The organism is Streptomyces sp. NPDC002588 (assembly GCF_040295925.1).
In the GTDB taxonomy this organism is placed as follows: Bacteria; Actinomycetota; Actinomycetes; order Streptomycetales; family Streptomycetaceae; genus Streptomyces.
The window spans coordinates 1-57,671 of sequence record NZ_JBEOWF010000024.1 but is presented as its reverse complement, the minus strand read 5'-3'; the positions used below and the strand labels follow the sequence as shown (position 1 = coordinate 57,671).

Annotated in this window: 40 protein-coding genes (1 of these 40 running past the window's edge); 30 read left to right on the top strand and 10 right to left on the bottom strand. The window is 69.6% G+C overall.

The genetic code is table 11. The features are described from left to right. The 9 genes from ABT057_RS26535 to ABT057_RS26495 all read left to right on the top strand — a co-directional run. A protein-coding gene (locus ABT057_RS26535; protein WP_352346090.1) for a protein kinase domain-containing protein crosses the window boundary here: on the top strand, nt 1-5,660 show its 3' portion. The gene continues 688 nt to the left of window position 1, outside the view; 5,660 of the gene's 6,348 nt are visible here — the last part of the coding sequence; its start codon lies beyond the left edge, outside the window; the stop codon is at nt 5,658-5,660. 89 nt (nt 5,661-5,749) lie between these two features. Next, nucleotides 5,750-8,776, top strand: coding sequence for a DEAD/DEAH box helicase (locus tag ABT057_RS26530; RefSeq protein WP_352346089.1), 3,027 nt, complete (start codon nt 5,750-5,752; stop codon nt 8,774-8,776). Next, nucleotides 8,776-12,957, top strand: coding sequence for an Eco57I restriction-modification methylase domain-containing protein (locus ABT057_RS26525; protein WP_352346088.1), 4,182 nt, complete (start codon nt 8,776-8,778; stop codon nt 12,955-12,957). The genes ABT057_RS26530 and ABT057_RS26525 overlap by 1 nt, the downstream gene beginning before the upstream one ends. After that, the gene (locus tag ABT057_RS26520; RefSeq protein ID WP_352346087.1) at nt 12,954-14,612 is read left to right on the top strand and encodes a hypothetical protein; all 1,659 of its coding nucleotides are present in this window, start codon (nt 12,954-12,956) and stop codon (nt 14,610-14,612) included. The genes ABT057_RS26525 and ABT057_RS26520 overlap by 4 nt, the downstream gene beginning before the upstream one ends. 5 nt (nt 14,613-14,617) lie before the next feature. After that, the gene (locus tag ABT057_RS26515) at nt 14,618-15,292 is read left to right on the top strand and encodes a hypothetical protein (RefSeq protein ID WP_352346086.1); all 675 of its coding nucleotides are present in this window, start codon (nt 14,618-14,620) and stop codon (nt 15,290-15,292) included. Then, nucleotides 15,289-17,376: an Hsp70 family protein gene (locus tag ABT057_RS26510; RefSeq protein ID WP_352346085.1), complete on the top strand. Its 2,088-nt coding sequence runs from the start codon at nt 15,289-15,291 to the stop codon at nt 17,374-17,376. Before ABT057_RS26515 ends, ABT057_RS26510 begins: the two co-directional genes overlap by 4 nt. A 2-nt stretch (nt 17,377-17,378) precedes the next feature. Next, on the top strand, nt 17,379-19,838 hold the full coding sequence (locus tag ABT057_RS26505) for a GTPase (protein ID WP_352346084.1): 2,460 nt from the start codon (nt 17,379-17,381) through the stop codon (nt 19,836-19,838). After that, on the top strand, nt 19,822-20,304 hold the full coding sequence (locus ABT057_RS26500) for a hypothetical protein (protein ID WP_352346083.1): 483 nt from the start codon (nt 19,822-19,824) through the stop codon (nt 20,302-20,304). The genes ABT057_RS26505 and ABT057_RS26500 overlap by 17 nt, the downstream gene beginning before the upstream one ends. After that, nucleotides 20,228-21,994, top strand: coding sequence for a GTPase (locus tag ABT057_RS26495; protein WP_352346082.1), 1,767 nt, complete (start codon nt 20,228-20,230; stop codon nt 21,992-21,994). The genes ABT057_RS26500 and ABT057_RS26495 overlap by 77 nt, the downstream gene beginning before the upstream one ends. Nucleotides 21,995-22,062: 68 nt before the next feature. Here the strand turns inward: ABT057_RS26495 and ABT057_RS26490 are convergent, their stop codons facing one another. After that, nucleotides 22,063-22,248 carry a DUF397 domain-containing protein gene (locus ABT057_RS26490; protein ID WP_352346081.1) on the bottom strand — a complete coding sequence of 62 codons (186 nt, stop codon included), beginning with the start codon at nt 22,246-22,248 and terminating at the stop codon, nt 22,063-22,065. Beyond that, nucleotides 22,245-23,129, bottom strand: a complete 885-nt coding sequence (locus ABT057_RS26485) for a helix-turn-helix domain-containing protein (RefSeq protein ID WP_502973967.1) — start codon at nt 23,127-23,129, stop codon at nt 22,245-22,247. The genes ABT057_RS26490 and ABT057_RS26485 overlap by 4 nt, the downstream gene beginning before the upstream one ends. A gap of 175 nt (nt 23,130-23,304) precedes the next feature. Between ABT057_RS26485 and ABT057_RS26480 the strand changes: the two genes are divergently transcribed. Beyond that, nucleotides 23,305-23,742, top strand: a complete 438-nt coding sequence (locus tag ABT057_RS26480) for an ATP-binding protein (RefSeq protein WP_352346080.1) — start codon at nt 23,305-23,307, stop codon at nt 23,740-23,742. Nucleotides 23,743-23,917: 175 nt separating this feature from the next. Here ABT057_RS26480 and ABT057_RS26475 read toward each other — a convergent pair whose 3' ends face one another. From ABT057_RS26475 to ABT057_RS26465, 3 genes are read right to left on the bottom strand one after another with little or no spacing between them, the layout of a single operon-like run. Further along, complete coding sequence (locus tag ABT057_RS26475) at nt 23,918-24,772, bottom strand: helix-turn-helix domain-containing protein (RefSeq protein WP_352346079.1); 855 nt, start codon at nt 24,770-24,772, stop codon at nt 23,918-23,920. A 6-nt stretch (nt 24,773-24,778) separates the two neighbouring features. After that, entirely contained in the window at nt 24,779-25,300 is a 522-nt protein-coding gene (locus ABT057_RS26470) for a DUF6879 family protein (protein WP_352346078.1), read from the bottom strand. Next, nucleotides 25,275-25,526: a hypothetical protein gene (locus ABT057_RS26465; RefSeq protein WP_352346077.1), complete on the bottom strand. Its 252-nt coding sequence runs from the start codon at nt 25,524-25,526 to the stop codon at nt 25,275-25,277. The genes ABT057_RS26470 and ABT057_RS26465 overlap by 26 nt, the downstream gene beginning before the upstream one ends. 245 nt (nt 25,527-25,771) lie before the next feature. Here ABT057_RS26465 and ABT057_RS26460 point away from each other — a divergent pair, with 245 nt between their 5' ends. The 3 genes from ABT057_RS26460 (at nt 25,772) to ABT057_RS26450 (ending at nt 27,586) form a co-directional block, all read left to right on the top strand. Then, complete coding sequence (locus ABT057_RS26460; RefSeq protein ID WP_166633295.1) at nt 25,772-26,278, top strand: glycine-rich domain-containing protein; 507 nt, start codon at nt 25,772-25,774, stop codon at nt 26,276-26,278. A gap of 78 nt (nt 26,279-26,356) precedes the next feature. Then, on the top strand, nt 26,357-27,010 hold the full coding sequence (locus tag ABT057_RS26455) for a class I SAM-dependent methyltransferase (protein WP_166633296.1): 654 nt from the start codon (nt 26,357-26,359) through the stop codon (nt 27,008-27,010). Nucleotides 27,011-27,322: 312 nt separating this feature from the next. Then, complete coding sequence (locus ABT057_RS26450; RefSeq protein WP_352346076.1) at nt 27,323-27,586, top strand: hypothetical protein; 264 nt, start codon at nt 27,323-27,325, stop codon at nt 27,584-27,586. Nucleotides 27,587-27,616: 30 nt separating this feature from the next. Here ABT057_RS26450 and ABT057_RS26445 read toward each other — a convergent pair whose 3' ends face one another. Next, nucleotides 27,617-27,844 (bottom strand): hypothetical protein, encoded by a 228-nt coding sequence (locus ABT057_RS26445; RefSeq protein WP_208106618.1) that lies wholly within the window; start codon nt 27,842-27,844, stop codon nt 27,617-27,619. Nucleotides 27,845-28,033: 189 nt separating this feature from the next. Between ABT057_RS26445 and ABT057_RS26440 the strand changes: the two genes are divergently transcribed. The 11 genes from ABT057_RS26440 (at nt 28,034) to ABT057_RS26390 (ending at nt 44,837) form a co-directional block, all read left to right on the top strand. Next, entirely contained in the window at nt 28,034-29,377 is a 1,344-nt protein-coding gene (locus tag ABT057_RS26440; RefSeq protein WP_352346075.1) for an endonuclease domain-containing protein, read from the top strand. Nucleotides 29,378-29,604: 227 nt separating this feature from the next. Continuing rightward, nucleotides 29,605-30,900 (top strand): hypothetical protein, encoded by a 1,296-nt coding sequence (locus ABT057_RS26435; protein WP_352346074.1) that lies wholly within the window; start codon nt 29,605-29,607, stop codon nt 30,898-30,900. Nucleotides 30,901-31,037: 137 nt separating this feature from the next. Next, a complete protein-coding gene (locus tag ABT057_RS26430; protein WP_352346073.1) occupies nt 31,038-33,140 on the top strand; it encodes an McrB family protein in 2,103 nt (700 codons plus the stop codon). Next, nucleotides 33,133-34,389, top strand: a complete 1,257-nt coding sequence (locus ABT057_RS26425) for an McrC family protein (protein WP_352346072.1) — start codon at nt 33,133-33,135, stop codon at nt 34,387-34,389. Before ABT057_RS26430 ends, ABT057_RS26425 begins: the two co-directional genes overlap by 8 nt. 77 nt (nt 34,390-34,466) lie before the next feature. Then, entirely contained in the window at nt 34,467-35,594 is a 1,128-nt protein-coding gene (locus ABT057_RS26420; protein WP_352346071.1) for an AAA family ATPase, read from the top strand. Between the two features lie 10 nt (nt 35,595-35,604). Next, nucleotides 35,605-36,285, top strand: coding sequence for a DUF4276 family protein (locus ABT057_RS26415; RefSeq protein WP_352346070.1), 681 nt, complete (start codon nt 35,605-35,607; stop codon nt 36,283-36,285). A 221-nt stretch (nt 36,286-36,506) separates the two neighbouring features. Beyond that, nucleotides 36,507-38,984, top strand: coding sequence for an AAA family ATPase (locus ABT057_RS26410; protein ID WP_352346069.1), 2,478 nt, complete (start codon nt 36,507-36,509; stop codon nt 38,982-38,984). Then, the gene (locus ABT057_RS26405; protein ID WP_352346068.1) at nt 38,981-39,388 is read left to right on the top strand and encodes a hypothetical protein; all 408 of its coding nucleotides are present in this window, start codon (nt 38,981-38,983) and stop codon (nt 39,386-39,388) included. Before ABT057_RS26410 ends, ABT057_RS26405 begins: the two co-directional genes overlap by 4 nt. Before the next feature lie 176 nt (nt 39,389-39,564). Then, the gene (locus tag ABT057_RS26400; RefSeq protein ID WP_352346067.1) at nt 39,565-41,454 is read left to right on the top strand and encodes a DUF4357 domain-containing protein; all 1,890 of its coding nucleotides are present in this window, start codon (nt 39,565-39,567) and stop codon (nt 41,452-41,454) included. After that, entirely contained in the window at nt 41,451-42,656 is a 1,206-nt protein-coding gene (locus ABT057_RS26395; protein ID WP_352346066.1) for an McrC family protein, read from the top strand. The genes ABT057_RS26400 and ABT057_RS26395 overlap by 4 nt, the downstream gene beginning before the upstream one ends. A 39-nt stretch (nt 42,657-42,695) precedes the next feature. After that, on the top strand, nt 42,696-44,837 hold the full coding sequence (locus ABT057_RS26390; RefSeq protein ID WP_352346065.1) for a UvrD-helicase domain-containing protein: 2,142 nt from the start codon (nt 42,696-42,698) through the stop codon (nt 44,835-44,837). 20 nt (nt 44,838-44,857) lie between these two features. Here ABT057_RS26390 and ABT057_RS26385 read toward each other — a convergent pair whose 3' ends face one another. Then, nucleotides 44,858-46,516: an N-6 DNA methylase gene (locus ABT057_RS26385; protein WP_352346064.1), complete on the bottom strand. Its 1,659-nt coding sequence runs from the start codon at nt 46,514-46,516 to the stop codon at nt 44,858-44,860. Between the two features lie 275 nt (nt 46,517-46,791). Between ABT057_RS26385 and ABT057_RS26380 the strand changes: the two genes are divergently transcribed. Next, nucleotides 46,792-47,733 (top strand): hypothetical protein, encoded by a 942-nt coding sequence (locus tag ABT057_RS26380; RefSeq protein ID WP_352346063.1) that lies wholly within the window; start codon nt 46,792-46,794, stop codon nt 47,731-47,733. Next, nucleotides 47,730-47,954 (top strand): hypothetical protein, encoded by a 225-nt coding sequence (locus ABT057_RS26375; RefSeq protein ID WP_352346062.1) that lies wholly within the window; start codon nt 47,730-47,732, stop codon nt 47,952-47,954. The genes ABT057_RS26380 and ABT057_RS26375 overlap by 4 nt, the downstream gene beginning before the upstream one ends. 175 nt (nt 47,955-48,129) lie before the next feature. On the opposite strand, the gene ABT057_RS26370 is transcribed toward ABT057_RS26375, so the two are convergent. Then, nucleotides 48,130-48,987 carry a hypothetical protein gene (locus ABT057_RS26370; RefSeq protein WP_352346061.1) on the bottom strand — a complete coding sequence of 286 codons (858 nt, stop codon included), beginning with the start codon at nt 48,985-48,987 and terminating at the stop codon, nt 48,130-48,132. 507 nt (nt 48,988-49,494) lie between these two features. Here ABT057_RS26370 and ABT057_RS26365 point away from each other — a divergent pair. Next, nucleotides 49,495-50,172: a hypothetical protein gene (locus ABT057_RS26365; protein ID WP_352346170.1), complete on the top strand. Its 678-nt coding sequence runs from the start codon at nt 49,495-49,497 to the stop codon at nt 50,170-50,172. A gap of 28 nt (nt 50,173-50,200) precedes the next feature. Here the strand turns inward: ABT057_RS26365 and ABT057_RS26360 are convergent, their stop codons facing one another. Both ABT057_RS26360 and ABT057_RS26355 read right to left on the bottom strand, forming a co-directional pair. Further along, on the bottom strand, nt 50,201-52,159 hold the full coding sequence (locus ABT057_RS26360; RefSeq protein WP_352346060.1) for a DUF8823 domain-containing protein: 1,959 nt from the start codon (nt 52,157-52,159) through the stop codon (nt 50,201-50,203). Nucleotides 52,160-52,330: 171 nt separating this feature from the next. Continuing rightward, complete coding sequence (locus ABT057_RS26355; RefSeq protein ID WP_352346059.1) at nt 52,331-54,862, bottom strand: serine hydrolase; 2,532 nt, start codon at nt 54,860-54,862, stop codon at nt 52,331-52,333. A gap of 228 nt (nt 54,863-55,090) precedes the next feature. Here ABT057_RS26355 and ABT057_RS26350 point away from each other — a divergent pair, with 228 nt between their 5' ends. From ABT057_RS26350 to ABT057_RS26340, 3 genes are all read left to right on the top strand, one after another. Next, nucleotides 55,091-55,849 carry a GOLPH3/VPS74 family protein gene (locus ABT057_RS26350; protein WP_352346058.1) on the top strand — a complete coding sequence of 253 codons (759 nt, stop codon included), beginning with the start codon at nt 55,091-55,093 and terminating at the stop codon, nt 55,847-55,849. Nucleotides 55,850-56,146: 297 nt separating this feature from the next. Next, complete coding sequence (locus tag ABT057_RS26345; protein WP_352346057.1) at nt 56,147-57,004, top strand: helix-turn-helix domain-containing protein; 858 nt, start codon at nt 56,147-56,149, stop codon at nt 57,002-57,004. 244 nt (nt 57,005-57,248) lie between these two features. Further along, entirely contained in the window at nt 57,249-57,440 is a 192-nt protein-coding gene (locus ABT057_RS26340) for a DUF397 domain-containing protein (protein WP_352346056.1), read from the top strand. The last annotated feature ends 231 nt before the right edge of the window (nt 57,441-57,671 follow it).

The following is a 57,671-nucleotide window of genomic DNA, read 5'->3' as shown; positions in this document are numbered from 1 at the left end:
TTGTGGGGGAGTCCGCGTACGAGCTCGGCGAGAAGCATGTCCACGAGCCGCCGACCCCCGCGCGTCTGATCCGCTCCGACGTGCCGGAACCACTGGCACGGCTGGTCGACCGGCTGCTCGCGAAGGACCCGGCCGACCGCCCCGCCGACGCGGCCGCGGTGCGAGAGGCGCTGCTGCCCTTCGTGGCTGAGGGCGCCCCGCTGCCCGCCTGGGGCGAGTTCGATCCCGTGCGTCGTCTCCTGGAAATGCGTTCCGAGGTCCCGGCCCCCGCCACCCTGCCCGAGCCGGACCGCTCCCCGTCGGTTCCGTCCCGCGAGCCGCGCCAGTCCACCGGCGGCGGCATGGACGTCTTCGGTGTCCACCGCAAACTCATCGACGACTACCGCGACTTCACCGAGGGCGGCACGGTGATCCGCGACGACCGGATCGCGGCGTTCGTCGAGGACGACCTGAACGCCAAGTCCCAGTGGCCCGATCCGTGGCTGTCGCTCAACCCCTTCTTCGCCTCCGCGGGCACGGTCGCCGAACTCGCCACCGGCAAGGTGCTGCACCCGGAATGCGCACGAATCTTCCAGGCCGGCAAGACACATGGCGGCACCGTCTGCGACGGCCGTCCGCTCACCCTGCACCGCCACCAGCGCGAGGCCGTCGACGCCGCTCGCGAGGGAGTCTCGTACGTCCTGACCACCGGAACCGGCTCCGGCAAGTCCCTCTCCTACATCGTGCCGATCGTCGACAAGGTGCTCAGGGAGCGCGAGGCCGAAGGCCCCGCCGCGCGCAAGCGGGTGAGGGCGTTCATCGTCTACCCGATGAACGCCCTCGCCAACAGCCAGCTGAAGGAGCTGGAGAAGTACCTGCGCGACGGGTACGGCGCCGGGCGCGAACCGGTCACCTTCGCGCGCTACACCGGTCAGGAGGACGACACCCGGCGCCGCGAGATCCGCGACAACCCGCCGGACATCCTGCTCACGAACTACGTGATGCTGGAGCTGATGCTGACCCGGCCCGACGACCGCAAGAGCCTCATCTCGATGGCGGAGGGGCTGGAGTTCCTCGTCCTGGACGAGCTGCACACCTACCGCGGCCGTCAGGGCGCGGACGTGGCCCTGCTCGTCCGGCGTGTCCGTCAGGCGTGCCGGGCCGACCGGCTCCAGTGCGTCGGCACTTCCGCGACCATGTCGACGGAAGGCACCTGGGAGGACCAGCGGCAGGTCGTCGCCGAGGTGGCCTCGAAGCTGTTCGGTACGACCGTCCGCCCCGAGCACGTCATCGGCGAGACGCTGGTCCGGGCCACCGACCCTGCACCCGACGCAGTTCCGCCGGACCGGCTCACGGCTCCGACCGCTCCGCGCGCGTACGCCGACCTGGTCCGCGACCCGCTGGCCCGCTGGATCGAGACGCGCTTCGGCCTGGCCGAGGACGAGGTGACCGGCCGCCTGGTGCGGCAGAAGCCCGCGAAGATCGAGGACGCTGCCGCTGAACTCGCCGAGGTGAGCGTCGTACCGGTGGACCGGTGCGTGCAGGCCCTCCGCGACACGCTTGAGGCAGGGTCCCAGGCCCGCCATCCGGTCACCGAGCGCCCGTTGTTCGCGTTCCGGCTGCACCAGTTCCTCTCCAAGGGCGACACCGTGTACGTCACCCTGGAGGACAAGGCGAGCCGCCACCTCACCCGCGACTACCAGCGTGTCCAGCCCGACAGTGGCGGCAAGCTGCTGATGCCGCTCGCCTTCTGCCGCGAGTGCGGCCAGGAGTACCTGACGGTGTGGCGGACGGAGAGGGACGGCGAGTTCCGCTACGAGCCCCGCCGGGACACCACCGCCACCGGCGGCCGCCAGGGTGACGGATACCTCTACGTCGACCCCGACCGCCCGTGGCCGCTCAGCCCGGACGAGGCGATCGCCGACCGCCGACTGCCCGAGTCCTGGCTGGAGATCGACGACCGGGGCCAGGAGACCATCAAGAAGTCGTATCGGGACCGTGTCCCGCGCGCGGTCAGGGTCGACCCGTACGGCACCGAGGGCCGCGGGGAACTGCACGCCGCCTTCATCCCCTCCCCGTTCCTGTTCTGCCTGCACTGCGGTGTCGCCTATGAGCAGACCCGCGGCAAGGACTTCGCCAAGCTGGCCACCCTGGACCAGGAGGGCCGCTCCTCGGCGACCTCCCTCATCTCCGCGTCCGTGGTCCGCTCCCTGAAGGCGGTTCCTCCGGAGGCGCTCGACAAGGCGGCGCGCAAGCTCCTCACCTTCGTCGACAACCGGCAGGACGCCTCCCTCCAGGCGGGCCACTTCAACGACTTCGTCCAGATCACGCAGCTGCGCGGCGCGCTGTACCGGGCGGCCCTCGACGCCGGCGAGGACGGCGTCCACCACGAGGAGCTGGCCTCCACCGTGGCGAACGCCCTCGCCCTCGAACCGGCTGACTACACCGGCCAGTCGGACCTGCCGCCCGCGCTAGCCCGCGCCGCAGCCAAGACCCTGCGCGACGTGATCGCGTTCCGGCTCTACCTCGACCTTGAACGCGGCTGGCGCATCACCATGCCCAACCTGGAGCAGACCGGCCTGCTCACCATCGACTACGAGGACCTGCAGTGGGTCGCCGAACATGACGAGCGCTGGCAGGACACGCACGTCACGCTCCGGGACGCCGACCCGGCCCTGCGCGCCGAGATCGTCAGGACTCTGCTCGACGAGATGCGCCGGTCGCTCGCCATCGACGTCCAGTACTTCCGCGACGACTTCGACTCGCTCCAGCGGGCCAGCGAGGAACGCCTCGTCGACCCGTGGGTCCTGACCAAGAGCGACAGCCCCAAGGTGGGCACCGCCTACCCCCGCCCCTCCAGACCCGGCCTGGACCGCTCCGGCCTGTTCCTGTCCGCACGCGGCAAGTACGGCAAGTACCTGCGGCGCACCCACACCGGTTTCCGCGACCTGGACACCGACGACCTCCAGCTCGTCATCGAGGAACTGCTGAAGGTTCTCGCGAAGGCCGGCCTCGTCACGGAGATCACCGAGGCGCCGCAGCGCTCCGGCCGCTTCCGGGCACCCTCCGGCCCGGCCCTCACCGGGTATCGTGTCTCGGCCGCCTCCCTGATCTGGCGCGCCGGTACCGGACAGACCGGTGCCCACGACCCGCTGACCCGCACCTACGCCAGCGGCGACGGACCCCGCGTCAACACCTTCTTCCGCGACCTCTACCAGCGGGCCGCCGCCGACCTCGCGGGCCTGTTCGCGCGCGAGCACACCGCCCAGGTCGACCCCGGCGAGCGCGAGAAGCGCGAAGAGGCCTTCAGCAAGGCCGAGTTGAAGCTGCTCTACTGCTCCCCCACCATGGAGCTGGGCGTCGACATCTCCTCGCTCAACGCCGTCATGATGCGCAACGTCCCGCCGACCCCCGCCAACTACGCGCAGCGCAGCGGGCGTGCCGGCCGGAGCGGGCAGCCCGCGCTCGTCACCACCTACTGCGCCACCGGCAACAGCCACGACCAGTACTACTTCCGCCGCTCCGCCCGCATGGTCGCGGGCGCGGTCGCCCCGCCCCGTCTGGACCTCGCCAACGAGGACCTCGTCCTGTCCCACCTCCAGGGCATCTGGCTCGCCGAGACCGGCCTCGCGCTGGGCCGCGCCATCCCCAAGGTCCTCGACACCACCTTCGACGAGTCCGCCGGCCGCCCCGACCCCGCGCTCCTCCTGCACGCCGACATCGAGGCCGCCGCGGCCGACCCCGGCGCCCAGGCCCGTACCGTGGCCGCCGCCTACCAGGTCCTCGGCCCGCTGCTGCCCGAGTTCGCCCGGACGACCTGGTGGGACGAGAAGTGGATCGAGGACCGGGTGCGCTCGGCGCCCGAGCGGTTCAACCTCGCCTTCGAGCGCTGGCGCGACCTGTTCCGGGCCGCCCTGACCGAGCAGTACGTGCAGAACCGCCGCCGCAACGACTTCACCCTCACCGAGGGCGACCGCCGACAGGCCCGGCGCCGCCGCGACGAGGCGGAGACCCAGCTCGCCCTGCTGCGCAACGAGACCCCGGACAGCAAGTCCGTCCTCTCCGACTTCAACCCCTACCGCTACCTGGCCTCCGAGGGCTTCCTGCCCGGCTACTCCTTCCCCCGCCTGCCGCTCGCCGCCTACATCCCCACCACGGGCCGCCGCCACGGCGACGGCGACTACCTCCAGCGCCCCCGCTTCCTCGCCATCCGCGAGTTCGGCCCCGGCGCGCTGATCTACCACGAGGGCGCCCGCTACCAAGTCACCCGCATCCAGCTGCCGCCGGACGCCTCCGGCGACATCGTCACCGGCGAGGCCCGCCGCTGCGGCCACTGCGGCTACCACCACGACCCACAACAGCGCGCCGACCGCTGCGAGATGTGCGGCCAGACGCTGGGCGCCGCCCTGTACGGCCTGCTCCAGCTGCACACCGTCTACACCCAGCGCCGCGAGCGCATCTCCTCCGACGAGGAGGAGCGGCGCAGGGCAGGCTTCCGCCTGGAGATCTCGTACCGCTTCCAGGACCACGGCGCGCGCCGGGGCCGCCAGGACGCCGGGCTCGCGGACCCGGTCGGCCCGCTGGCGACGCTCTCGTACGGCGACTCGGCGACCGTCCGCATCACCAACATGAGCCGGCTGCGGGCCAAGGAGAACGAGCCGCCCGGCTACTGGCTGGACCCCGCCGACGGCCGCTGGATGAACGAGCGGGACGCCTCCGAGGCGTCCGGCGACTCCAGCGAGATGCCCGTCGTGGACGCCGACGGCAACGAGAAGCGCCGCAAGAAGCGTGTGATCCCCTACGTCGAGGACCGCCGCAACATCCTGGTCGTCACGCTCGACGACCCGCTCGACGAGCCCGTCGCGATCACGCTGATGTACGCCCTGGAGCGCGGCATCGAGACCGCGTTCGAGCTGGAGGATTCCGAGCTCGGCAGCGAACTCCTGCCGCCCGACGACGGCCCCCGGGAGCGCCTGCTGTTCATGGAGGCCGCCGAGGGCGGCGCGGGCGTGCTGCGCCGCCTCCAGTCCGAGCCCGGCGCGCTGGCGCAGGCGGCCCGGCAGGCCCTGGAGATCTGCCACTTCGACGCCGACGGTAACGACATGGGCGGCCCGCACCCCGACCGCCCGTGCGCCCGCGGCTGCTACGAGTGCCTGCTGACCTACGGCAACCAGCTCGACCACGCCGCCATCGACCGCCACTCAGTGCGCGACCTCCTGCTGCGCCTGGCCTCCGCCACCGCCGAACCCGAGTCCCGCGGCGAGTCGCCGACCGAGCAGCACCGACGGCTGGTCCAGCAGGTGACCCCACAGACGCCGGCGCAGGCACAGACGCGGGCCGAGGCGGACGACGCCCCCGCGGAGCCCGCCGCCTCCACCCCCCTGGAGCAGACCTTCGTCACCTGGCTCAAGGAGCGCGGCCTGCGCCTGCCCGACGAGGCGCAGCCCCTGGTCACCGAGGCGAACGCCGTACCCGACTTCGTCTACCGCATGCCCGGCGTGAACCTCGCCGTCTTCGTCGAACGCCCCGACGCGGAGGACGACGCCACGCGCGACGCCGACGCCGAGGAACGCCTCTACGACGCCAACTGGGACGTCATCCGTTTCCCCCACGACGGTGACTGGGAAGAGATCGCCGCCCGGCACGCCCGGTACTTCGGCACCGGCCACCCCGCGCCCTGACCGGCCGACCGGCCGTCCACCGTCCACGCAGCCGACCCGCACCGACACGCCCGCACCGCCGAGGGCGGAGGGAAGAGGACCAGACCCCGATGACGCTCACCTACTCCGCAGGTTCCCTGGTGACGGCCCGCGGCCGGGAATGGGTCGTACTCCCCGAGAGCGCACCCGACATGCTCGTCCTGCGCCCCCTCGGCGGCTCGGACGACGACATCGCCGCCGTCTTCCCCGCCTTCGAGGAGGTGGCGGGCGCCGAGTTCGCGCCCCCGTCACCCACCGACCTCGGTGACGCCCGCGCCGCCGGACTGCTCCGCTCCGCCCTGCGTATCGGATTCCGCTCCGGCGCGGGCCCCTTCCGCTCCCTCGCCGGCATCGCCGTCGAACCCCGCGCCTACCAGCTCGTACCGCTGCTGATGGCGCTGCGGCAGAAGACCGTCCGGATGCTGATCTCCGACGATGTCGGCATCGGCAAGACGGTCGAGGCGGGCCTGATCGCGAGCGAACTCCTCGCCCAGGGCGAGACACGGGGCCTGGCCGTGCTCTGCTCCCCGGCCCTGGCCGAGCAGTGGCAGGCGGAGCTGCGCACCAAGTTCGGCATCGACGCCGAACTCGTCCTCGCCTCCACCGTCTCCCGCCTGGAGCGCGGCCTGGAACTCGGCCAGTCCCTCTTCGACAAACACCCCAACGTCGTGGTCTCGACGGACTTCATCAAGTCCACCCGCCACCGCGACGACTTCGTCCGCCACTGCCCCGAACTAGTCATCGTCGACGAGGCCCACACCTGCGTGGCCGCCGACGACAACACCTCCGCCCAGAACCAGCTGCGCTACGAACTGCTGCGCCGGATCGCCGCCGCCGAGGACCGCCACCTGCTGCTGGTCACGGCCACCCCGCACAGCGGCAAGGAGTCCGCGTTCCGCAACCTGCTCGGCCTGGTCAGGCCCGAACTCGCCACCGTGGACATGGACTCCCCGCGCGGCCGTGAACTCCTCGCCCGCCACTTCGTGCAGCGCAAACGGGCCGACATCCGCCAGTACCTCACCAAGGAGGACGGCCTCGGCGACGACAGCCTCGCCGAGCGCACGGCGTTCCCGTCCGACCGCTACTTCAAGGACGAGACGTACAAGCTGTCCCCGGCGTACCGCGCCCTGCTGGAGGACGCCATCGCCTACGCGAGCGAACGCGTCGAGGCCGCCGGAGAGCAGGGCAAGCGCGAGGCCCGGATCGCCTGGTGGTCGGCGATCGCTCTGCTGCGCTCCCTCGTCTCCTCCCCCCGCGCCGCCGCCCAGACCCTGCGCACCCGCTCCGCCGCCGCCGCGGCGGCCAGCGCGGAGGAGGCCGACCGGCTCGGCGCCCCGCTCACCCGCGACTCCGCCGACAACGACACCCTGGAGGGCCTGGACGTGGCCCCCGGCGCGGAGACCGACGGCACGCCTGTGGAGGGTGCGGGAGCCCGTCTGGCCGAACTCGCCGAGCGGGCGGCGGCGTTGGAGGGCCCGGCCGAGGACGTCAAGCTCAAGTCCCTGATCAAGCACCTCAAGGCGCTGCTCGCCGACGGCTACCACCCGATCGTCTTCTGCCGCTACATCCCGACCGCCGAGTACGTGGCCGAGCACCTGGAGGGCAAGCTCGGCGCCCGGACCGTCGTCAAGGCCGTCACCGGCACCCTCTCCCCGCAGCAGCGCGTGGAGCGCATCGAGGAACTGGCGGCCGAGGCGGGCCAGGACACGGCGGCCCGCAGGGTGCTGGTCGCCACCGACTGCCTCTCCGAGGGAGTCAACCTCCAGCACTGGTTCGACGCCGTCGTCCACTACGACCTCGCCTGGAACCCCACCCGCCACGACCAGCGCGAGGGCCGCGTCGACCGCTACGGCCAGAAGCGCGACGAGGTCCGCGTCATCACCCTCTACGGCAGCGACAACGGCATCGACGGCAAGGTCCTCGAAGTCCTCATCAAGAAGCACCGCCAGATCCGCAAGGACCTCGGCATCTCCGTCTCCGTCCCCGACGAGTCGTCCACGGCGGTCACGGACGCCATCGTCGAGTGGCTCCTGCTGCGCGGCCAGCAGGCCGAGCAGGAGGGCCTGTTCGGCCTGGAGGCCCTCGAAGCGCTGGACGCCAAGGCCGCGCAGCTGGAGACGGACTGGAAGTCGGCGGCCGAGCAGGAGACGACCTCCCGCTCGAAGTTCGCCCAGCGGGCCATCCACCCCGAGGAGGTCGCCCGCGAGGTCGCCGCCATCCGCGACACCCTCGGCCGTGCGGACGAGGTCCAGGACTTCGTCCGCCACTCGCTGGCCGCGCTGGAGGCCCACGTGGTGGAGCTGGGCGATGGCGCGGGCACCGGCACCGGTTCGAGTTCGGGATCAGGCGCCGGTTCCGCTCCGGGTTCCGGTTCCGGCTTCGCCTCCGGTGATTTCACGGCCGAGGTCAGCGGCACCCCGGCGGGCCTGCGCGACGCCCTGGCCCCGGTGGTCGGCGCCGGCCTGGTCGAGAACGGCAAACCGATCCCGTTCCGTACGACGTCGGCGGTGGCCCGGGGCGAGGCGGCCCTGGTCCGCACGGACCCCGTGGTCGGCGCCCTCGCCTCCCACGTCCTGAACGCGGCCCTGGACACCCAGGCCGAGGGCCGCCGCCCGGCACGCCGCTGCGGAGTGATCACCACGACGGCGGTGACCGCCCGCACCACCCTGCTGCTGGTCCGCTACCGCTTCCACCTCACGCTGCCCTCCCGCCAGGGCGAGAAGCAACTCGTCGCCGAGGACGCCCGCCTGCTCGCCTTCCAGGGCGCCCCGAAGAACGCCGCCTGGCTCACCCAGGACCAGGCACTGGCCCTGCTTGAGGCCGAGGCGTCCGAGAACACCGACCCCTACTTCGGCGAACGCACGATGACCCGCATCTTGGACCAACTGACGGAAATCACCGCGCACTTGGAGGGCTACGGCGAGGACCTGGCCAGCGAGCTGTACGACTCGCACCGCCGGGTGCGCCGCGCCTCCGACGAGATCGTCCGGGGCCTGCGGGTCACCGCCCAGAAACCGGCCGACGTGCTCGGCGCGTACGTCTACCTGCCCGCGACCACTGCCGCCGCCGTCACCGCCGCCCCGGGGGAGCACGCCTGATGTCCGCCACCGCCCGCAACCAGGTCTTCACCGCCGTCCACACGGTCGGCGGTCTGCTCCCCGCCGACATGCTGCTGCGCATCGCGGAGGGCAAGGACGTCAAGGGCTCCGGGCCCTCCGACTACCGCGTCGTGGGCGCCCGTTCGGTCCGCGACGAGGCCGAACGCCACTGGGACTACCTGAAGGCGGCCTGGCGCGAACTGCGCACGAAACTGCCGACCGACCCCGAGGCCGAGGTCCGCCCCGACCCGACCGGCCTCGCCGTCACCCAGTGGCTCGCACCCCTCTTCGCCGAGCTGGGCTTCGGCCTGCTGACACCGGTCGGCGCATCGGGCATCCCCGCCGACGGCGACCCCGACAAGCGGTTCCCGGTCAGCCACCGCTGGAACCACGCCCTGATCCACCTCACGTCCTGGAACGCCCACCTGGACAAGCGTCCGGGCGGCGCGGGCACGGTCCCGCCCCAGTCGATGGTCCAGGAATGTCTGAACCGTACCGAGGCCCACCTGTGGGGCGTCCTGACCAACGGCCGCCAGCTGCGCCTGCTGCGCGACTCCAGCGCGCTCGCGACGGCGTCGTACGTCGAGTTCGACCTTGAGGCCATCTTCGACGGAGAGCTCTTCAGCGAGTTCGTTCTGCTGTACCGGCTGCTGCACGCGTCGCGGTTCGAGGTGGCGGAGGGGGCGGCGCCCTCGACATGCCCGTTGGAAGCGTGGCGTACGGCGGCGATCGAGTCGGGCACGCGGGCCCTGGAGCACTACCGCGACGGCGTCCAGCAGGCGCTGGCCGCTCTTGGCACGGGTTTCCTCCGCCACCCCGGCAACACGGAGCTGCGCGAGACCCTGGACCCGGCCGCGCTCCAGTCGGCGCTGCTGCGCCTGGTCTACCGCCTGATCTTCCTCTTCGTCGCCGAGGACCGCGAGGCCCTGCTGACGCCGGACGCGGACACGCAGGCCCGTGACCGCTTCGCCCGCTACTTCTCCACGGCACGGCTGCGCGAGCGAGCGGTACGCCGCCAGGGCACGGCGCACAGCGACCAGTACGAGGCCCTTCAGCTCGTGCTGAACGCGCTGGGCGACGAGCAGGGCCGCCCGGAACTCGGCCTTCCGGGCCTCGGCGGCCTTTTCAACATCACCGAGGCAGACGCCCCACTCCGTGACGCCCGCCTGGCCAACCGCCACTTTCTGGAGGCCGTACGGCACCTCGCGCGCGTCCGCGACGTGAACTCCGCGCGCTGGCGGTCCGTCGACTACCGGCACATGGGCGCCGAGGAGCTGGGGTCGGTGTACGAGGCGCTGCTGGAGCTGGTTCCGAAGCACAGCGCGTCGGAGCGCACGTTCGAGCTGGTGGACCGCGCTGGCAACGACCGTAAGAAAACAGGGAGTTACTACACCCCCACCGCGCTGACCGAAGCCCTGCTCGACTCCACCCTCACGCCCGTGATCGACGAGGCGGCGCGGCGCGGCGAGCAGCGGGCCCAGGACGAGGGCCACACCGACCCCGCGGACATGATTGTCGAGGAACTGCTCTCCCTCACCGTCTGCGACCCGGCCTGCGGCTCCGGCCACTTCCTGGTCGCGGCGGCCCGGCGCATCGCCAAACGGGTCGCCTCCGTGCGGGAACGCAACCCCGAGCCCACCACTGAGGCGGTACGGCACGCCCTGCACGAGGTCGTCGCGCGCTGCGTGTACGGCGTCGACCTCAACCCGATGGCGGTGGAGCTGGCCAAGGTGTCCCTGTGGCTGGAGGCCATGGAACCGGGCCGCCCGCTCGGCTTCCTGGACGCCCACATCCGGCACGGCAACGGCCTCATCGGTGCCACCCCGGCGCTGATGCGGGACGGCATCACCGACCGGGCGTTCAAGAAGACCGAGGGCGACGACGAGGGCTGGGCGAAGCAGCTCCTCTCACGCAACGAGCAGGAACGCGCCAACCAGGGCAGTCTGTTCGACCTCGAACCGGAGACCCGGGTCGCCAACACGTCCTTCGCGACGGGCCTGCGCCGCATCACCTCGGCACCAGCGCGGACGCTGGCGGAGGTGCGGCGCAAAGAGTCGGCGTTCAAGGAGTGGTCGACGTCAGCAGAGTACCTGCGGGCCCTGCACCTGGCCGACGCTTGGTGCGCGGCTTTCGTGTGGGTGAAGCGGGAGGACACGCCACCGGCCATCACGCACCGGGTGTTCCGTGGCCTTGAGGACCCCGAGGGCGACGCGGCCCCGCAGTCCACGCACGACGAGATCGTCCGGCTGCGGGAGCAATACGCGTTCTTCCACTGGCACCTGGAGTTCCCCGAGGTGTTCAGCGTGCCGGAGGACGGTTCGGGCGCGGGTGCGGAGGACGGTGGGGGCGATCCGGCTACGGGGTGGGCGGGCGGATTCTCGTGTGTGGTGGGTAACCCGCCCTGGGACAGGACCGAGTTCGAGGATAAGAAGTACTTCAGCGTCGTCGATCCGTCGATCGCGGAGATGGCCGGCACTGCCAGACAGAGGAGGATCAACGAGTGGCTGGAGGAGAATCCCGAGGGGGCCAAGCGCTATCGAACTGAACGTCGCAAGCTGAAGTCCATGTTCACGTTTGCGGCGAACTCTGGAGTCTTCCCGCTGTGCGCTCAGGGGCTGACTGCCGGGGGCGTCACCAAACTCCAGACGGATCAGCTCTTCACCGAGCAGTTCTCGTCGGTCTGCGGACCGGAGGGGCGCTTCGGATGCATCATTCCGACCGCGATCGCCACCAACGCCGGTGGTCAGTTCCTCTTCGGTGACTTCACTCGACGGGGAGTACTGGTCTCGCTGTACGACTTCGAGAACAGGCGGCGCAAGAGTCCCGCGCTACCGAAGGGCGGCAAGTGGTTCGAGAGCGTCGACTCCCGCTATAAGTTCTGCCTGCTCTCCCTCACCGGCCGTGACTCGCGAGTGCCTGCCGCGAGCCTCGGCTTCTTCCTCTCTGAGATCACCGATCTGGACAACGGTAACCGTGTGTTCTCCCTGAGCCCGCAGGATCTCGCCCTCATCAACCCCAACACCGGGACGCTGCCGATCTTCCGTGACCGTCGAGACGCGGATATTACGTCTGAGGTGTACCGACGCTTTCCGGTCCTGCACAACGAAAAGAAACGGGACGGAAACCCCTGGCGCATGAGCTTCAAGTACGTCTTCCGCAGCGCGAACGACGGCGACCTCTTGCGAGACCAGGACAACCTTCAGCGCGAGGGCTGGGAACTGGACGGGAACCACTTCGTGCGCGGCGAGGAACGCATGTCACCGCTGTACGAAGCGAAGATGGTTGATTTCTTCAATCACCGCGCTGCCGACGTGGTAAAGAGTCCCACTGCCGTCAACCGACAGAATCAGCCGCGTTACCTCCCCTCCGACGAACTCAGCAATCCTGACCGCTGCGCCTTGCCCCTCGCGTGGATCCAGGAGAGCGGAACGATCCGGGTACGCCGGAACGGCACAGACGTCGATGTTCCCGGCGTCGATCTCCGCCTTGCTGAGGCGGGCTGGGAACGCGGCTGGCTATGTGGCTGGTGCGATGTCACTGCCTCGACCAATGAGCGAACGTCCATCCCCGCGTTCATCCCACGCGTGGCGGCTCTGCACACCTACCCCCTAATGCTCCCCCGCGTCGCCGCGCCCCTGGTCGCCGCTCTCATCGCCACGCAGTCCTCCCTGGTCTTCGACTTCGTCAGCCGTCAGAAGATCAGTGACGCTCACATGAAGCTGTTCGTGTGGAAGCAGCTTCCTGTCCCCACCCCCACCACCCTCGAACCCCACCTCCCCTTTCTCCTCCGTCGAGTCCTTGAACTCGTCTACACGGCCTACGACATGACTCCACTGGCCCGCGACCTGGGCGACGAAGGTGAGCCGTTCCGCTGGGACGAAACGCGACGTGTCCAACTGCGCGCGGAGTTGGACGCCTACTTCTTCCACTTGTACGGCATCTCCGCCGAGGACACCGACTACATCCTGGAAACCTTCCAGTCGGAGTCGGGCGGACTGAAGAACAACGAGATCGCCAAGTACGGCGAGTACCGCACGAAGCGGCTCGTGCTCACCGAGTACGACCGCATGGCCACCGCCGGCCTGAGCCTGGACAAGCCCCTCTTGGACGGCGACACCTACACCTCGTCTCTCACTCCACCCCCCGGCCACGGCCCCCGGCACGAAGGAGCCGGAGAGTGACGAGTCCCCCGTCGGCCGACGGAGCGGGGCAGCCGGTGTCGGGGACGCGGGCCGAAGCGGTCGCACGGGAGCGGGAACGGCTGAGGGCGCTCAGGCAGCGCCGGGACGCCCAGAGCGCGGACGCGGGGGTCGACGGGTTCACCGTACGCAGGTGGCGGAAGGCGGGCGTATTCGGAGCCCAGGCGGTGCTGCAGGCCCACGCTCTGCTCCAACAACTCGCTTCCCTTGCAGGGGACGTGACGCACGACGCCCTGGCCGACGCCCTGCGCGACGAACCGGACGACCGGCTGCTGCCTGCTGTGCGGACCGTCCTCGAACGGGCCGCCCCAGCCACAGTCGCCGCGACGCTTACGGCGGTCCACGCGGGCGGCTTCCTGTGGCTGTCCGAGGTCGGAGAGCAACAGCTCACAGCCCTGGCAACGGGCGACGACACGCTCGCCGTCTCCGGGAGCGAGGACCCCTCCGGGGCCTTCGCCCTCCTCAGTGCGTTCGCGACGGATGGTACGGCCGCCTTCCCGCCTCGGATGCTGCCGCGCGTGCTTCCCTGGATACCCCTGAGCGTCCTCGACGACCTCATCGACGCCGGGGCGGTCGGTTCCGAGCACCATCCCTGGCAGTACCGGGCCGAGGAGACGGAGAACGCGTACCTCAAAGCCCGGCTGGTTCCTGATCAGGTGACCGCCGAGCAGGCAGCTGCGCTGGAGTGGATGGCCCGACAGCGGCGGGACGCGTTCCTCACCGGGGGCGAGCCGCTGCCCTCGGTTGGCGATGTCTACGACCTCTTGGAGCGAGTTGCCGACGGCGACGCCTCGGTGGTGAAGGAGCTGGAAAGGAAGCTGCCCCGCGATCTGGTGCTCCGGCTGCGCCGACTCTTGGACGGGGTCGATGTCGGCAACTGGGACCGGGAGATATGGGAAGATAGGGGGTTGTGGCGGCTCATTTTCTCTCTGTGGGAGCCCAAGGCAGCCGTCAACCCGTCGCGGTCACCCCTGCACGCGCTCATGGCCCTGCGTCAGGCCTACGATTTGCTGTGCCTGAACGACCTCGCCCGCGCCTCGTCCCAGATAGACAAGCTGGCCTCGTTCGAGACCGCTGACCCGGTCTACCGGGCCGAAGCCCTCAACTTCCAGGCGTACACACTGCTGCTCCGGGAGGAACTGGACGCGGCGGCCGTCGTCCTGAAGAGGATCAGCGGATCGCACGAGCCGGCCGAGTCCAACCTCCGCATGGTCGAGCAGCGTCGGGCGGTTCCCCGTAACGACAGACCGGCAGCCTCCAACCCCTATTTGGACCTCGGGCTGCCACACGGCGCGCCAAGTTGGGAGACCCGGTACCGGGACCTCCGCCGGGAGCATGTGCACGACGTGGACACGAGCGCGCGGCTCAACAGCGCGATGAAACGCATCAGAGACGCCGAGCGCGACGAGGACTGGTCCAGCTTCTTCGTGCTACCGCTCGACCAGGACGTGTTCGATCTTCCGGACGAGGTGCCGGTCACACTGGTCCCGCCCCTGGCGCCGCTGGCCAGACGAACGGCACCCCAGTCCCCCGAAAGCCTGGCGCTCGTGCGACAGCGGGCGGTGGCGGATCTGCTGCCGCATCTACTCAGCGCGCCCCGGCGCCCCGATCGCAACGCAAGGATGCCCACACAGTGACCCACGTGCCCCGCAGACTGCGGCGAACCCCCGCGGCACCCAAGCAGGAGCCCCGCAAAGGGAACAACGGCCTCAGGCGCCGTCGGGAGAAGCAGCGGGCGGCAGCCGATGCCTCCAAGGACACCCCGCTCGCCGACCGCCCCAAGGAACAGAAAACCCCAGCGGCCCCCAAACGGCACACTCCCAAGGACACCCCGCGCACCTACCGCCCCGAGGAACTGCTCAGTCCTCCCATGCTGCTCACCCGTTTCACCGAGCGGGCGACCGAACTCCTGACCGCTCTCCCTGAAGAGGCGCGACCCACGCAGGCTGCTGTGACGGCTGCCCTGCGTCAGGCTGTTCTGGAGGCGTTCCGCACCCGGGAGGAGTACGTGGCCCGGATGGTCGAGGTCGATCTGCTCGCTGGCGCACCCAATCAAAAGGCCAATTCTCTTCGGAAGGGCATCCGCACAGCGTTGCTCGACCAAGGCGTGCGGTGCGTGGACTCACCCGACGGAGAACGCGAGCTCTTCGTGGTGGTGGAAGGCGACGGTGAGGCGTTCGAGGTGCTGCGCCCGGCCTACGTGGACCAGGCCACCGGCAAGCTGGTGCTCTCCGGACAACTGCGCCGCCTGCCCGGGGCAGACGGCGGAGACCACTCTGCCGGGGACGACGGGGCGACGAACGGGGAGGCCATGTGACCGCGACCGGGATCGACTTCGGCACCACCAATTCCGTGGTGGCCCAGTGGCTGGGCGACGACGCCGACGTGCTGCTACTGGACGCCCACCACATCGACGCCGACTGGCGCCATCCCGGCTTCGAGTACCTCTTTCCGTCAGTGGTGGGCATGAGTTCGCTGCGTCGGGGAGCGTTGTTCGGCTGGGAGGCCAAGCTCCGCTCCGAGGAGGCGGCCGAGGCCTGCAAGCGACTTCTCAAGAGCGACGAGTACGTCACGATCCACGGCCGCAGGTTCGCGGCCACGACGGTGGCCGCCGGTGTCTTCCAGGCCATGCGAAAGGGCGCAGAGCACAACCTCACCGCCATCGACCAGGCCGTGATCACCGTGCCCGCCAACGCCACGGGTGCCGCGCGCTATCGCACGCGCGCCGCCGCGCAGTTTGCGGGCATCGACGTCCTGGCGCTGCTCAACGAGCCGACGGCAGCCGCGATCTCATACGCGCACGATCTACGACACGAGCTACCAAGAGTTCGCACCCTCCTGGTCTTTGACTGGGGTGGCGGCACGATTGACGTCACCGTGCTCGACTACCAGGACGGATTCTTCGAGGAGCTCGCGTCACGGGGTGTCACCGAGCTGGGCGGTCTGGAGATCGACCGCCGTCTGCGCGACCTCGTCCTCGAACGGGCTCCGGCGCGATCGGCGTGGACGCCGGCGCAGGAGCGGCAGTTCGGGCTGGACGTGGAGCGCAGCAAGATCCGCCTGTCATCCGAGGACTCCGTCACCATCAGGACTCCGGACGGTGACACCGTCGAGGTGTGGCAGGAGGAACTGGAGGACGCCATCACGGACCTCGTGGACCGCGCCCTGGCACCGGTCCAGCAGTGCCTCACCGACCTGCATATGGCGCCTCTGGACGTGGACGCGGTGCTGATGATCGGCGGCACGAGCCAGATCCCCAGCGTACGGGCGGCGGTCGCCGAGGTCATGCAGCAGCAGCCCGTCGAGGTCGACCTGTGCGATCCCATGACGGCGGTCGCCCGCGGCGCCTCCATCGCGGCGGCCGTGCTTTCCGGGAAAGCCGACGGTGTGATCCAGGTGGCGACGAGCCATGCCTTGGGCACGGTCGTTACGGACGACACCGGGCAGCGGAAGTTCAGTCAGATCATCCCGCGCAACTCGCCGCTGCCTTGGAAGGAGCGCAAGAACTACACGCCGCGCCGGGACAACGCCCGCAGCCTTGCCGTGGAGATCTGGGAAGGCGACCCGGACCGGCCGCTGGATCACCCCGACAACGTGCAGTTGACGGATCTCCGTTTCACCTACGCGGAGCCCCGGGCTCGTGAGGACTCCCGCTTCCTGTTGGAGTACACGTACGACACGAACGGCCTCCTGCGCGTCAAGGCGACTCTTGAACGTACCAGTGAGGAGGTCCTGAACGAGGAGATCAAGAGTTTCAGCTCTGGCGGTCCGACACCGGCGGTGCGCAAGGAACTTGATGACCTGCTCGCGGGCAACACGGTCACCAGGCCGATCCCGGCACAGATACCGAAGACTGCCACGGGCCCGGCGCCCGCGGTGTTCGTGGTCGACGGCTCCAACCTCGCGTGGATCGGCAGATCGCCGCGGCAGCCCGGCGTGTACGGCGACGACGACCGGCCGTCGTACGCCCAACTCCTGTCCGCCCGAGCCGCCTTGACCTCGAACCATCCCGATGCCGTCCTGCATGTCGTGGTCGACGCCACGTTCCGGCACAAGGTCGCGGAGGAGGAGCGGGCAGCGGTGGAGGCGGCGCTCGGCAAGGGGGAGCTCATCCAGCCTCCGGCCGGAACCGAGGGGAAGGGCGATGCGCTGGTCACGGCCATCGCGCAGGACACACAGGGCACGGTCGTCACCAACGACAACTACGTCGAACTGCAGGGCAGATACCCCTGGTTGCGGAACAAGGAGCGGGTCCTCGGGGCCACCCTGACCCGGGGCATGTGGGTGTTCACCCCGCGCACCTGCGTGCCGCCACGCCACCGGGTCGCCCAGCAGGCCCTGATTCCCCCAGGCCCCGGCCCGCTCCCCACGTTCCGCTACCACCGCCCGCATGAGGAGTAGCGGTGACCGAGGTGACTGGCAGGACGAGTATCAGAACCGAGATTCTGGCTCTCCTGCTCGAACCGCTGGGTGTCGACGCCATGGCCGGGCAGGCCGCACTCCGGCGGCTCGCCGAGAACGTTGACACAGTGGCCCAGGCGTACGGGTGTGCCGGTCTGCCTGCGTCCGGGAGCACGCTTCCTTGGGTCTCCGATGCCGTAGCGGCGTGCGTCGAGGAACACGAACTGGCACGTCCGGCAGCTGCCCGAGGCGAAGCCAGAGCTCTGCGGGAGTTGACGCGGCTCAAAGGAGGGTCACGCCTTCAGGCACTTGAGGGTGTCCCGGTGGACGCGCTTCGGGCAGACCTCGCGGCGGTGGCGGTCGCAGAACGGCTGCTGCCTGGGGTCCTTGAGCCGTGCCGTCGCGCGGATCAAGACTGGCCCGAGGAAATCTGGCGCTCGATCCGCGGCATCGACGTCGACAGCGCCCTGGCCGACCTGAACCGCCCCCGCGTCACCCGGCAGGCAGCAGCCGCACGGGAACTCGTACTCCAGCACAGCACCTCGGCAGCTCGGGATCTGCGGAACCGGGATCTGGTGACGCGGCTTGAGAAGGTGCGGGACTTCGTCGCGGCGGAGCAGGCGTACGAGGCGTTCCTCTCCGTACGACCGGGGTGGTGGCGCTGGCTCGGGCCGGACGCGCGGTCCGGGTTCAGGTCGGACCGGCGTGACGCCCTGGTGTGGGCGATCGAGGCCCGCGACACCGGCGCTGTGTCGGGAAGCGCTCTGGAGTTGCTCGCAGCGGACGACGCGCGGACCGTGATCGAACACGCGTCGGCGACGGTCTCCGTAACCACTACCGCATCCCTGTCCGCGCCGCCTGCCACGAGTTCGGCCGCACGGCTCGTGTCGGGGCTCCTGGCAGTCGGCTCCCGGCACGATGTCGACCAGCTGCGCGCTCTTGAGCCCTGGTACACGAAGAACATCGTGCTGTTCGACCACGTTGCAGCGGCCATGGATGCACGGGGAGCAGATCCCGGACTCCGTACGGCCCTCGACTCCCTGGTCAGCGAACTCGCGCTGCCCCCCGGGGCGGTGGACACGAGCCGCTCGGACTACCGCGACATCCAGTCCGCTCTTCGGGCCAAGGTCGAGGCTCACCTTCAGCGAACGACGTACTCCGAGCACGCGATGGAGAGCGAGGAACTCGTCGGGGTCATCGGCCGCGTCGGAACGCTCGAACGCGAACTGCGCGATGCCATGCGACCCCTACCTGCCGTCAGAGGCAGGCTGCTCGTGGCCATCGTCGGAAGGACCAAGTCCGGGAAGACCACGCTCCGCAAAGCCCTGACGCGTGACGCGGACCGATCCGGGATCGGGCGAGGGGCGCACCGCACCACACGGAAGACCTCCGCGTTCGACGTCGGCTCAGTGACCTACTTGGACACGCCCGGCTTCGCCGCGAAGGACGACGACTTCGACGCGCAGCGCGCGCGGGCGGCGTGCATCAGCGCCGACGCGGTCATCTGGAACTACGCCGACACGCTGCGCGACGAGGAGTCCGCGGAACTCCGGCGGCTTCTCCTCTCGGGGAAACCCCTGCTGGCTGTCGTCAATGTGAAGGGGCTGGTCAACACACCTGTCCGCCTTGAGCTCTTCGCCAACTCCCCGAACAGAGAGTTCAAGTCGGCGCCGGGGCATGCCGTTCGGATCGAACAGGGCGCCAGAGCGGTCGGAGTCGCCCCGCCCGTCATCCTCGCGGTCCACTCCGGTGCCGCACACGAGGCGCTGTCCACGGAGGATCGCAAGCTGGGAGACAGGGCCCTGCGGGCGAGCAGGTTGCCCGAACTGGAGCAGTCCCTCGACCGGCTCCTCGCCGAGCGCGCGATTCCGATTCGCGCCGTCCGGCTGGCCGAAGGCGTACGGGCGCCGCTCGCCGCGTTCCACGACCGGGCGGTCGAAGAACTCCCGCAGATCGGTCTCGCACTCGCCGAACTCGAACGCTCGACGCCGGATGAACGGGCCGCGCTGCTCGAAGCGTTCCGGGCCGCGGGCCGAAACTCACACGAACGGCTCGAAGCCGAGCGTCACCGGGTCAAAGAGCGATTGCCGGAAATGGTTCGGGACCTGGGTGGCGCGGATCACGCGCAGCGGTGGAGCGACTTCATCACCGGACTGGAGCTGGACGGGTTGTGCTCTGGTCTTGAGAGCGAACTCGAGCAGCAGGCGCGGAATCAAAGGCGGGTGCTGCGCGCGCTGGCAAGTGCCCCGGAGCGGCAGGACGACGAGCACCCGCGTGTACGACCACGTCCTGACCGGAAGTTCGTGACAGCGGCTGCCAAAGGGGCGGCAACAGCCCTCCTGGGCTCCTTCGCCGCCAAGGGGCTCCCCAAGAAGCTCGTGGTCCCCCCCTCCCGCCGTGAGGGTGGTCTACGCGGCGGAGGCCTTGACCGGAGCGGCGAAAGCGGTGAGCAGCGAGCTTGACCGCGCGCGGCAGGCGAAGGACGACTGGACCCGCGCGACCACGGCTGCGGTCGAGGCCGGCCTCGACGAGCTGTTCGGCTGGGTCGACGTCCGGTTGGCGAGCATCGTCGATGACGCGACGGCTCAGATCGAGGCCCAGTTCGCAGCGCAGGCCGCGGACATCGGCAGCACCCGGGAGCGGTTCGAGCAGCTCGGTCGACTGCGGTCGGCCGTGCGGTCCGCCCTCGACGCGATCGACCTCGTGCTGACGCGTCGGCTTCTGGCTCTCGCGGGCGGGGACCCGGCGGCCATCCGCCGGGCACACCGGACGCCAGGGGTCGAACTCCGCGTCTGGACCGACACTTCCTGTGTCGTGGACGTCCGGGCACGCCTGCACAAGCACCTCGTAGATGTCCTCACCGAGCGGATCGAGATCTGCCCGGACTCAAGAAGCGGAGAAGGCGATGGGGCCGCGGCTGACGACTGACGGGGGTCCAAGCGCCCGCGTACTCGCACTGAGCGCACGGGCCGAGAAGGTCCTGAACGCTCACCCTCGTACCCGGGACCTGACAGCGAGCCTGCCCCAAGCGGACACGAGTCCGCTGCGGATCGCGCTCCTTGGTCCGTACAGCGCCGGGAAGTCGATGCTCATCGCGGCACTGCGCCGGCTCCCGGCGGCCGAGGTCGAGAAGCTCGTCGACGCGGCGCCCAAGACGCAGGAGGCGACGTTGCATCCGTGGAACGGCGTGACGCTGGTCGACCTGCCCGGGACGTTGTCGGGCAACGACGAGCACTCCGCTGCTGCCCGGCGTGGTGCGCGCGGTGCGGACGCGCTGATGATCGTGACAACGAGCGAACTGCCGGGCGAGACCGAGACCAAGGCCATTCTCCAGGCCCTCGACACCGACGGGTTCGCCGACCGAAGCGTGGTCGTCATCAACAAGATGAGCGCCGAAAACAGCGACCGCGACGTCATCCTCGACGAGATCCGCAAGCGGCTCGGCCCCTTCGCCGACCGAGTCCCGATCGTCCCGACCGACGCCCGCGACTACGTTGACGCGGCTAACGACCCCGAACTCACGGACGAGCACCGCGAGTTGCTCGCCTCAGAGAGCGGCATCGACGCCCTCCTGGCCGAGTTGCGGAGAATCATTGCCCCCGGCGTCGAGAGTGTCCGACCCAAGGCGCAGGCGTGCGAACTCATCCGGGTTCTGCAGCACGCAGAACAGCGGTGGGAACTGGACGGCGAGGACCTCGACGCCGCGCAGACCGCGAAGAAGGCCGAGGAGTCGGTCTCCCGGGCGAAGGAGGGAGTGCTGGACGTCCTGGAGAGGGAGAGCGAGGTCGTCGCTTCCAGGATCAGAACGGCGGGAGGCAGAGCAGCCGACAGCGTCTCGGAGAAGAACGGCGTCGTCCCGGTCGACATCGCCGTCGCCGTCACCGGGGAACTGGTCGATGCCCGCACCGACTTCGACGTCAGGTTCTCCTCATCGGTGAGGGCGGCGTTCGACGCGCTGGTCGCCGAGTACGGGGACGGTGTGCCGGAGCCCGAGGACTGGGTGAACGACGTCGACTCACCCGAGGCGACGCTCGCCGCGCCCACGGAGTCACCGTACGAACGGGCGATCAGGGAAGCGGCGGAGAAGGCCGCGAAGGTAGGGGCCGGGAGACTTTACGAGTGGATCAAGAAGGTCGCGGACAGCAGTGAGCGGGCAGCCGCTGTCGCGGGCTGGCTCAACAAGACCCGGGCGGGCCAGAAGGTGCTCGACGCCGACGGGAAGATCACCAACGGCGTGGGCAAGTTCAAGCCGTGGGGCAAGGGCAAGGCGGCCGACAAGGTCGCCGGTTGGGCCGGAAAGGCGCAGTGGGCGGTGGCGGTCATGGGTCCGGTCCTGGACGTGCAGAGCGTCGTCCAGGACCAGAGCAAATGGATGGCGATCAAGAAGCGCCGACAGGCGTTCCGGGATCACTTCGCCGACGTGGCGCTCAGACAGCGGACCGGCCTCGCTGACGCCGGTGAGCGGCACCTGAGCGAGTGGATCGCTGAGGTGGAACACTCGCTGAGCGATCTTACGCACCCAGGCGCGCAGATCAGCGCCGCACGCGAAACAGCGCTGACGGAGATCAGGAGCCTCCGCGACGAGGTCGAGAAGCTTGCCGGGCAGGCCACCGACTGACCCCGTGGACCGGGTGTCCCGGCGGCGAACGTGACCGGTGACCACGCGACCGCCGGGACAAACGCGGCTCAGGCCTCCGCCACGAACCCCACGAACCGCGACCACTCCTCACGCCCGACCGCGAAGTGCGGACGTGTCACGTCCTTGGAATCCCGTACGCAGATGCTCTGTTCGGTGCGGGCGACCTCGACGCAGCTGTCACCCTGGCTGCCGCTGTAGCTGGACTTGAACCAGGCCAGTTCCGTCGCGCTCATAGCTCTCCTCGGCTTCGCTCCAACAGGCCCCGGGAGTCCTTGGAGTTGAGGGCCTGCGAGCGCAGTGTGTCATAGCGCTGGTAGAGGAGGCTCACCTCTTTCGGGTCGGAGATCAGACGGCCGTTCTGCTGCCCTTCCGAGTACGCGAGCCGCTGCCCCTTCGGGGTCTCCAAGAGCTGCAACGGGCCGTCCAGGCACGCATGCAACCCGGCCTCAAGCGGCACGATCTGAAGCGTCACGTTGCGCGGCGCGCTCAGCTCCAGCACTCGATCGAACATCTCCCGCATCTGGTCCGCGTCCCCGAACCGGCGCCGGAAGACGTGCTCCTCGACGATGAAGCTGAACGGGATGGTCGGGCGCTCGAACAGCATCCGCTGCCGTTCCATGCGCCTGGCCATGAACTCCTCCAGCTGGTCGTCCGGCGCCACCGGGACGGTGCCCTCGAACACCGCCCGCGCATACCCCTCCGACTGCAACAACCCCGGCACCAGCCTGCACTCGTACGTACACAGGCTCACCGCCACCCGCTCCAGCCGAGCCCACTGCCGGAACCAGGCCGCCAGCCCCACATCCCCCCGCCCCCGGGTCACGAACTTCGAGGACTTGCGCAACGCGCCTGTGTTCCCGAGCAGTTCCTCCGACCGCACCACGTACGACTCGTCGGGCATCCTCCGCCCCAGCTCCACCGACTCCACGGTGTGCTTGGAGAAGCGCACCAGGTCCGCGAACTCGGCCCTGCTGTACCCCGCGTGCTCGCGCAGCGCCTGCTGGACGGCACCCCAGGTCCGCAGACTGTCCGAGGGGTCGGGCTCACGATCTGGCTCACCGCCGGCCGGTTCCCCGTCGCCGCCGTCGGTCATGATGTCGATGCCGCCCGTCATACGCGGCCACCTCCCGTTCCGTGCACCCACCACACGCTGTCCGTCGCCCCACGCCCGACAGCACCCAGCGTGACGGAAGACGCCGCGTACCGTCCACAGAACGTCCCCGTACGCTGACGCACCGTACGGGCGTCACTCCTGGAACGCGCCCCCACGCGCCCGCCACGGTGGCCCCATGAGCGCAACCCTTCCCCAACCGCCCGCCACCGTGGCCACGTTCGCCCAGCTCCTGTCCTCCACCCGCCGAGGAGCCCGCCTCGCCCGCCTCCTCGCCACCACGCAGCTCCGCGCCTGGGACCTGTCACCTGACGTGACTGAGCGGGCCGAGCAGATCGTCGCCGAACTCGCCGCCAACGCGGCCCTGCACGGCCGCGTCCAGGGCCGAGACTTCCGGCTCGCCCTCGCTCTCGACACCACGACCGGCCTGCTCCGCATCGCGGTCACCGACGCCAGGGGCGGGCAACTCCCCGTCGTACCGACCGACTCGGCGACGGACGGCGAGACGGGCCGCGGTCTGCTCATGGTCGACGCGCTGTCCGACCGCTGGGGCACCGAACCGCATCCGCCAGGCGGCAAGACCGTCTGGGCCGAGGTGAGCCACCGGACCAGCTGACAGGCACTCCCCGCCCAACTGACCGCCGTAAATCACCCGTTCGCTTGCCGACGGGCGGAGTTGGACACGTACTCCTTCCATCTGTACGGCATCTCGGCCGGGGGCGCGGTCTACGTGCCTGGAGACCTTCCAGTCGGAGTCGGGCGGCCTCAAGAGGGCTTCCGTGCGCCCGGGGTCAGCTCAAGGCGTCGATAGCCTTGACGATCAGGGCCCGCGCATCGGCCCCGTACACGGCCAGTTCTGTGAGCCGGGCGAACGCCCGCAAGTACATGTCGAGTTCGCCCGGCGCCGTGACGGTCACCTTCGCGGCGAGCAACTCCACATGGATCCGTGAGTCGTCGAACACCGTGAACTGCTCCAGCGGCCACATGACCGCTTCCCGCGAGGCCGCGGCCGGGATGATGCCGAGCGACATGGACGGCAGAGACATCGCGGCCAGCAGGTTGCCGAGCTGGCCGGCCATCACGTCCTGGTCGCCGACCCGGTGATGGAGGACGTTCTCCTCGACCAGGGTCGCGAACCGGTGGTCTCCCTCGTGGATGACGCGCGCGCGGCGCATGCGGATCTCGACCGCGTCGGCCACGTCGTCCGGGGTACCGCGGAAGTCCGCGATCGTGCGCATCAGCGCCGTCGCGTAGCCGGGTGTCTGCAGATAGCCGGGCACGACGTGGGAGGCGTACACGCGGAAGTGGCGGGTGCGCTCGTACAGCTTGGCCGAGGTCTCCGCCAACTGCTTCATGCCCGTTCGCTGGAGCCGCTTCCACTGCAGGTACATGGAGTCGGCCTGCCGGTTGGCCGCGATGAGGTCGTCCGCCTGGTCGTGCGCGCCGCAGGCCGCACACCAGTCGCGGATGTCGGCGTCGGCCGGCGCGGTGACGGCGTTCTCGATCCTCGACGACTTGGCGACGGACCAGCCCGCGAGACGGGCGAGTTCCTTGCCGGTGATGCCGGCGTCCAGGCGCAGCTCCCGCAGCCGGGCCGCGAGAGCCGCGCGTGCTTCCTGCACGCTGGACGTGGGGAATGTGGACATGGACGGTTACTTGACCTTGACCTCGTACTGGTCGTGGGGGGTGGCCCGTTCCCAGATCCGTTCGTATGCGGTCGCGTGCCGGGAGACCGTGCTGCGCTCGTCGCAGAGTTCCTTGCCGACCCATTCGCCGTCGCCGGAGAAGTGGTGGATGCGCATCAGCCGCCCGTCGAAGATCCACAGGTCGGTGCCCGGGACGAGCAGGTCCCACGCGCGGTGCCGGGGGAGCCAGCGCACCTCCTCGCCGGCTTCCACGTTGGCGCGGGTCTGGTAGTGCTCCCACGCGATGTAGTCGGTGACCGGTTCGGACACGATCCTGACGCGTCGGACGTTTACGCCGCGGGCGACGGCGTCCGCGATGTTCTGGTGGTAGGGACGCCACCAGGAACCCCGGTCGTCCCAGTCCACGCGACGGCCGTCCTGCCAGGCTTCGAAGCGGGGATTGGTGAAGTAGGCGTCCCTCATCTCCAGATGAGCGGCCGACTGCCTGGTGTCGGCGAGGAGTTCAGCGAACTCCGGGATCGAGCTCATCGCACGCCTTCCTGATGATCGGGATCATACGGGCCGGGATCCTGATGACGGTCTCGCCGGGCGGGATCGGCGCCCTCGCCGGGGACAGTGCGTCGCAGGTCGCGGTCGTCTCGTCGTCGGCCTGGTAGCTCTGGATCAGCAGATCGTCCGTGCCGGTGTCCACCCAGACTGTGGGGCATCCGTCCTCGTCCGTCTCGGGGTCGATCCCTACGAACTGAATGTTCATGGTGGCTGGTCTCCCGCGCTGGTCGGTTGCAGCGATTTACACCACCATCTTGCGAACGCGTCGCGTGGTCAAGAGCACATGTCACTCATGAGCAGTACTCTCAAACTGTCGTGTAATTCGGTGCAACTTCGTGGCCTGGCCGATGGAGGGACTCCTACGGTCGAGGCAGACGATGGAACCCGGCAGCCGCGCGAACGGCCCCGGGCGTTTCCAGCACGGCAACGACACCCCAGAAGGGCAGGTCAATGACCGTCACACTCGAACAGCCCGCCCCCGGCAGGACGCTCACGCGGGACCCGAAGGAACTCCTCAACGCGGTCGCTCCGCACATCGCCGAGTTGACCGTCAACGTGTTCGACTCCGGCATGAGCCTGTGGGACCGAGAGGTCGCCCTGCTCCTGCGCGACCACACCATGGTCCGCGACATGGCCGAACGGATCCTCGGTAACGCCGTCATCTACGTCATGGGTTCCATCGAGAACCCCGACGTCCACCTGGGCGTCGGCAAGCTCGTCGACATCGGCGTCCACCAGCTCATCCTCGACACACCCGTCTGGTGGGGCATCTGCCGCCTCTACAACGGCGGCCGGTTCAAGCACCACGCCCCGTTCATCGAGCGCCGCCGCGACGGCCTGTGCCTGCGCACCGGCGACTTCCTCCGCTCCCAGGGCTGGGCCATCGACGAGGAGCTGTGGGCCATCGACGGCACGGACTGCTCACCGTGCGACGACAAGGTCCCCGACAGCCACTGACCCCGGCTACAGTCGCCCCCGCCCTCGCGGCTCGCCGAGGGCGGGGGCTCCCGCATCCCGACCACCAGAGGAACAGCTGTGCCCGTACCGCACGACATCGCCGCCGAGACCGAACTGTGGGACGCCTACGCCGAGTCCGCGTTCAAGGACGACGCCGAGCCGTCATTCTGCTGGACCCAGTACCCCGGCCACGGACCCGGACCCGAACTCCTCGGCAACCCGGAGACCGTGCTGGAGATCGGATGCGGCACCGGCCGCGCTCTCGCCCACCTCGCACAACAAGGCGTCAAGGCCACCGGGGTCGACCTGTCGCCGCGCATGGTGGCGCTCGCGGGTGAGAAGTGGGCGCCGCTCGGGGTGCGGATCGAGCCGGGGGAAATCCTCGACTGGCTCGGAGCTGACGAGAAGCGGTACGACGCCGTGTACTCCATCTTCGGCGCGGCCTGGTTCACCGACCCCTCCCGCCTCTTCCCCCTGGTCCGCAAACACCTTGTCCCGGGTGGCGTCTTCGTGTTCTCCCAGCCGCCGGCCATCCCGGGCGCCTACGGGCCGCAGGGCATGTACAAGGGCGGGTTCGCGGGGAAGGCCATGTTCACGTACCGGTACAGCTACAGGCCCGCAGTGTGGGAGCGGCACCTGCTCCGGGCTGGTTTCACGTCCGCCGAGGCGACGGTGATGGATGCCCCGAAAGCCGGGCACATCGGCACGCTCATCGTCCAGGCCCGCGCCTGACAATCGGGTCACGGCCCCGGCCGGCATCCTCCATAGCCGACCGGGGCCACTTCATGGCCCATGGAATGGTCCCCGCGAGTGCCACCCCCTGTGAGCCGTTCAGAACTCCGCCACGAACCCCACGAACCGCGCCCACTCTGCACGCCCGACCGCGAAGTGGCGCCCTGGCCGACCGCTGGGGCACCGAACCGCATCCGCCAGGCGGCAAGACCGTTTGGGCGGAGGTCAGTCACAGGTCCAGTTGACGCGGGCGACCCGTCCCGCAGATCGGCGAGTGCCGGTCGGCGAAGCCGCGTTGCTAACCTCCGCGCCATGTCTCATGCAGCGGCGCGGGAGATGCGCTCTCCGATCTTGTCGATCCACCCGTACGTACCGGCCATTGAGCAACAGGGCGATGTGATCTGCTCCATGGCGTCGCGCGGCGAGTGCGATCACAAGCTCGTCGCGGAGGTGCGCCCCGAGTTCAGCGACGGCACATCTCCCCGCTGGCGGGTGTGCGGCGAGTGGCTGACCAGCCACCCGTCAGCCATCGCCCACATCACCACGAACGGCTTCCAGGCGCCCGCCGTTCCTTGACCGGGCGGCGCCGGAGCCACGCGGTGGCGACTACGCCGGGCGGTACACGGCCTGGCCCGGGTCCGGCCTCACGATGAGACCGTCCCGGGCGAGTTCGCGCAGGTTGTGGCGGGCTTCCTTGCCCGCGGCCTCGTCGTTCGCCGGCTGGTATCCGGCGACTCGCAGGGCCAGTACGGCGCGTTCGGTGTCCCAGGTGCCACCCAGTGCCTGGATCACCGCGGCGAGCGCCTGCTTGTGCGTCAGCGGCTTCTCGGTCATCTCACCCTCCCCCTCCGAAATCCGCCACAGCATGGCACACGGCGGCAGGGCCCCGCCTGGCCGGACCTCAGGACCCCCAGGGTGCGCGCTGATGAACCAGATTCTCGGTACCGGGAGTTGCGGGCGGTGGCCCGGCCGACCGAGGCACTTGGAGACCCGTTGCCGCGTCGGCGCCGCTAGCCTGTCGGTATGTCAGAGCGTGTCATGCCCGGTCGCGCGGACGGACTGATCACCCTCGGTGCCGCGGACGCTCTGTGGGTCGATCTGACGGCCGACAGCACCGTGCCGACGGCTGCGGGGGCGTTCATTTCCTCTCCCGCCCATGCCCGGTTGGGGTACGTCCTGCTCGGCAGCCATGTGGTGGCGACGGTGCGGGCGGGCGGCGGTCAGTGGAGCGTCTCGGAGACGGAGGTGCGCCGGGCGGCCGCGAGACTGAACGCGGTGGAGATGGACCGGCAGGACCTGGTCCGCGTCGGCCCGCTTCGCGGGGCGCCGCGGCAGGAGTACGGCGGGGAAGCGCCCCTGCGCTGGCGCCGGCGCATCACGGAGGACTTGCAGGAGCTGAGAGGCCCCGAGCGGGTGGCGCGACGTGGAGTCGGCAGGCCGTACCACCTGGCGGGGATCGACTGGCGGCAGATACTCGTGGAGCGGAACCGCGACGGGACGCGGCGCACGTGGTGGCTGCCGCGCGCCGTGGTCAGGCTGCTCGACGCGGCCGAGCACGCCGAGACGCAGTGGGTGCAAGCCGCGCGGAACCACCGGGCAGGCGCAGCCGCCCCCGAGCCGCCCTCCCACCCCCGGCAGGCCCGGGACGCCGACGGTCGGCGGACGACGAGCCCCGAGGGCCCAACCGCCCCACCACGCCCGTACAACGGAGAACTGACAGGCCAGCTGTACTCGGTGCTCAGCAGGAAGCCCGGCACCTCCCGCAGGGTGGCCGGGTATGCGTGCGCCGTCTGCCGCGACGCGCCGGCCGCAGTGCTCGACCACTGCCACGAACACGGCTACGTCCGTGCTCCCGTCTGTCAGTCCTGCAACACCCTGGAACGCCCCGACCACCTGTACAGCAACGACATCCGCGTGGCGAACCGCTACACACGCCTCTTCCACACCGACGCAGACGACTGGCTCCGCCACTGGCACCGCTGCCCCGGCTGCCGCGCACGCACCACCCTGCCCCTGCCCCACCTCGCCGCGTGGACGGCCCACACAGCCTGCCGGTCGCTGCGCCCGACCCACCGAGCCTCCGGCGGGCGCAAGCCCTGCGGTGTCCTGCGCGTGTCCTGGACGGGCAGCCAGAACACGCCCCGTTCCTGCCTGCTCACCGTCACCGTCGACTGCTGCCCCTCCGGCGAACACCGTGTTCTTGCGCGAGTCCCCTACCGCGAGGCCGCCGAGAGGTTTCGTGTCTGGCTGGCCGAGACGGCCCCGGCCGTGGCCGCCGCGGCCGGTCCCGACCGCCTGGACGGCCTCCCGGCCCAGTCCCGACCGGTCATAGCGGATGCCGGCGGCCAGGGGCTGGCACTGTTCTGAGCGGGCACAGGGTAGAGCGCGTCCGCTCCGTGGCGAGCCCACACGGGCGGACATCGTTCTCGGCAACGGCCGGAACAGAGACGCTATCCGGCCAATCGAACGGCCAACTCCCTTGCACACGCCCAAATCCATTGGGTCGGAGAAGCGGGTCGGCCTACGCTCCGACGACGGATCACGACCCTGCCGCCCGTTGAGCGCGCGGCCCGGCCCCGACAGGAGTGTGTCCCTTGCCCTTCCCGCCCGGCGACATGGTCGCCGCCTTCGGCAGGCACCTGCACTTCCAGAGCCTGGAACAGGCCCTGCGCGAACGTCATCCCGAGTTGGCCGACCGGGTCCACTTCGACGACTCGCAGGGACGGATGCTCCTGAAGGTGGCCCTGTCCGGCGTGCAATCCGTCGCCCTGGCCCACGTACGTATGGATCACTCCATCGTCTGGGCGGTGATGGATCCGGTACTGGACAGCGAGCCGTCCCTCTGGCCGCTCGACACCCCCGACGACGTCCTCGTGGACGCCGTACACGCCCATGCCTCGGCCTGCCTCACCGGGGAGCCGGTCGTGTCCCCCTGGCGCTGGCACGAAAGCGAACCGTCCGAGATGACCGAACTGGCCGACATCCTCGACGCGCGGGGCGTGCGTGTGCGGCGCGTGGCCGCCGGGAACCGGTACTTCGCCCACGGTCCGCGTCTCTCGCCGAAGCTCGACATCGTCGGCGAACGTCACGAATCGTTCATGGAGGCCGAGTTTCCCGAGGCGTTCGTCCGCGTCTCGCTCAAGCCCACCCTCGGCTGGCTGGTGGACCTGCACAGGCCGGAGTGGGGAGGTTGGGGCCGTGTCGAGCTCGGCTGGTGTCTGGAGCGCCGACCCTCAGCCGCTCCGGGCCTTCCTCGCGCGGACGTCTCCGTGGCGGAGATCGCCGACCTGCTCTGCAAAGGACCGGAGACCTGGGACACACAGCCACCCTGGATCCCGCCGCGCGACGGCACGCCAACCGGCCCGGAGTCGAGATCCGCCTTGCAGGACAGTCTCTTCGCGGACCGGCCCACCGCGAGCGACCTCCCCGAGTGGATGGAGGACTTCACCGAATTCGTGGACGAGCCCGCAGAGAAGAGGCCGCCGGAACGCCGCCAGGGGCCGCTCACCCCACGTGAGATCACGGAAGCGGTCCTCCAGCAGCTCACCACCTTCGGTTTCTCGGATCTGCTGGAGGGCGGGGCCGACGTCCCCATCGAGTCCGACGCGTTCCACATCGAGTGGCGCAGTACCACCAAGGACCTGTCGGCCTCCGAGATGCAGCGGCTGAACGGCCTTGCCGCGGCAGCCGGCGAGGACCTGCCCAAGCGCCTGATCGTCATCACGGGCGCCGGCCTCACCCGCCCGGCAGCGGAGTTCGCGGACAAGGCCAAGGCGTTCGCCTTCTGTCTCGACCGGGCAACCGGTCGGCTGACCGCCCTCAACTCCCGTGCCCGTGAGGCGCTCCTGCCTGCCGAGGCACCCGGCACACGGGAGCTGGAACCCTGGTGACGGCCGGGCCGAGTGGAGCTTTGTTCCAACGGCCTTCTTCCCGGCATCAACCGCGGTTCTGAACGCCTGCCCAGCTCGCCACCTCAACTACCTGGGTACGGCGCTCGGAATGCCGATGATCCGGCATGATGACGGTCATGACGGACGAGACGGACCTGCGGGCGACAGCGGCGGAATTCGACCGGAGCACCGCGGCGGAGGCCGAGAAGGCCGCCGAGGACGAACGCAAGCAGGTGCTCTCGCAGTTCCCCCTGGAGGAGTGGGCGACGCTGCCGCTGTCGCGCTACGCCCTGGGACAGGACGCACGGTCCGGGAGCGACCCGGCGTACTGCTGGCTGATGGAGTACGGCGCTCCCCGCCTCGGCAGCATCAAGGGCGGTAGCTCCAGGAAGCACATCATGTTCCGCTACAGATCCGGTGAGTGGTGGCTGGCCGCCCCGCTGCGCGGGATGGAGCCGCAGGAGGCGTGGGAGGAGCTGCGCGGACAGTTCCTGCGGGCCTTCGAGGCCGTGGCCGCGGGGGACGTCGAGGCCGTGGACGATCTGGAGCTGCTGCGGTCCGGGCAGGCGCTGGTGACCAAGTCCCTGGCGACCTACTTCCCCGAGCATTTCCTGCCCATCTACGCCGGCGAGCACCTGCGCCGGTTCGTCGGTCTGCTGGGCGGCTCCTCGCAGCCCGACGCACCTGCCTGGCGCAACAACCGTCGGCTGCTGGAACTCGTGCGCTCGAAGCCGGAGTTCGACGGCTGGAGCGGGCAGGAGGTCATGCACTTCCTGTACGAGAAGTTCGATCCGCGTCCGCAGCAGCGCACCATCTGGAAGATCGCCCCCGGTGAACGAGGGCGGCTGTGGGACGAGTGCCATGACGGCGGGGTGATCCGCGTCGGCTGGGACGAACTCGGCGATCTCGGCCAGTACCAGAGCGACACCGAGCTGAAGCAGGCGCTCGACGCGCACTGGCCGCGCGGCAGCGGGGGCAGTCTGAGGGTCGCCCGGCGGCTGCTGGACTTCCGGGACCTGGAGCCGGGAGACCGGATCGTGGCCAACCGTGGGATGGAAGAGGTTCTGGCCACCGGTACCGTCAGCGGGAGTTACCGCTTCGAGGCCGACCACTCCGAGTACCAGCATGTCGTCCCGGTCGCCTGGGACGTCTCCCACGCGGGGAAACTGTCGAAGCCCCAGCACGGCTGGCGGTCCACGTTCGCCAAGGTGCCGCCGACGCTCTTCGCCCGGATCACCGCGGGCCTCACCGAGTCGGGCACGGAGTCGGCGGAGCCGTTCACCGATGGCCCCGTCACCCTGCCCGAGGACGTCGCGGGCGTGCTGGAGGCGCTGGAGCGCAAGGGCCAGGTGATCCTGCACGGGCCTCCCGGCACCGGAAAGACCCGGCTCGCACTCGGCGCCGCCCTGGCCCTCGCCGGTCGTGCGGACGCGCTCAACTCGACGCCGCACCGGCGAGCCGCGGCCCAGACCGAGATGCTGCGGGACGGCCGCATCCACATGGTGACCTTCCATCCGTCCTACGGGTACGAGGACTTCGTGGAGGGCTTCAAGCCGGACCTGAGCGCCACGGGCCCCGGGCTGACCCTGGCGCTCACGGACGGCGTGTTCCACAGCCTGTGCACCCAGGCCACCGCCCGCCCGGACGAGACGTTCCTGCTGATCATCGACGAGATCAACCGTGGCGATCTGCCGCGCATCTTCGGCGAGTTGGTCACGCTGCTCGAACTCGACAAGCGCGGCCTGCCCCTCGCCCTGTCCGTCAGCAGGCGCACCTTCTCCGTGCCGCCGAACGTGCGGATCATCGGGACCATGAACACGGCGGACCGCAGCATCAGCCATCTGGACGCCGCCGTACGCCGTCGCTTCGCGTTCCTCCCGGTCGGCCCCGACCCGGACGCCGTGTCCGGCACGGTCGGCCCCCTGGAACTGGCGGAGTTCTTCGAGTCCCTCAACACCCGTATCGCCCGTCACCTCGACGCGGACCACCAGATAGGGCACGCCTACCTGCTGCGCGACGGTGAACCGATCGCCACCGAGAACGACCTGGCCGCCGCCTTCCACCACGAGGTGATCCCGCTCCTGGAGGACTACTGCCTCGGCCGCGCCGACCTGCTGCACCGCATCCTCGGCAGCCTCGTCGACGCGGACACCGGACGCCCCGCGCTGATGTCGCCGCAGGACCTCGCCGCCGCGCTCGCGACCGAGTTCACCAGCGGCACGCCGGGCCCCGATGCCTGACCACACCGAGGTCCGGCTCGCAGAGTACGGATCCGTACTGCTGGAGGCCGACCAGCTCACGCCCCGGGACGTCGAGCGGCTGCGCGGCCTCCAGGCGCGTGGCTGCCTCAGCCTGGACCAAGCGCCGTCCGGATGGCGGCTCAAGGCCGACGCGACCGTCGGGATCCTGGTGCTCGACCGCATCCGCCTGGTCATCGAGCCCAAGTTCGCCATCCCGGGCGAGCAGCTCATGAACTGGCTCGCCTACGCCCTCCGCGCGCCGACACCGCTCCCGGCGACGGCACGCCGCTGGGCCACCGGCCCGGACGGCTACGCCGACCTCGTCGCCGCGGCCCTGCTGGAGCAGTGCGAGCAACTGGTTCGGGAGGGGCTGCGCCGGGACTACGTGCGCCGCCAGAGCCTGGAACCCGTCCTGCGGGGACGCCTGGACATCGCGGCCCAGGTGTCCCGCCGTTACGGACAACTGGACCAGCTGCACGTCCGCACCTTCGACCGGGAGGCGGACATCTGGGACAACCGCGTCCTGGGGACCGCTCTGCGGGTGGCCCGCACCCTGGCGACGCAGCCCGACCTGGCCCTCGCCCTCCACGCCATCGCCGACGCTTTCCCGCAGGCCCCCACCCCTGACTCCGCCCTCCGTGCTCTGGACCGCACCCGGTACACACGCCTGAACGCCCGCTACCGCACCGCGCACACCTGGGCTCGCCTGCTCCTGCGCGGCGGCGGTGTGACCGACCTCCTCACCGACGACGGCATGACGGCGGACGGCCTCCTGCTGGCCATGCCCGCCCTCTGGGAGGCCGTCGTCCGGCGTCTGGCCACCGATGCCGCCGCCCCGCACGGCGGACACGTCGTCCCCAGCAGCGGCGCGAGGGGGATCACCGTGCGCGGTGACCTCGGCAGTACCTCGGCCTTCCGGCCGGACGTACTGCTCAGCCTCCCCGGGCGTGAGTCGGCCGCGCGCACCATGCTGCCGGTGGACGCCAAGTACAAGCGCTACGACCGCTATGGCGTCGGCGCCGGCGACATCCACCAGCTCCTCACCTACGGTGCCGGCTACACCCCGAGCACCGACCCGCGGACAGTGATCGTCCACCCGTGCTCCGGCGGGTACTCCCACCGGACCCTCCAGGTCAGCGGACCACAGGGCACACTCGGAAGCATCCACGTCCTCGGTGTCGACACGCACGCGTCCCCGAACCAGGCCGCCGTGTGGATCAGGTCGGCACTGCCCTGGGACGACTGGTGATCGTCGCCCGCCCACCACACCGGACGTCGACGCCGCGCGCCGGTTCCTGACCCCGATACCTCGATACATTGAGGACCATGTCACGCAGGGTTCGACGCATCACCGTCAGCGGCTACAAGTCGATCGACCAGGTCGAGCTGGCCCTGAGCCCGGTCACCGTGCTCGTCGGCCCCAACGGCGCGGGCAAGACCAACTTCATCGAGGCCGTCGAGCTGCTCGGGCGCATCGCCGACGGTGAGCTGGGCATGGAGGTCGGACTGCGCGGCGGAGCCGTGGCCATGCTGCACGACGTTGCCAAGGGATCGGCAGGGATCGGGCTGCGTGTGGAGGCAGACGACGGGGATCTCGTGAACGCCTATGAGGCGACGTTGGTTCCCTCGCATCGGGGGGAACTGGTATTCGCCCGTGAGGTGGTGGAGTTCCACGACAAGGCGCGCTACGAGCAGCCGCTGAAGCAGGAGATCGGCCGGGGCCACAGCGAGTCGAAACTCGCCGAGGCCGCGGAAGAGGGATCGTTCGGAGCCGGCGGTGTGGCCCGTCACGCGCTGGAGATACTGCGGGGCTGCCGCGTCTACCACTTCCACGACACGACCCCCGGCGCTCCGGTCAAGCAGCCGGGATACGCCTCCGACACGGAGGTCCTGCACCCGGACGCGCGCAACCTCGCCGCGTTCCTGCTGCGCCTGCGTGAGGAGCACATGGCGGAGTACAGGCAGATCGTGCGTACGGTCCGTTCCGTCGCGCCCTTCTTCCGCGAGTTCGTCCTCACCGAGGACGCCGCGGCGCGCGTGTCGCTCCGGTGGAAGCAGTACGGGTCCGACACGGTGTTCCCGGCCGACGCACTGTCCGACGGCACCCTGCGCTTCATCTGCCTGGCCGTCCTCCTGCTCCAGCCGCGACCGCCTGCGCTGCTCGTGCTCGACGAGCCCGAACTGGGCCTTCACCCCTTCGCGATCACCGTTCTGGCGGAGCTGTTCCGGTCGGCTTCCGCCCACAGCCAGATTCTCGCCGCCACCCAGTCCGTCACCCTGGTCGACCAGTTCGGGCTCGACGAACTCGTCGTCGCGGAACGCGTGGACGGCTCGACGAAACTGGACCGGCCTGATCCCGACGCGTTGGCGGCCTGGCTCGACAGCTATTCACTCGGTGACCTGTGGCTGAAGAACCTGCTGGGCGGTCGTCCCCGGCCCGAGCGGGAGCGGTGAGGTCGGGGCGATGCGTCAGGTTCACGTACTGGTCGAGGGCGCGACGGAGGAGCGCCTGGTGCAGCTGGTCCTCCAGCCGGAACTGAGCGCGCGGGACGTCTGGCTCACCCCGGTCGCGCTCAAGACCCGGCGAGCCGCGGGACGGCCGCACGACAAGGGAGGGGTGAGCAGGTGGCCCAAGATCGAGCACGACATCCGGGCGCTCCTGCGGAACTCGGCCGTCGACACGGTGACCACGATGCTCGACCTGTACGGACTGCCCTCCGACACACCCGGGCTCTCCGACGCCCCGGCCGGTGACGCCTACGCCCGGGTCGGTCATGTCGAGGAGGCGATGGCGCGGGTCATCGATGACCCGCGGTTCCTGCCCTTCCTCGTCCTGCACGAGACGGAAGCATGGGTGCTCGCCGCCGCGAACGAGCTCTCCGAGCTGGTCGCTTCACCCAGGCTGGCCGACGTGCTGCGGTCCCATGTCGCTGCTGCGGGTGGGCCCGAGCTCGTCAACGACGGCGCCGACACGGCGCCGTCGAAACGGATCCTGAGGGCCCATCCCACCTACCGCAAGGTCGTGGACGGGCCCGATGCCATCGAGCTTCTCGGCCTGGACGCCTTGCGCGTCACCTGTCCGCACCTCGACGCCTGGCTGAAGCGTCTGGAATCCGGACCCGACGGCAGGCGCCGCTCCACCTGACAGCCGAGACCGGCGGGTGCGGATCCGGGCGGGGCGCCGGCGGTCGAGGCATCATCACCCCACTCGATCAAATCTTCGATATGCGTACACAAATTCGAATTTGGTTGATCTCTAAAGTCTGTTGACGTCGCTAACAAGTGATTGTCATGCTCGTAGTGCCAACGCTTCGCCCCACCCGTCGCGTCGCACACCCGCGTCGCGCCCGGCACAAGGAAACGAGCATGACCGAGCAGACCCCCGCCTCCCTCACCTCGACGCCGACCTCTCCGTCCGCGCCCGACTCCTCCGTCCGTGACCTCCTCCTCGCACGCCTGGACAACTCTGGCCTCGCCCCCGAGGTGCGGGAGCTGCTGCGGGAGCTGCTTCCTGACGAGCAGGTCATGGACAGCGGCGGCCGCGCCGGGCCCGTGCATCTGCGGTCCATCACCGCGGCCGGCTGGCGGGGTATCGGTCCGCGGACCACGCTCGAACTGCCGCCGGGCCCCGGCCTGGTCGTCGTCGCGGGACCCAACGGCTCCGGCAAGTCGAGCTTCGCCGAGGCCGCCGAGACCGCGCTGACCGCCCGGAACTCCCGATGGGAGGGCCAGCGGACCACTGACTGGAAGCAGGGCTGGCGCAACCTGCACAGCCCCGACGTCACCCCCGAGGTCTCCGTCGAGCTGTCCGTGGGCGAGCGCGGCGAGACCGCCACCGTGCGACGGACCTGGTACGGCGGAAAGGTCGACGAAGCCCGTACGAGGGTCGAAGGAGCGGACGGCGCGGAGCTCAAGCTGGACGAGGTCGTCGACGCGGGCGCGCTGGAGCTGGCCCGGCCCTTCCTCCCGTACAGCGAACTCGGCTCGATGATCAACGGCTCGCTCAGCGCGCTCCACGATGCCTTCTTCAAGCTCCTCGGGCTCGAACTGCTCGCCGAGCTCGACAAGCGGGTCAAGGACGCGCACAGCGAGTACGACGGCATGCTCAAGCGAAGGAACGCGCTCACCGCGGAGCTGCTCGTCGAGCTGAACCCGGTGGACGACCCCAGGGCGCGCGAGGCCGCCGCCGCGTTGTCCGGTCGTACGCCCGACTCGGCCCGGGTGCGGGCCCTGCTGGAGGGCCGTTCCCCCGGTGACGCGGACGAACTCGCGCGGCTGCGGGAGCGCGTGAGCCTCGCCGGACCCGACCTGGCGGAGGTCACCGGGGCCGTCGCCCGGCTGCGGGAGGCCGCCGCCACCGCCGAGCAGGCTCGGTTCGGCAGCGCCGAGGACGCCCGGCGGCTTGCCGGGCTCCTGGAGGCGGCACTCGACCACCGGCGGCGGTCCGACAGCCCCGACTGCCCCGTGTGCGGCAGCGAGAACCGCCTCGACCAGGCATGGGCCGAGCACGCGCGGGCGGAGGTGGAACGACTCCAGACCGAGGCCGCGGGCGCGGAGGCGGCCCGCCGGGACCTCGCCGTCGCGGTGCGTGCCGTCCACGATCTCGTCCAGCCCGTCCCGGCCCTCCTGCAGAGGGAGGCGTCGCCGCTCGCCGACCTCTGGCGTGAGTGGGCGCTGTGCCGTGGCATCACGGATGCCGGGGAACTGGCGGACCGTGCCGAGCGCACCGCGAGGATCCTGCACGAGGCCTGCCACCAGGTCCGCGAGGAGGCTGCCGGGCGACTCGCCGAGCACGACGGCGTCTGGCAGCCGCTCGCGGTGCGGCTCGCCGAGTGGCTGTCCGCCGCCGAGGCCGCGGACACCGCGGACACCGGCCGGCGGCACGCGAAGAGGGCCCGCGAATGGCTGCGGCCGATCCTCGACGAACTCCGGGACGAGCGGCTACGGCCGTACGCGGAGCGCTCCCAGGAGATCTGGCAGAAGCTGTGCGAGCACAGCAGCGTCACCCTCGGCTCCGTCACGCTCGCCGGCACCCCGAACCGGGGCAGCGTGAAGCTCGGTGTGTCCGTCGACGACATGGACGCCCCCGCCTACAGCGTCATGAGCCAGGGCGAACTGCACTCCCTCGCGCTCTCCCTGTTCATCCCGCGCGCCACGCACGAGGCCAGCCCGTTCGGCTTCCTCGTCATCGACGACCCCGTCCAGTCCATGGACCCGGAGAAGGTCGAGGGGCTCGCCCGGGTGCTCGACGCGTGCGCCCGCGACCGGCAGGTGATCGTGTTCACCCACGACACCAGGCTGCAGCAGGCCATCGCCCACCTCGGCATCGAGGCGACCGTCCTGCGGGTCACCCGGCAGACCGACTCGGTGGTCGGCGTGGAGACCCTCACGGACCCGGTGGAGCAGGCGCTCGCCGAGGCGCGGGCCGTTTCCCTGGACCCGAACCTGCCTGCGGACGTGGCCGATCACGTACTGCCCGCGATGTGCCGGGTCGCGGTGGAGGCCGCGTGTCTGGAGACCGCCCGGCGCAGGCTCCGTGACGAGGAGGGACTCGGTCTGCGGGCCATCGAGGAGCGCGTCGCGTCCCTGGACCGCACCAAGCAGTACGTCTCCCTCGCCCTGCTCGGGGACGAGCGGCAGTCCGCCCGTGAGGTCGTGGAGCGGCTCCGTCCCGGCGGCTGGGCGCTGGTCGAGGCGTTCAACTCGGGCGCACACGCGCCCCTGCCGACGGTCGACGACCGCAAGGCGCTCGTGACCCGGACCAAGGCGCTCGCCACGGCGATCCGCCGCAGCCTGGCCACCGGTGGGGCGAACACCACGGGCAACGCCGGAGGTGCCCGGTGACCGCGTCCCCGGAAGCCCTCGTGACCGCCGCCGGACGTCTCCTGCGGCCGCCACCGGGGACGGTGCACACGCTGGCCCCCGGCCTGCGTGCCCGCGCCGCCGCGGTCCTGCTCCGCATGGCACTCGACCAGGCCCTGGACTCCTACTGGCGGCGGATCACCCCGTCGATGACCCGGATCGGCAAGCACCGGATGCTGTGCCTGGAGTGGTACGCGGGCCACGACACCGCCCGGAGGTGTCGCACGACCTGGTCCGCGCTCAGCGCGGCGTGCCACTACCGGACGTACGAACTGCCCCCGGCTCCGGCGGAGATCCACACCCGGCTGCTGGAGGTCACCGATCTGCTGACGGTCCTGGGGACGGGTCCGGGGGCGATTCCGGCCGCATCGGCGCCGGGCCCCTGACCGGGTACGCCTCCGCCCCGTCCATCCGGTCCATGTCACTCGGCCCGCGGCCTGCCCCTCGATGAGGGGATGCGGAGGGCTTCAAGTGGCCGGTCGGGCAGTGGACATAGCTGGCGTCACGGATCCGTGGATAGGGTCCGTGAGCGGGCAAGGATCTTCCCGGACAAGGAGCGTGCGTGAGCGAGGAATACGGAATCTCCTCTGGTGCGACGGAGCATCCCGAGTTCCGGTTGCGGTTGCCCGGCGGTGACGGGATCGACCGGGCGAGGGGAGTCCTGCTGGACGCGGAGGGCACCAACGGCAGCAGGAAGTTCCTCGTCCGTGCGGGATCACCGGCACGCGCCCACGTGATGCCTTCGTTCCCCAAGCACTTCAGCGGCACCTACCGGCGGCGCGAAGAACTGAAGGCCCAGGATGTGCTTCGTCCCTCCGAGCGCTGGCCGGAATGGCTGGAGCTGGCGGAGGACGTCGAGTGCGGGTCCCCGTCCTCCGCCGCGGAACTCCTGGTCGGCGCCCCTCGGAACGGCTGGGAGGAGTGGAAGACCGAGGCCGGCGTCCCGCTCGCGGACTTCATGGACGGCGTCCGGTCGGGACCGAACAGGGCCTGGCTCGTCCGGGGCTCGAATGTGTCGGGAGCCGACCTCGTCCAGAGGCTGTGGCTGCCCGAGGGGCGGGTGTCGCTCTCGGCGGCACGCCTGCGCCAGGGGGTCGGGCAAGGCGTGAGCAAGGAGCGCTTGCGTGCCTTCGTCGAGGAGGATTACGGGACCACGGCGACGTACAACCAGAAACTGGAGCTGGTGGAGGAGCTGTACGCCTTCTTGTCCTGGATGAAACCCGGCGACACCGTGTGCACGATCTCCGGCGGGCGGCTCTACGTCGGTGAGATCACCGGGTCCGTCCAGCAATCCGCATCCGAAGGCGGGCGGTCCAACCTGCGGCGTCCCGTCGAGTGGCAGAGCACGGGGTACCCGTACGACGAACTGCCGGAGGCGCTCCAGCAGAAGCTGTCCGTGCAGCACGACGTGGTCGATCTGACAGCCGTCCAGGCCCTTGTCGACGGGCTCGGGCTCACGGACGAGGAACTGGCCGACGACGCGGAGGCCATAGAGCACGATCCCAGCGTCGAGGTGCCGGCGATCGCGGCCCGCCGGGAACTCGAACTCCCGCAGCCGGGCCAGGAACTCGCGGACGAGCTGCTGGTCCACGATGTGGAGTGGCTGCGCGAGCTCCGGGATCTGCTGTGGGACGAGCGGCAGTTGGTGCTGTACGGGCCCCCGGGCACCGGAAAGACGTACCTCGCGCTGAAGCTCGCCGAGTTCCTGGGAGGCGGGCCGGAGCAGGTGAAGCTGGTGCAGTTCCACCCCTCGTACGCCTACGAGGACTTCTTCGAGGGGTTCCGGCCCAGGGAGGACCCTCAGACGCACGAGGTCGCCTTCCGGCTGACCGCGGGCCCGCTGCGTGAACTCGCCGACCTGGCCTCGCGCGAGGGAAACCGGCACGTCCCCCACTTCCTGGTCATCGACGAGATCAACCGGGCGAACCTCGCGAAGGTCTTCGGCGAGCTGTACTTCCTGCTGGAGTACCGCAACAAGTCGGTCCGGCTGACCTACTCCGGTGACGACTTCGCGCTGCCGCCGAACCTCTTCGTCATGGGGACCATGAACACGGCCGACCGCTCCATCGCGCTGGTCGACGCGGCGATGCGCAGAAGGTTCGCGTTCGTCGAACTGTCGCCCCGCACCGAGCCCACCCGCGGGCTGTTGCGCCGCTGGCTTCACGCTCAGGACCGGGACGTCGAACCGGCGGACCTGCTCGACGCGCTCAACGCCCGCATCGACGAACCCGACTTCCTCATCGGCCCGTCCTACCTGATGAAGAAGGGGGTCTACCGGGAGGGCGGACTGGAGCGCACCTGGCGTACCAAGATCCTTCCTCTGCTGGAGGAACACCACTACGGCGAGGGCGTCGACACCGACAGGCGATACGGGCTCCAGACCCTGCGGACGGTGATCGGACACACGGGGACGCCGGATGAGCAGGACGACGGGAGCGGGTCGGTTTCGTGACCGTCGTCGAACTCGTCGAGTACGCCCCGGCGCTCACGCGGGCGCTGCCGGACGAGATCGGCCGGGCGCTCGCCGCCTCCCGCATTGTGGACGCCGCGCCCGACCCGTATCTGCCGGGGCAGTGGCGGCTGCGGGCCGGAAGCAAGGTCGGGGCGTTGGTTCTCCAGGCACCTGGGCAAGGACCGTTCGTCCTGCGCATCACACCCAAAGTGCCGATCGCCAGGCTCTTCTTCCTGATCGGATACGCCCTGAACCCGGCGGTCCACCGGGAAGGCGAGGTGGACGTGACGGAGCAGGCCGAGGTGCTTCCCGCTCTGGCCCACGCATACGAACGTGCACTGGAGCGGGCGCTACGCCAGGGGGTGCTCCAGGGCTACCGGCACACCGAGGAGGCCGCCTTCGTCGTCCGCGGGCGCATCCGTGAGGCCGACCAGATCCGCCGCCACCACGGGCGCGTCCTGCCGGTCGAGGTGGCCTACGACGAGTACACCACCGACATCCCCGAGAACCGGCTGCTGCGCGCAGCCGCCGACCGGCTGCTGCGGCTGCCCCGCGTCCCCGGTGACGTCCGCCGCAGACTCCGCCATCATCAGGCACGGATGACCGATGTCGAGCCGCTGGTACGGGGGCATGAGCTGCCCACATGGCGGCCCAGCAGGCTCAACTCCCGCTACCAGCCCGCGCTGCGGCTGGCCGAGACCGTCCTGCGGGGCTCGTCCGTGGACCACCTGCCGGGCAACATCGCCGTCGACGGCTTCCTCCTCGATATGAACAAGATCTTCGAGGACTTCGTCTGTGTGGCACTCCGCGAGGCCCTGGCCCCGTACGGCGGGCACTGCACCCTCCAGGCCAGGAGCGTGCACCTGGACGAGGGGAACGTTGTCCGTATGCGACCCGACTTCGTTCGGTACGGCGACGACGGTCGCCCGCTCGCCGTGGCCGACGCCAAGTACAAGGCGGAGAAGCCCGAGGGATTCCCTGACGCCGACCTTTACCAGATGCTCGCCTACTGCACGGCCCTCGGGCTGCCCGAGGGGCACCTCATCTATGCGAAGGGCAATGCCCCGCATGCCGCCCACCGTGTCCGCCGCGCGGGAATCACGCTCCGGCAGCACGCGCTGGACCTCGACCGGTCTCCCGCCGAGCTCCTCTCATCCGTGCGGGACTTGGCCAACCTGATCGCCCGAGGCGCGCACATATGATCACCGCACCTTGTCCGGCAAGGAGTGAGGAGTCCCGCCATGCCACAGCTCGCCTTCGCACACAGCTTCTGGGAGAGCTACGACGTGCTGGAAAAGCCCGTCAAGGCCGGTGTGCGCAAGGCCATGGCGAAGTTCCAGCAGCTCACGATCGCCGAACTCCACTCGGACAAGGGCATCCACCTGGAATCGGTGGACAAGGCCCGGGACCCGAGGATGCGGACCATCCGCGTCAACGACTTCTGGCGCGGAGTCGTCTTGGCGCCCGACGACGGAAGCGACGTCTTCCTCCTCCTCAACGTCGTGCCGCACGACGATGCGTACACCTGGGCGGCGAAGCGGCTCTACACGGTCAACACCGCGACGAGAGGCCTTGAAGTCCGGAACGTCGTCGCCATCGAACAGCTGACCCCGGCGCTGGAGAGGGCAGCAGCCGTGGCGCCCAAGCTGCTCTTCGCCAGGCATTCCGACACAGTGCTGCGCGAACTCGGCATCGACGACCAGGTGCTGCGTGCGGTTCGCACGATCACCGACCAGGCGCAGCTCGAAGCCTTCGGCACGTTGCTGCCGGAAGACCAGTTCGAGGTCCTCCAGTTCCTTGCGGAGGGTTTCTCCCCGGAGGAGGTCTACCGGGATGTCGTAGCCGTTCGCCGGCCCACCGACGCGGCACCCGAGGCGACCGAGGACCTTGCCACCGCCATCGCCAACACATCGAGCCGTATCACCCTGGTCATCGGGCCGGAGGAACTGGCCGACATCCTCGACAAGCCCTTCGCGGCCTGGCGGGTCTTCCTGCACCCCTCCCAGCGGCGCGTGGCCTACCGGACGTCGTACGGGGGTCCCGCACAGGTCACCGGCGGACCCGGCACAGGCAAGACGGTCGCGGCTCTGCACCGGGTCAAGCACCTCCTGACCCGTTCACCGGACCACCGGGTTCTGCTGACCACGTACACCGGAGCCCTCGCCGCCGCCCTGCGGGAGAACCTTGCCCTGCTCCTCGACGGCGCGGAGCAGTTGGACCGCGTCGATGTCACGACCGTCAACGCCTACGCACACCGCGTCGTCTCCGAGCTCCGCGGGAAGACACCCGCACCCATCGGAGACCGGGAGGAGCGCCAGGTCTGGCAGCGGGTGCGCAAGCAGCTGGCCCTGTCATGGACGGAGCAGTTCCTGGCCCAGGAATACCGGCATGTCATCCTCGCCCAGGACATCCGGACCGCCGACGAGTACCGGCGCGCGACACGACGGGGCAGGGGCACCCCTCTCCAGCCCGCAAAGCGGGATCAGGTCTGGGGCGCCGTGGAACGCTTCACATCCGGCCTGGAGACCCAGGGCGTATGCACCCACCTGCAGGTGTGTGCGGAAGCCGCACGCCTGCTGGACGCTCCCGAAGGGAGCATCTACCGCTACGACCATGTCGTGATCGACGAAGCCCAGGACCTGCACCCTGCTCAGTGGCGGGTGTTGCGTGCGGCTGTGACGCCCGGTCCCGACGACCTGTTCATCACGGGTGACCCGCATCAGCGCATCTACGACTCACGGGTCTCACTGGGCTCGCTCGGCATCACCGTCACGGGCCGGTCGAGCCGGCTGCGGGTGAACTACCGGAGCACGGAGGAGATCCTGTCCTGGTCGACCGGCATCCTCGCTGACGTCACCGTCGAGGATCTGGCCGGCGACGGAGCGGACAACCTCGCCGGCTACCGCTCGCTGCTGCACGGCCGCACCCCCTACCTCGCAGGACACGGGACAGAGCACGACGAGGTCGCGGCGCTGGTGAAACGGATCGAGGAATGGATGGCGCAGGGCGTCCGGCCGGCCGAGATCGCCGTATGCGCTCGGTTCAACCTGCTGCTGAACCGGGTGGCCGACAGGCTGACAGACGCAGGCATCCCCATGGCGCGTGTCAAGGACAATCCCGGGCCGGACGTGAACAGCGTACGACTGGCCACCATGCACGCGATGAAGGGGCTGGAGTTCCGGTGCGTGGCGGTGCTGGGCGCGACAGCGAGCGCAGTGCCCTTTGCCCGGGAGATCACCCCAGTCGACGTGGACAGGTTGCAGCACGAAACGGACATGCTACGGGAACGCTGCCTGCTGTTCGTCGCGTGCACCCGGGCACGCGAGGCGCTGCACGTCTCGTGGAGTGGCACACCGAGCCCGTTCCTGCCGGAGGCGGCCTGAGGCAACTGAAGCGCGGAGTGTCAGTCGTCCTCGCGGGGCGGTGTGAGTGCCCCACTGGTGAGACCGTCACGGGCGAGTGAGGCCGCCTGCTCGCCGAGTTTGGACACCTTCTTGACCCGCTCCTCGAACTCCTGGAGCAGACGGAAGGCAGCTCCGTATCGACGCTGCTCACCAATGGCCATCTGGGGAACGCGCGCACCTCGCGCGTCCAGGCGGAAGGTACCACTGGAGCTGGTGGAGCGACGCATGTTGGCCGTGCTGCGGAGAAAACCCTGGAGATAGTCCTCGTCCAGCTGCTCGCTCGTCGAGGTGGGTCCGTCGCCGCCCAGATCGACCAGTCCCGCACGGCCCAGGTCCGCGAGACTCACGGTCGCGGAGTCGAGGGAATCGCCGCCCTCTTCTGCGCCGAGCGCTGGCAGAAGTTTGGCCAGCGCGCTCAACTGCCCCTCGATTTCCTCGCGGATGGCATGGTATTCGGCGGAGTAATCACGGTGCCACGCCCGTACATGACTGCCGGGTGTGAGGTCGACGATGTCGTCGAGTAGTTCGACGAGGGGTACGTCCACGACCTGCTCGGGTGCAGGTTCCGACAACTCCTCAGGATCGCTGGCTGTCAGATCCACCATGCGGACGACGGACACGGCATCCGAGGGTGAAGACGGCCGACGCAACAGCCAGAGATGGACCGGCAACTTGTGTGAGGCCGCCGTGCCCGGCGGAAGCGCGACAACCTGGCTGAGAATGCCCCGTCGCACCATCTCGGCGCGAATACGTCGCCCGGCCTTCCGATAGGCGACCGACGCGGGCATCACGATCAGGACGTGGCCACCCGGGGCAGTATGCGCATAGCAGTGCTGAAGCCAAGCCAGCTCCCCCTCGGCGCGCGACGGCGTGCCCAGTTCCCAGCGCGAGTCGAGCAGCAGCTCCTCACGCCCCCAGTCGGGTTCGGCGACCGGGGGATCACACACCACTAGGTCTGCACGTAGGTTCAGCCAGCTGTCCGAGCGCAGGGAGTCGCCAGTCGTCACGGACACATCTCTCAGCCCGATCAGGCCGGCACGCAACTGCGCGAACTCGGCAGCGCTGGGATCCAGCTCCTGCCCACAACGGCGGGAGCCGGCCAGTGGACCCACCGCGAAGAGCAATGACCCGATGCCACAAGCCGGATCGAAGACAGAGCCGCCCTCCGGCAACGGCGGCACGAAACGGCTGACGGCCCGGACAACCCGCGGGGACGTCACCTGATCAGATCCGGCCCGACGCGCCGAATCCAGGAATCGCTCAGTCAGCGCTTTGATCACGTCTGCCGCCGACTCACGCGCTGCAAGCTGGGTCAGCAGCTCTGACAAGGCCGGGTCCAGCCCCGGCTCAGTTCCGCGGGTGAGGAACCGGGCAACCAATGCGAGCCCGCTGACCATGTCGTCACCATAGGCTCCGCGCAAGGCCTGCCACAGTCGCACGTCGTCCGAGAGATCCTGGCCCTTTCGTTGCTTTGCGAGCCAGGCCCGGACCTCGGGAAGAGAGAAGAGAGGGGTGCCCGCCCCACCGCTCACGGGGGCGGGAAAGTCGTCGTAGCGCCGCCTCCAGTTGGACACGGCGGCCCTGGTCACTCCCGCCAGCCGAGCAACCTCAGCCCCAGTGACCAAGGGCGCAGCAGCGGAGCCAGTGTCGTCCCTCATGTCCTCCACCGTACACGGCAGTGAGTGTGAAGCAGAAGAGTGCATATGTTGACGCCGCAAACGGACGTGTGGTGTGTCAGAATCGCAGCACGGATGTAGCCGGCGCCGATCAACACACTCGCTCACCTGCAGGGCCGGGGCGGCGTCATGTAGGGGCAAGGCTTTTCGTGCCCTGTTCGACGCCGCCGCGATCCCGGTAGGGCGGCGATCCTCGCTGTGCTCGGGTGCTTTCTGTGTCGAGCACCGCAGTCTGCTGGAGGACGTGACTTGGCTTGATGTCGATCTATATCGTGTTGGTTCCCGTCGTCGCCATCGCAGTGCTTGTCACCACGTGGCTGCTCTGGAGATCCTCGCGAAGTAGCGCTACCGCCTCGGGCGGACACACTGCACCGAGTGCCACCGCAGTGGTCGAAGGTCGGCCCGAACTTCCGCCAGCAGGGCTTCTGGTCCCCGAGGACGTTCTCCGATCCGTCGGATCGACGTCCGCCGAGATCTGGGATGCGCTCGAAGCCGCGGCGGTGCCAGTCGCCGTCGAGTACCACCCGGTCAGCGAATCGGAGGTCGCGAAGCTCCGGACCGTGCCCGTGAACGCGGCGGCTCAGCAGGCGATGGTCGGCATCGTGGAGGCACTCAACCCGAAGAGCCCGACGTTGTTCCGGGTGGTACTGCCAAAGGGCGCTGAGCTCGTCAAGGCTGCTGGAACTTCCGGGTTCAGAGGGTTTTCTCGCAGTGGCGGCAAGACGGCGCACGCCGTTCTGAAGCCTGTCGCCGCTGGAGGAGCCGTCGCGGCAGGTTGGCCGGTGCTGGCTGTCGCCGGAACCGTCCTGGCGGTGGACATGGTGGCTCAACGTGAACAGCGAGCACATCAGCGCCGAGTCGAAGCCCTCCTGGGCCGCCAGGAGGAACGTCACTACATCGAACGGATCAAGGACCAGCGATCGGCCGATGCTCAGTTGTCCCGCGTGATCAGCCTGATGCTTGACGGCCACAATCCGAATGTCGAACTCGCCCTGAAGAGCGCGGACGACGAGTTCTATCGCTCTCAGCAGTTTTTGGAGAAGCACCGCGGGGTCATCGACGAGCTGGTGGACGAGGACGGCAAGGTCGACTATCGCCGCCTGGAGGACGCCCTTGGCGGAAAGGCGAAGGAGACGGACCACTTCATCCGGGAGCTTCACCGCAGATCCATCAGTTGGAGGACGCTGATGCGGTCGTGAACGAACTGACCGAACGCCTCACCCAGGTTGACCTCAAGGGCCGTTGGCACGACTCCGACAAGTCGGTGGCGGCGCGACAAGAGCGGCTCCGTGCCCGAGTCTCCCCGCCCGGAACGGACGGCGACACCGAGATTCGCTACGTCGTGACGTCTTCCGGTCAGATCCTCCAGGTGCTCCCTTCCGGTGAAGACGAGCCCTTGCAGCTCGCGCAAGACGAGTAGATCGTCTGCGCCCTCCGTCTTGCCCGCTCGGAAGGCGCGAAAGCGATCATTGAGTTGTACAGACGCGCTGCCCTCGCGAGAGGTGTCGTTGCCCGGGCCTGCTGTCGTCGAGTGACACGGCTACGGCATCGTCACAGCCGCAACACAGGCGCGGGTGCGCCCGGACCCGGACGGCTCACCGCAACTCGTCCACGTAGCGGTCCGTTCCGGGCACCGTAGGGATGAACGGTGCGACGAACTGCACTTCGCCCAGCCCCGAAGCCGCCACCGCGGTGTCCAGGTCCATGAAGTGATCGCGCCAGGTATCGCGGGGATCGGCCTGGAGAAACCACAGCAGGGTCAGCCGGGTCCCGACCCCCTCGACCTGCTTGACGTAGGTCATCCGGTCCAGGGGCAGCGGAGTCGGCGCAAAGACGGTCACCATCGCGGCGGGCGAGCCCGCCAACCGTTTCGGAAGGTGGTCGTCACGTAGCCAGGCGAGCAGGTCCCTGCGCCTGGCGGGGGAGTCGGCGTCGATGACCTGGACGACGAGCCCGGCGTAGGGGTGGTCGAGGGCGTGGATGTCGCGAGGACCCTCATCGCCGTCGCGGTAGACCGTCGCCGCGTGGTCCTGGAAGGCCGTGAAGACGTGTGTGCGGTCCTGGAAGACGCGGTGGTCGCGGTTGAGACGTTTGTTGATACCGACAGTCCATCGCATGTGGTCGGCGTAGCGGCCGGCGGTCAGCCAGTAGACGGATATGTAGCACCCAGCCGTCACCGGCTGCGCGACTGCGGACTTCTCGGGGTAACGCAGGAGCTGCAGTTCTCGCGTGGCGACCCAGCGGCGCCCTGCGTACATCCACGGCATGGCCATCGCGCCGGCGATGAAGTGGTCGTCTTCGTACCAGCGATTGTATTCGCGCTCCCGGCCGGGATGTGGCTCAACCATGGTGATGAGGGCGTGCCCAAGGTCGGCTCCATAGGGGCCTACGGCGGCCAGTTCGGCGTACAGGTCGCTGCGAGTTTTGTCGGCGTGCGTCGCGTCGTCTGTCATGGATCCGGTCTAGCTGACGCAGCATCAGATTGGGAGAGGTGTACCGCTCGACTCTGTGCGAAGTTCAGTGATCGCGCGCGACAAGTCGGCAGGCGGATCAACGACCACGCCTCGCCGTGCGCAATGGACCGCTCGTCCTGCCGCCGGGGTCCCCCTATGCGCGGTCGCCCCGGTTGCCACCGAGATGCGTACGGGGGTGTCGAAGGCGTGATCGCGGACTGCCTCGGGCGGCAAAGAAGTCATACCTGGAGTCATATGCATGTCTGTAACGCGCAGTACTTGGGCGGTCGAGCGGGGCGGTGTGGCGCCTATGGGTTGATACGTCCACCCGTTATGAGGTGGATGCGCGGCCCAGGCGGCGTCGACCGTATGGCCGAGACGCCCCCATTTCGACCCCGCCGCAGTGTCCGCGTCAAAGAACGGCGCCCTGAACTGGGGTTATGTGACTGATGGGTGAAATGTGCCTACAACCGCTGGTACGAGGACGACCACTACTACGCCGGCGCGATGGCCATGCCCTGGATGTACGCGGGCCGCAGGTGGGTGGCGACCCGCGATCTGCAACTCCTGCGCCGGCCCGAGAAGTCGGCGATCGCCCAGCCCGTCACCGCCGGCTGCTACCTCTCCACGTACTGGATCACCGCCGGCCGCTACGACGACCACATGAAGTGGACGGTCGCGATCAACAAGCGCCTCAACCGGGACGCCCGGGTCTACCAGGACCGCACCCACGTCTTCACGGCGTTCCAGGACCACGAGGCGACCGTCTACCGGGACGGGGCCGCGGGCCCGAGGGACTTCCACGCCCTGGACCACCCCTACGCCGGCCTCGTGCTGGAGGTCGTCGACACCGAGGGGCCCGAGCAGCGGGCCGAACTGCTGGAGTGGCTCCGCGCCCGCCACCTCCCCAGGCGGATCGCCGGCTCCCCGGCCGCGATGGTGACCGTCTTCCGCCCGACCCCGCTCCCCGGCGACCGCATGACCTACGTCAAGCAGGTCGAGGGCGTCGACACCCGGCTGACCCTGCTGTGGTTCCTGGAATCGGACCCCAGGGACTGCTGGGAGACCCACTTCGCGGACCTCGGTCGGACACTCGAGGACTCGGGCCTGGGCAGCCTGGAACTGCTGGCGCCGTTCATCCCGACGGTTCCGGGCACGGACCGGTACGTCGACCGGCTCCGCTGATCACGTCGGTCACGGCTGTCCCAGCCGGTCACGGCTGTTTCAGCTCGTCGGGGCAGGGGGTGCCGCGGGGCAGTTGGTAGGGGGCCGCCAGCCGGTACGTCCCTGCCTTCGGCGCGAGCAGGACCGTCCACTTGTCGCCCTGCGCGTCCTCCTCCGTCTCGTACAGACAGCCGTTCACATTGTCGAACGTCTTCGGCTCGCCCTCGGCGCGGTGCTTGGAGGCCGTGGTCTCCTGCGGCCCCTTCAGGCTCTTGCCCTCCGCGTCGACGACGCTCAGCCACGGCGAGTACGGGATCCGGATCAGGATGCGGCCCGCCTTCTTCACGTCGATCGTCATCTCGCCCTGCTCGGCGCGCTCCACGACCGCGTTCGGCTCGGCGAGCGACGCCGGGTCGGTGACCTTGAACAGCTGCCAGTTGGCGTCGCCCCAGATCTGCTCCAGATACGGCAGCCCCCGCTGCACGAGCTCCCGCTCCCGTTCGCCGCCGTCCCCGTCCAGCGCCTCCTTGGGCACGACGACGTAGTGCACGGCCCACCGCTGGAGCCATTCGTGGTAGTTCGCCGAGTTGAGCGTGTCGTCGTAGAACAGGGGGTTGCGCTCCATGTCGGCCTGGCGGTTCCAGCCGCGCGCCAGGTTGACGTACGGCGCGAGCGCGGACGCCTCGCGGTGCGAGCGGGCCGGTACGACCTCCACCCGGCCCTTCTCGGCGCCGACCCCCTGCAGTTCGTTGACGAGGGGCGCCAGCTCGCGCGCCCAGGAGGCCGCCGGTGTCGTACGGATGACGTCGTCGACCGACTTGAACCCGATCCAGCCGACGAAACCGGCGGACGCCAGGACGATCACGTACCACTTGCGGCTGCGCGGCACCGCGAACGGCAGCGCGGCCATCAGCACCACACCCGAGAACAGCATCGCGAGCCGGGTGATGTTGGACCCGATCTGCGAACTGATCAGCCACACCGCCAGCACCCCGAGACCGTAGACCGCCGCGGTGATCCGTACCGTCTTCCAGTCGCGCGGGACGACGGCGAAGACGATCGCCGAGTAGATGAAGGGCAGGGACGCCGAGCCGATGGACATCGGCTGGGTGCCGGAGAAGGGGAACAGCCAGGCGGAGACGGCGACGACGGCGGTCGGGGCGATCCCGAGGGCCCAGGCGCCGGGGCGCCGCTTCTGCAGGAAGAGGGCCACGGCCACGATCCCGACGAACAGGCCCGCCACCGGCGAGCCCATCGTCGCGAGCGCGGCGAGCGGGGCGGCGCACAGCGCCTTCGCCCACCGCTTGTAGCGCCAGCGGTACGGCCAGCAGAACACGACGGCCACCGCGGCCAGCGCGAACAGGTTGCCCAGGCCGTAGGTCACCCGGCCGGAGGCGGCGTTGCACAGCAGCGCGAAGACCCCGGCGATGGCGGGCCAGACCGGGTTCTTCACCGGCCGGCAGCGCAGCAGGATCAGGGTGAGGAGTCCGGCCGAGAGCGTCCCGGCGATCATCATCGTCGTACGGACGCCGAGGACCGACATCAGATACGGCGAGATCACGCTGTACGACACCGGGTGCATGCCGCCGTACCAGGCGAGGTTGTACGCGGAGTCTGGGTGACGGCCGACGAACTCGGCCCAGGCGTCCTGCGCCGCCAGATCGCCGCCGCTGTTCGCGAACGTGAAGAACCAGAGGAGGTGGAGGAGGCCGGAGAGCGCTGTGACGGAGAGGACGAGGTGGCGGCGGAGGAACGCGCCCAGCGGTACGAGACGCTGCCTGAGACGCCGGAGACGGCCCGGGCGCCCGACGTCCTCGGCGGGGCCGGTGCGGCTTGGGGTGGTGGTCATCGTGCCGCCGCCGGGGTCGTCGGCGGGACCGTCGGACGGCCGCTCGCTCTCGGGGGCGCGGTCATGGTCGCCCGACTGGGGTGCGGGCACCCGGGCTCGCGGGCCGGCGTCCCGGCCCGGACCGGTGTCGTCGGCGCGTGTCGGCTCCGCAGTGGCCACCTGAAGGCACTCCCCGTGTCCCGTCTTCTGTTCTCGGCCGCGTCCTGTTCGCGTCCGCTCCACGGCAGCGTCCTCGAGGGCCGGCGGCCTGTCCCGTTTCGCGACGCTAGCACGCACCCCGCCGGGCGGCTGCCCGGCGGGGTGGCGAGAGGTACGGACGCGTCCGGCGGGTCAGCCGAGACGTGTCAGCTTGTCCGGCAAGCCCGGCTCGGTCAGGTCGCTCTCGAGGGCGACCGGCACCTTGACCCCGCCGGAGCCGTCCCCGACGGTGAGTGTGCCCACCGTGGTGCCGGCCTTCGCCTTGTGCGGTACGTCGGCGGCGGCGAACGACAGCTTCACCGTCATCCCGGCCCAGCCGACCGCCGAGACGTCCTTGGTGACGACGACGGGGGTGTGACCGCCCAGCTTGTCGTCCACGTACCCGATGACGTCACCCTTCTTCAGGATCTTCGCCGAGGCCAGCGCCTCCTGGGCGGCGGTCAGTGCCGTCTTGCTGACCTGGTTGACCGTCGCGAGGATGCTCGGCTTGTGCTGGCCGAGGATCGCGCCGACGACGGTGACCGTCTCACCGCCGACCTCCTTGCGGGCGGCGAAGAGGAGGTTGCCGCCGGCCTTGGTGGTGGAGCCGGTCTTGATGCCGATCGCGCCCATGCGGTAGGGGAGCTCGTTGTAGTTCGAGTGGTTGGTCCCGTAGGGGTCCGTCCAGCTGGCCGCGCTGGTGATCGCCACGAGAGCCGGGATCTTCACGACCGCGTTGCCGAGCTTCACCTGGTCCTCGGCCGTGGAGACGGTGGTCTCCTTCAGGCCGGACGCGTCGGTGTACGTCGTGTTCGTCATCCCGAGATCCTTGGCGGCCGCGTTCATCTTCTTGATGAAGGCCGCCTCGGTGCCGCCGTCCCAGCGGGCCAGCAGCCGGGCGATGTTGTTCGCCGACGGGATCATGATCGCCGAGAGGGCCTGCTGCAGCGTGAGCTTGTCGCCGGCCTTGACGCTGTTGAGGGTGGACTCGCCGGTCTCGTCGTAGCCGCCCTCCTTCTCGGCGGTGGCGTCGACGGTGATGCTCGGACCCGCGTCGCCCGCCTTGAGCGGGTGGTCCTTGAGGACGACGTACGCGGTCATCGTCTTGGCCACCGAGCCGATGGCGACGGGCGTCTGCTTGCCGAAGCTGTCCATCGTGCCGACGCCGTCGACGTCCATCCAGCCCTGGCCCTCGTCCGGCCAGGGCAGGGTGAGCTTGCCGCCCTCGAAGGTGTACGAGTCCTTCGCGGTGAGCGTCAGCGCGGTCGCCGGGAGCGGGCGGACGGCCTGCGCGATCGCAAAGATCACGACCAGCAGGAGGACCAGGGGCGTCCAGATCTTGAGACGCCGGCCGAGGGTGCGCAGCGGGGTCGGCGGGGGCGGCGGGGTGTTCGTCAGCTCGGCGAGCAGGTCCAGCGGCGGCTTCGGCGGAAGCGGCTGCTGGGTGGTCCGCTCGGGACCGACCTGGGGGACGAGGGCGGTGATGTCCCCGGCGGCCTTCGGGGGGCGAGGCTCGTCGAGGGGCTTGAGCGCGACGAACTTGCTGGTCCGCTCGGCGGGAGGGGTGGGCTCCGCCTTGCTCTCGTCCTCGCTCTGCCGCTCGGTCCGCTCCTCGGTCCCGTGCTCGCCCTTCTCCTCGCCCTTCTCCTCGTCCGCCTTGGGCTTGGCGGCCCCGCCCAGCTTGAGCATGGTGGTCGGCTGGTCGACGGCGGGCTTGGGGCGGGGGGTCTTGAAGACGGCGGTCGGGTGGTCGACGGGAGTGTCGGCGGGGGCGTCGTGCTTGGCCGCCTCGGAGGGGCCGTCGCTCTCGCCGCCCTCCTCGTCCCCCTCGTCCCCCTTGTCCTTCTGGTCTTCTTTTTTGCCTTCGGCCTTCTTGTCCCTGCCGCCGGTGGCCCACTTGGGGACGGGCTTGGCGGAGGGGACCGGCTCGTCCTCGGTGTCCGCCTCGTCGGCCGGGCTCTTCGCGGAAGCGTCGGGCGAACCCTTTGCGGAGTCCTCCGCCGGGCCCTCCTCGGTGTCCTCTTCCGGGTCGGTGTCCTCTTCCGGGTCGGATTCCTCTTCCGGGTCCGAGTCGGATTCCTTTTCGGAAGCCGCGTCGCCGGAGTCCCGGGAGTCCTTCCCGGAGGTCTCCGAAGGTGTGCCCTCGGGGTTCTCCACCGTGCCCTTCTCGTCCTCCGGAACCGTGTCCTCGCGGTCCTCCGGAGCGGCCGGCTTCCCGTCCTCCTCGGGCATCGGCTTCTCGTCCGTCGTGGACGCCCCCCGCGTCACGGCTGCCCGCGGGCGCGCGTCGTCGTCCTCGGGAGCGCCCTCGACGTCCTCTCCGCGCCCGGAGCCGCCCTCGGAGCCCTCCGGGGCCTCCTCGGTGTCCGGGGCGGGTTCGGGGCCCTCGGGGCCCTCAGAGGAGCCCTCAGCGCCTCCGGTGGCCTTCTTCGCGCCCTCGGCCCCGTCGGACCCGGTCCCCGATTCCGCCTCGGCCTCCGGCTCCTGGGAATCGCGCTCCAGTTCCCGTACGGAGAAGACCCGTGTCGCCGTGTCCACACCGCCCCGCGAGGTGGACCCCTCCCGGGCCACCGCGAGCCGCGGATCGCGGGACTCGCGTGCCTCGGGAACCGTGCTTGCGCTCCCCGACGTCGGTTCCTCCGACGACTCGCGCTGCTTCGACCTGTCGGGGGACTCGCCCGCCACCGATGCCTCCTCGCGTGTGCTGCATGTGCTGCCGAACCGTGAACGCCCGCCCGGGACCCGCCTCGCGGCGGTGTCCGAACCATGTACCAGTGTCCTGTGTAGAGGGCTTGGCTCCTGCGGTAGACGAGAACGACATACCTACTGGTTCCACTACAAACAGGTCACGCACCCTCGACAGACCAATGTGAGAGGGGTCACCCTGTCATTCATCCACGCGGGGAGGCATGGATGGGCAGGAGCCGCAGAACGATTCCGGAAGAGCTTCTTCTGCTGGCGTTGGACCCGACCACGGGTACCACCGCACAGCCGCAGTCGCTCGACCTTGGTCTGGCCGGAGCACAGCTAGTGGAGCTGGCGCTGGCCGGGCGGATAGCCCCTGACGGGGATCGTATCGCCGTGGTGTCCCCACGGCCGACTGGAGATCCGACTCTGGACTGCGCGTTGGAGTTGCTGCGAAGGCGTGGCGCTCCCGTACGGGCCGTCCACTGGATCGGCGGGCCGCGTCTCGGGCTCCGCCAGACGTATCTTTCGCATCTGGAGCGGTGCGGCATGGTTGCCGCCGTGGCGGGCCAGATGTGCGGGGTACTGCCGACGACTCGCTATCAGGCGACGGACAACGACTTCAGCCGGGAGATCAGAGCCCGGCTGGACACCGCGATCCGCACCGGCGTCCCGCCGGACCCGCGGACCGCGGCGCTCGCCGCACTGGCGCACGCGGTCGGCCTCGGCAAGCACCTGTACCCGGGGAACGAGGGACGGTCGTCCCGCTCCCGGTTGCGGGACCTGATCAGGCACGACCCGATGGGCGGACTCGTCGCGCACGCCGTGATGGATGTCCAGAACGGCGCGGCGGCCCAGCCACGCCGAAACCCGGCAGCTCCGGCCGGCCGTCAGGCCGGACCAGGCGGCCGGCCTGTACCGGAACCCGCCCGTGGCGTTCCGGCACAGCCGCACCGCGGTTCCATGGCGCGTGTCGTGGCCCACTGAGCCGCAGTCCCACGACACCCGCGCCGCGCATCGCGCACCGAGGTGCGACCAGCACGACCCCGTAAGACCCGTTCGGGAGCCGCCGCGGCCCGCGCGGGGTGGTGAAGCCCCGGCCTCACCGCCCCGCGCGGACGCATGTCGGGAGGGAGTTCGGCGGCACGTGGTGACACCCGAACTGACGTGTACCGGCCGCGTATCCACCGTTTTCCAGCGGTGGAAAGCACCATGGTGGCAGTCTGCTGAACAGCAGATACGCAAAGTGTCATTTACAGGCATGCAGCCGGAGGTGCGCGTCCCGTGACGTCCAATGTCAATCCCACGGTCCGACGGCGCCGGTTGGGGCAGGAGTTGCGCAAACTCCGCGAGGACAAGGGTATGACGGCAGAGCAGGTCGCGGAGCGGCTTCTCGTCTCCCAGTCGAAGATCAGTCGTCTGGAGAACGGCCGGCGCAGCATCAGCCAGCGTGACGTGCGGGACCTCTGCGGGGTGTACGAGGTCGCGGACCAGCGGGTCGTCGACTCGCTGATGGAGATGGCCAAGGACTCCCGCCAGCAGGGCTGGTGGCATGCGTTCGGCGACATCCCGTACAGCATCTACATCGGACTGGAGACGGACGCGCAGTCGCTGCGGGTGTACGAGCCCCAGGTGGTCACCGGGCTGCTGCAGACGCGGGCGTACGCCGAGGCCATCGTGCGGGGCGGTTCTCCCGAGAGCTCGGTGGAGGACGTCGAGAAGCGGGTGCAGGTCCGGATGCGGCGGCAGGAACGAATCACCGCCGAGGACAATCCGCTGCGGCTGTGGGCGGTGCTGGACGAGGCGGCGCTGCGCCGGGTGGTCGGCGACCGCAACGTGATGCGGGAGCAGTTGGAGTACGTCGTCGAGATGATGCAGATGCCCCATGTGACCGTGCAGGTCCTGCCGTTCGAGATGGGCGCGCACACCGGGATCATGGGCCAGTACGCGATCCTGGAGTTCGCCGACGCGGCCGACGCCAGCGTGGTCTACATCGAGGGCGTGACCAGCGACCTGTACCTGGAGAAGGCGCTCGATGTGCAGAAGTACAGCGTGATGTACGAACATCTGCGGGCGCAGGCGCTGAACGTGGAGCAGTCCCGGCAGTTCATTCTGAACGCCGCGAAGGATTACGCACGCTGACCCTGCCCGGAAAACAGCCGGCTGGACGAGTGGCGCCGGAAGATACACCCAAGGCACGTCCGTAGGGAAGACCCGCTTGGAATATGCCATCCGGTCGAGTGAATGACTGCCCCCTCTGGAGGAGTCAGCGAGTAGCGTCGATCAAGCCATGGAGCACATGCTCCTGGCGCAAACCACACTGTGGATTCCCGAAGGAGCCGCGGTGCGGTGACAGCTACTCAGACAATTGGCAAGCGGAGCAACTATGGCAATCCTGCACGGAGCCGCACACACCTGGACGAAGTCTTCGTACTCTGGAGCGAGCGGCGCATGCGTCGAGGTCAAGGCCCCCACCTCGGTGGCCCTGGCGGTTCGGGACTCCAAGACCCAGGAAGGTCCCACCCTGACTTTTCCCGCGGGCGCGTGGAACGCGTTCGTGGCCTCGGTCAAGGCGTGACCTGATCCTCGTCCGAGCCGACGCACGACAATTTCATGATCCGCGACCGACGGAGCCCTCTCGACAAGATCGCCGTCCTTGCCGAGAGGGCTCGGCGCGTCGGCCGTACTAGTGCCGCGGCAGGCAACGTTCGCCCCGTCGCGGCGCCCGGCACGCTCCCCCACTCTCGACTTCGCTCGAGCGGGAGGGGCCCCCACCGCCGCACCGGGCACAAGCCCAAGTACGTCCAGT

Excerpts from the sequence above, each read along its gene's own strand:
- ABT057_RS26380 (WP_352346063.1), top strand. The coding sequence starts at position 46,792 with ATGTCGATCTATATCGTGTTGGTTCCCGTCGTCGCCATCGCAGTGCTT.
- ABT057_RS26425 (WP_352346072.1), top strand. The coding sequence starts at position 33,133 with ATGCCTGACCACACCGAGGTCCGGCTCGCAGAGTACGGATCCGTACTG.
- ABT057_RS26410 (WP_352346069.1), top strand. The coding sequence starts at position 36,507 with ATGACCGAGCAGACCCCCGCCTCCCTCACCTCGACGCCGACCTCTCCG.
- ABT057_RS26445 (WP_208106618.1), bottom strand. The coding sequence starts at position 27,844 with ATGACCGAGAAGCCGCTGACGCACAAGCAGGCGCTCGCCGCGGTGATC.
- ABT057_RS26390 (WP_352346065.1), top strand. The coding sequence starts at position 42,696 with ATGCCACAGCTCGCCTTCGCACACAGCTTCTGGGAGAGCTACGACGTG.
- ABT057_RS26340 (WP_352346056.1), top strand. The coding sequence starts at position 57,249 with ATGGCAATCCTGCACGGAGCCGCACACACCTGGACGAAGTCTTCGTAC.
- ABT057_RS26480 (WP_352346080.1), top strand. The coding sequence starts at position 23,305 with ATGAGCGCAACCCTTCCCCAACCGCCCGCCACCGTGGCCACGTTCGCC.
- ABT057_RS26525 (WP_352346088.1), top strand. The coding sequence starts at position 8,776 with ATGTCCGCCACCGCCCGCAACCAGGTCTTCACCGCCGTCCACACGGTC.
- ABT057_RS26490 (WP_352346081.1), bottom strand. The coding sequence starts at position 22,248 with ATGAGCGCGACGGAACTGGCCTGGTTCAAGTCCAGCTACAGCGGCAGC.
- ABT057_RS26475 (WP_352346079.1), bottom strand. The coding sequence starts at position 24,772 with ATGTCCACATTCCCCACGTCCAGCGTGCAGGAAGCACGCGCGGCTCTC.
- ABT057_RS26485 (WP_502973967.1), bottom strand. The coding sequence starts at position 23,129 with ATGACGGGCGGCATCGACATCATGACCGACGGCGGCGACGGGGAACCG.
- ABT057_RS26365 (WP_352346170.1), top strand. The coding sequence starts at position 49,495 with ATGGCCATGCCCTGGATGTACGCGGGCCGCAGGTGGGTGGCGACCCGC.
- ABT057_RS26465 (WP_352346077.1), bottom strand. The coding sequence starts at position 25,526 with ATGAACATTCAGTTCGTAGGGATCGACCCCGAGACGGACGAGGACGGA.
- ABT057_RS26350 (WP_352346058.1), top strand. The coding sequence starts at position 55,091 with ATGGGCAGGAGCCGCAGAACGATTCCGGAAGAGCTTCTTCTGCTGGCG.
- ABT057_RS26385 (WP_352346064.1), bottom strand. The coding sequence starts at position 46,516 with ATGAGGGACGACACTGGCTCCGCTGCTGCGCCCTTGGTCACTGGGGCT.
- ABT057_RS26370 (WP_352346061.1), bottom strand. The coding sequence starts at position 48,987 with ATGACAGACGACGCGACGCACGCCGACAAAACTCGCAGCGACCTGTAC.
- ABT057_RS26420 (WP_352346071.1), top strand. The coding sequence starts at position 34,467 with ATGTCACGCAGGGTTCGACGCATCACCGTCAGCGGCTACAAGTCGATC.
- ABT057_RS26460 (WP_166633295.1), top strand. The coding sequence starts at position 25,772 with ATGACCGTCACACTCGAACAGCCCGCCCCCGGCAGGACGCTCACGCGG.
- ABT057_RS26530 (WP_352346089.1), top strand. The coding sequence starts at position 5,750 with ATGACGCTCACCTACTCCGCAGGTTCCCTGGTGACGGCCCGCGGCCGG.
- ABT057_RS26495 (WP_352346082.1), top strand. The coding sequence starts at position 20,228 with ATGTCCTCACCGAGCGGATCGAGATCTGCCCGGACTCAAGAAGCGGAG.
- ABT057_RS26470 (WP_352346078.1), bottom strand. The coding sequence starts at position 25,300 with ATGAGCTCGATCCCGGAGTTCGCTGAACTCCTCGCCGACACCAGGCAG.
- ABT057_RS26430 (WP_352346073.1), top strand. The coding sequence starts at position 31,038 with ATGACGGACGAGACGGACCTGCGGGCGACAGCGGCGGAATTCGACCGG.
- ABT057_RS26450 (WP_352346076.1), top strand. The coding sequence starts at position 27,323 with ATGTCTCATGCAGCGGCGCGGGAGATGCGCTCTCCGATCTTGTCGATC.
- ABT057_RS26440 (WP_352346075.1), top strand. The coding sequence starts at position 28,034 with ATGTCAGAGCGTGTCATGCCCGGTCGCGCGGACGGACTGATCACCCTC.
- ABT057_RS26415 (WP_352346070.1), top strand. The coding sequence starts at position 35,605 with ATGCGTCAGGTTCACGTACTGGTCGAGGGCGCGACGGAGGAGCGCCTG.